Genomic DNA, 46182 nt, shown 5'->3' on the forward strand with positions numbered 1-46182 from the left:
CAGGCCGCGGGCGCGGCGGCGCTCGGCCAATGCGTCGAGCGCCGCGTTGCTCGCGGCGTAGGCGCCCTGCCGGACCCCTCCCCATACGCCCGCGCCCGAGGAGAACAGCACGAAGGCGTCGAGCGGGCTGCCCGCGGTGAGTTCGTCGAGCAGCTCGGCGCCGGTCACCTTGCCGTCGAACACGTCGGCGAGCAGCTCCGGGGTCGTCTCGTCGAGCGGGACGGAGGGAGCGATCCCGGCGGTGTGGACGACCGCGGACAACGGCGGCAGCACGTCGAGCAGTTCGACCAGCGAGCCGCGGTCGGACGCCTCGCAGGCCACGATGGTGACCTTGGCACCCAGCGCGCTCAGCTCGGCTTCGAGCTCGGCGGCACCCGGTGCCTGCGGTCCCCGCCTGCTGGTGAGCACCAGATGATCGGCGCCGCCGGCCGCGAGCCAGCGCGCGACGTGTCCGCCGAGCGCACCGGTCCCACCGGTGATCAGGACGGTCCCCCGCGGCTGCCAGTGCGACTCGGGCTCGTCCCCGGCGGGCGCGCGGACCAGCCGGCGGCCGAACACCCCGTTGGCCCGCACGACGAGCTGGTCCTCGTCCCCGGCACCGGCGAGCACGTCCGCGAGCAGGCCGGGCACCCGGTCGCCGAACACCGGGGGAAGGTCGACGATCCCACCCCACCGTCCCGGGTATTCGAGCGCCGCGCTCAGCGCGAGCCCCCACGCCGTGGCTTGGCCGGGGTCGGGGGCCGTGTCCGCGGCGCCGGTCGCGACAGCGGCCTTCGTGCAGAGCCAAAGCGGGGCCGCGTGCCCGGCGTCGCCGAGTGCCTGTACGACGACCAGCCCGGCGAGCGCCCGGTGCCCCGGCCGTCGTTCCGGTTCGAAGGCCAGCAGCGACAGCACACCGTCGAACCTCGGCAGCCCCGAAAGCCGCGCGGCCAGTGCCTCGCGTCGCAGGTCGCCGACGGGCACGGACAGCTCGTGCACCCTGGCTCCCCGGTCGCCGAGTGTCCGCACCACGGTCGTCACGTCCTCGTCGGGCGCCTCCGGTACGAGCACCAGCCAGTCGCCGGTGAGCGGGGTGCTCGTGCCGAGCCCGACCGGTCGCCACTCCACCCGGTATCGCCAAGAGTCCACAACGGACAGATCGGCCCGTTGCCGGTACCAGCCGGACAACGCGGGCAGCACCGCGCCCAGCGCCTCCCGGTCGGGGACGTCGATCAGCTCGGCCAGCTCGGTCAGGTCCTGGTCGCCGACCAGTTCCCAGAAGCGGCCGCCGACCGGGTCCGCCGTGGCGGGCGCCGGGCCCGCCTCGCGGATGTTCCAGTAGTGGCGGCGCTGGAAGGCGTAGGTGGGCAGCGGAATCCGCCGGGGTTCGGCCCCCGCGAAGGCCACCGTCCAGTCGATGTCGGTGCCGGCGGTGAAGGCCTCTCCGAGCGAGACGAGGAACTGCCGCATCCCGCCCTGTTCACGGCGCAGGGAGCCCACGACGGCGATCCCCTCCGCACCCGCGTGCTCCGCGATCGCGTGCACGGCGTTGCGCAGCAGCGGGTGTGGGGCGGCTTCGACCACCAGGTCGTACCCGGCGTCGATCAGCCCGCGCAGCGCCGGTTCGAACAGCACCGGCTCCCGCATGTTCCGGTACCAGTAGGCGGCGGTCAGCTCGGCCGGGTCGATCCGGGCGCCGGTGACCGTGGAGTGGAAGGCCACCTCGGCCTGCCGGGGCCGGACCGGGGCCAGTTCCCGCAGGATCCGCTCCCGCAGGACCTCGACCTGAGGCGAATGCCCCGCGCCCGGCGTCCCGGGGATGCGCCGGGACCGCACCCGGCGCTGCTCGCACAGGGCCAGCATTTCCTCCAGCTGGGCCACGTTCCCGGCGACCGTGCACAACGCCGGACCGTTCACCGCGGCGACGGTCAGCCCGTCCCAGCGTTCGATCAGGGCGGAGACCTCGGCGTGCGGGAGCGAAACCGAAGCCATCGCGCCCTGTCCGCTGATTTCCAGCAAGGCCCGCGAGCGCAAGGCGACGATGCGGGCGGCATCGTCGAGGGTGAGCGCGCCGGCGACGTACGCGGCCGCGATCTCGCCCTGCGAGTGCCCGGTCACGGCGTCCGGCCGAACGCCGTGGGAGCGCCACAGTTCGGCCAGCGACACCATCATCGTGAACAACACCGGCTGCACCACGTCCAGCCGGTCCGTCGAGGCGGCGCCCTCGTCGCCGCGGATCACCGCCGCCACGGAGAAGTCCACATAGGACGCGAAGGCGGCGTCACAGGTCCGCACGCTTTCGGCGAAGACCGCGGAGTCCGCGTACAGCTTCGCGCCCATACCCGGCCACTGCGAGCCCTGACCGGGGAAGACGAACACCGTCCGGCCCCCGGCGCGTACCGGGCTCCCCTGCGCGGCGCCGTCCGGCAGCCCGCCCTCGGCGAACACGCCGAGCCGGACCGAGAACTCCTCCAGCGTGTCCGCGGCGAGTACCGCGCGATGCGCGAAACGGCTGCGCGTGGTCAGCAAGGAATACCCGACGTCGGCCGGGTCGAGCTCGGGTTCCGCGTCGACGTACGCCCGCAGCCGGGCGGCCTGCGCACGCAGCCCGGCCGAGGACTTGGCCGACAGCACCCACGGAACCGTCGCCACCGGGCGGGATTCGGCCACGGGTGACGGCGTACCGGCGGGCGCCTGTTCGATGATGAGGTGCGCGTTGGTGCCGCTGAGCCCGAACGAGGACACCCCCGCGCGGCGCGGGCGGCCGGTTTCCGGCCACGGCATGGCCTCGGTGAGCACCTCCACGGCGCCGGTGGACCAGTCCACGTGCGGGGTCGGCTCGGTCACGTGCAGGGTCCGCGGCATCAGGCCGTGCCGCATCGCCTCCACCATCTTGATCACCCCGGCCACCCCGGCGGCGGCCTGGCTGTGACCGATGTTGGACTTGATGGAGCCCAGGCGCAGCGGCCGGTCCGCGGGACGGCCCTGCCCCAGCGTGGCCAGCAGGGCGGTGGCCTCGATCGGGTCGCCCAGCGAGGTGCCGGTGCCGTGCGCCTCCACCGCGTCCACGTCCGAAGCCGTCAGCCTGGCGGAGGTGAGCGCGTCGCGGATGACCCGCTGCTGGGCGGCGACGCTCGGCGCGGTCAGCCCGTTGCTGGCGCCGTCCTGGTTGATCGCGCTGCCGCGGAGCACCGCCAGCACCTCGTGGCCGTTGCGCTCGGCGTCGGACAGCAGTTCCAGCGCCAGCAGTCCCGCCCCCTCCGCGAAAGCGGTGCCGTCGGCTCCCGCGCCGAACGCCTTGCAGCGTGACTCCGCGGCGGCCGCGTCGAGCCCCTTGGCGTCGAGGAACACGGCGAGCGAGGCGAGCACGGTGACCGCGCCGGCGAGCGCGAGCTCGCATTCACCGCGCCTCAGCGACTGCATCGCCAGGTGCAGCGCGACCAGTGACGACGAACAGGCCGTGTCGATGGTCAGCGCCGGACCCTCGAGTCCCAGCGTGTACGCCACCCGGCCGGACAGGACGCTCGGTGCCGCCCCGGTGAGCACGTAGCCCTCGGCCTCCGGCGCCACCCCTTCGCCGTCGAGACCGTAGCCGGAGGTGGTGCCGCCGACGAACACGCCGGTGCGGCTGCCCCGCAGCGCCGCCGGGTCGAACCCGCCGCGTTCGAGTGCCTCCCAGGCCAGTTCCAGCAGGACCCGCTGCTGCGGATCCATGGTCAGCGCCTCACGCGGGCTGATCCCGAAGAACGCGGCGTCGAAGTGCCCCGCGTCGTCGATGAACCCGCCTTCGCCGTCGACGGCGTCCCAGCCGCGGTCGACGGGCAGCGGGGTGATCGCGTCGACCTCGTCCGCGACCAGCCGCCACAGTTCCTCCGGCGAATTCGCCCCACCCGGATAGCGGCACGCCATGGACACCACGGCGACCGGCTCCCCGGCCGCCGCCTCGGCCGTCCGCAGCCGCTCACGGGTGTCGTGCAGGTCCGCGGTGACCCGCTTCAGATAGTCGAGAAGTTTCTGCTCAGTGCTCATGGCTGCGCTCGTTTCTCCGCCGGTGCGATCAAGAGATCTGCAAGTCGTTGTCGATGAGGTCGAAGATCTGGTCCGCCGTGGCGTCCTGGATCCGCTGGGAAACGCCGTTCTCCGCCTCGTCCCCGGTCAGGCGGGCCAGCAGGGACCGCAGCCGGGCGGCCACTTCCGTCTTGGTCTCGCCGTCGTCGGCGAGTCCGGTCACCGCCAGTTCCAGCCTTCCGAGCTCGCCGAGGACGTCCGAAGCCGCCTCCTCGGCGCCGCTCGGCGCCAGCTCGCCCCGCAGGAACGCGGCGAGCGCCGCCGGCGTGGCGTGGTCGAACACCAGCGTCGGCGCGAGCCTGCCGCCGGTGACCTTGCCGAGCCGGTTGCGCAGCTCGACCCCGGTCAGCGAGTCGAAACCGAGCTCGCGGAACGCCTGCGCGGGTTCCACGGCCGCCACCGAAGGGAAGCCCAGGACGGCCGCCGCCTCGGTCCGCACCAGGTCGAGCAGGATGGCCTCCTGCTCCGGCTCCGGAAGGCCGGCCAGCCGTTTGAGCAGCTTGGACCCGCTGTCTTCCTTCGCTTCGCCCGCGACCCTGCGGGACGTCGTGGCGGTGGTGAAGCCGCGCAGCAGGTGCGCCACGTCGTCCGGCCGCTGACGCCGGAGGCCGGCCACGTCCAGCCGCATCGGCAGCAGCAGCGGCTCGTCCATGGCCAGCGCGGCGTCGAACAGGGCCAGTCCTTCTTCGGTGTCCAGCCCGCCGACACCGTCCCGGCTCAGCCGCGCGAGCTCGGCCTCGCCGAGGTGCGCGGTCATCCCGCCGAGCCGGGCCCAGAGCCCCCAGGCCAGCGACGTCGCCGGCAGTCCCGCCGCACGACGCCGGTGCGCCAGCGCGTCCAGCCAGACGTTCGCCGCCGCGTAGTTGCCCTGCCCAGGCCCGCCGAAGACCCCGGCGGCCCCGGAGTAGAGCACGAACAACGACAGGTCCAGTCCCCGCGTCAGCTCGTCCAGATGCGCCGCACCGTCCACTTTGGACCGGAGCACGGCACTGAGCCGCTCGGGGGTGAGATCGCCGATCAGCCCGTCGTCGAGGGTGCCCGCGGTGTGCACCACACCGGCCAGCGCGTCGCCGATCCCGGAGACCACCTCGGCGACCTGCGCCCGGTCCGCCACGTCGCAGCGGACGATCCTGGCCCGCGCGCCGAGTTCGGTCAGCTCGCGCACCAGCTCCGCCGCGCCCGGCGCGTCCGGTCCGCTCCTGCTGGTCAGCACCAGGTCGCGGACGCCGTGTTCGGACACCAGCCGCCGGGCGGCCAGCGCGCCCAGGTTGCCGGTGCCGCCGGTGACCAGGACGGTCGCCGTCCCGTCGAGACGGCGTGGCTGGGTGAGCACCACCTTGCCGACGTGCTTGGCCTGTGACAGGAACCGGAAAGCCTCGTGGGCGCGGCGGACGTCCCAGGTCCGGATGGGCAACAGCCGCAGCGCGCCGTCGGCGAACAGCGCCATGACCTCGCGGAGGATCTCTCCCATCCGCTCGGCGCCCGCCTCGATCACGTCGAAGGCGCGGTAGCGCACCCCCGGGTGCCCGGCGGTGACCAGCTCCGGATCACGGAGGTCGCTCTTGCCCATCTCGATGAACCGCCCGCCCCTGGGCAGCAGCCGCAGGGACGCGTCGACGAACTCGCGAGCGAGGCAGTCCAGCACCACGTCCACCCCCCGGCCGCCGGTGGCTTCGGCGAACTGCGCCTCGAACCCGAGATCCCGCGAGGACGCGAGATGCCTGTCGTCGAGACCGAGGTCCCGGACCGCCTGCCACTTCGCCGGACTCGCGGTGCCGTACACCTCGGCGCCCCAGTGCCGGGCGAGTTGCACGGCGGCCATGCCGACCCCGCCCGCGGCGGCGTGCACCAGCACGGACTCGCCACGCCGGAGGTCCGCCAGGTCGCGCAGCGCGTAGTAGGCGGTGAGGAACACCACCGGCACCGACGCACCCTCCACAAAGGACCATGCGGCCGGGAGCTTCGCCAGCAGCCTGCTGTCGGCGACGGCGACCGGGCCGACACCCCCGGCGAACACCCCCAGCACCCGGTCGCCGGGAACGAGCCCGGTGACCCCGGGACCGACTTCGAGGACGACGCCCGCGCCCTCGTTGCCCAGCGGCACCTCGTCGGGGTACATGCCGAGCGCGATCAGCACGTCGCGGAAGTTGACCCCGGCCGCCCGGACCTCCAGCCGCACCTCGCCTTCGCCGAGCTCGTCCACCGCGGCCGAGGAGGGCAGCAGGGCCAGGTTCTCCAGCGTGCCCCGGCCGGTGAGGTCGAGGTGCCAGTGCGGCTCCCCGGCGGGCGGGGTCAACGCGGCGGAGCGGTCGGCGGGAACCAGCCTCGGCACCCGCAGCCGCCCGTCGCGCAGCGCGAACTGCGGTTCGTCGCTGCGGAGCGCCGACGGCAACCTGTCGAGGTCTTCGGGTCCGCCGAGATCGGCGAGCACGAACCGGCCGGGGTTCTCCGACTGCGCGGAGCGCACCAGTCCCCACACCACGGCCGCGTCGGCGTCCGGCACGTCTTCGTCCGGTGCGGTGGCGATCGCCCCGCGGGTGACGAAGACCAGCCGGGAGTCCGTGAACCGGTCGTCGGTCAGCCAGTCCTGCACCACGGCCAGCACGCGATGTGCGGCCGGGTGCGGGCCGTCGGTGCCGGGAAGCCAGTGCAGCAACACCGTTTCCGGACGCTGGTCCGCCTTGACGTCCCGCAGTTCCGGCAGGTCCAGCAGCTCGGCCGACGGCAGCGCGACGTCGTCCCAGCCGACCAGGAAGAGGTTCTTCGGCAGCACGGTGGCCGCCGCGGTGGCGGGCCGCAGGGCCAAGGACTCGACCACGGCCACCGGGTCGCCCGCGCCGTCCGCGGCGAAGATCGACACGCTGTCGCCGTCGTGGCGCGTCAGCCGGACGCGCAGCGACCGCGCGCCGGTCGCGTGGAGGGTCACGCCGGTCCAGGAGAACGGCAGGTACGCCCCGCCACCGCCGAACGACACCGCACCCAGTGCGTGGAGGCCGGCGTCGAGCAGTGCCGGGTGCAGCCCGAACCGGGCGGCCTCGGCGGACTCGTCACGGGGCAGTTCCACCTCGGCGAACACCTCGGCGTCGCGTTCCCAGACCGCCGTGAGCCCGCGGAACACCGGGCCATAGGCCAGCCCTGCCGCGGCGAGACCGTCATAAAGGCCGTCGATGTCCACGGCGGTCGCCCTGGCGGGCGGCCACTCGCGGAGGTCACCGGACTCACCGGGCTCGCCGGATTCGGGCGATACGGCGCCCGAGGCGTGCCGTGTCCACGGCTCGCCGTCCGCTTCACGGGAGTAGAAGACCAGCTCCCGGGTGCCCGCTTCGTCCGGAGTGCCGACGACGAGCTGCAGCTGGATTCCGCCGGTCGAGGGCAGCACCAGCGGCGCCTCGATCGTCACCTCTTCCACCCTGGCGCAGCCCACCCGGTCGCCTGCTTGGACCGCCAGTTCGGCAAAAGCGGTGCCTGGCAGGAACACCTGCCCCGAGACCACGTGCTCGGCCAGCCAAGGTGACGTCGAGACCGACAGCCTGGCGGTGAGCACGACCTCGTCGCCACCCGCGAAGTCCAACGTGGCGCCGAGCATCGGATGGTCGGTGGCACCGAGTCCGGCCGTGGTGACGTCTCCGCCGGAGGACGCGTCCACCCGGGGCCAGAAGCGCTCGTGCTGGAACGGGTACGTGGGCAGGTCTTCGGGAACCGTCCCGGCCTTGCCGAGGAGGGCGTGCCAGTCGACGTGGGCGCCGTGGCAGAACACCTCGCCCGCGGAGAGCAGGAACCTTCGCAGCCCTCCTTCGTCGCGGCGTAGCGTGCCCACCACGGGGAGATCGACGGTGTCCTCGATCGCCATCGCCAGCACCGGATGGGCGCTGACCTCCACGAACATCTGCTGACCATCGGCGGCCAACCGCTCCACCGCATCCGAGAACCGCACCGTCTGACGCAGATTCCGGTACCAATAACCACCCGTCAGCTCAGCGGTATCCAACCACCGAGAGTCCACAGTGGAATAAAACGGTATGTCGCCCGTCCGGGGCGTCACCGGAGCCAGCAGCTCAGCAAGCTCCGCCTCGATCCGCTCCACATGAGCCGAATGCGATGCGTAATCCACCGCCACCAACCGAGCCCGGACACCTTCAGCCTCGTAGTGGGCCTTCGCGTTCGCGAGTGCGTCGGGGTCACCCGAGAGCACCACCGCGTTCGGGCCATTCACCGCAGCGATCGACACACCCTCGCCGACCTCGGTGACAGGTGCGGCCACCGACAGCATTCCGCCCAAACCGGCAAGCTCGGCGGCGATCGCCTGACTCCGCAGCGCCACCACCCGAGCGCCGTCTTCCAAGCTCAGACCACCAGCCACCACCGCAGCGGCGATCTCACCCTGCGAATGACCCACCACCGCTGAAGGAACAACACCGAGCGAACGCCACACCTCAGCCAGCGACACCATCACCGACCACAACACCGGCTGAACAACATCAACCCTGGTCAAAGCAGCCTCGTCGCCCAACACCTCGAACAACGACCAGTCCACAAAGGACCTCAAAGCGCTGTCGCACTCCGCCATCCGCGACGCGAACACCGGACTCTCACCCAACAGCGCCGACGCCATCCCCAACCACTGCGAACCCTGACCAGGGAACACAAAAACCACACGCTCGACACCAGAACCAGAACCACGCACCACACCAGCAGGCAACTCACCTGATGCCAACGCGGCAGCCAAACCAGCCTGATCCTCGCCGACGAGCACCGCGCGATGCCCGAACACCGAACGACCCGCGAGGCCTGCCGCCACACCCGCGACATCGCCGGCATAGTCGGCCAGCCGACCGGCGAACGCTTCCACGGCCTCCGGCGACTTGCCCGACAACACCCACGGCGTGACCGCCACCGGAACGACCTCGGCGGGTACGGATGCGGGCGCCTGCTCCAGGATGAGGTGGGCGTTGGTGCCGCTCATGCCGAACGCGGAGATACCCGCTCGCCGCGCCGACTCGCGCTCCGGCCACGCACGGGCTTCGGTCAGCAGTTCGACGGCCCCGGCCGTCCAGTCCACGTGGGGCGATGGCGTGTCGATGTGGAGACTTCGCGGCAGCAGGCCGTGCCGCAGCGCCAACACCATCTTCATCACTCCGGCGACCCCGGCCGCGGCCTGGGTGTGCCCGAGGTTCGACTTCACCGAACCGAGCCACAGCGGGCGATCGCGGTCCTTCCCATAGGTCGCGTTGAGCGCCTGGGCTTCGATCGGGTCGCCGAGCGTGGTGCCGGTGCCGTGTGCCTCCACCGCGTCCACATCGGACGTCCCGAGCCCGGCGTTGGCCAGCGCGGCACGGATCACGCGTTGCTGTGAGAGCCCGTTCGGCGCGGTGAGCCCGTTGGACGCGCCGTCCTGGTTGACCGCGCTGCCCCGCACCACGGCCAGCACCTGGTGTCCCTGGCGGGTGGCCTCGGACAGCCGTTCCACCAGCAGGATGCCGGCGCCTTCGCCCCAGCCGGTGCCGTCGGCGGCGTCGGCGAACGCCTTGCACCGGCCGTCCGCCGACAGTCCGCGCTGGGCACTGAAGTCCAGGAACGCCCCGGGCGTGGACATCACGGTCACGCCGCCGGCCAGTGCCATGTCGCATTCGCCGTTGCGCAGTGCCTGCACGGCGAGGTGGATCGCGACCAGCGAAGAGGAGCAGGCGGTGTCCACGGTGACGGCCGGGCCTTCGAGCCCGAACGTGTAGGCCAGCCTGCCCGAGACCACACTCGCCGAGACCCCGGTGCCCAGCTGTCCTTCGCCGAGGTCCGACGAGGCGAGCAGCACCGAAAGGTAGTCCTGGCCGTTCGAGCCGACGAACACCCCGGTCCGGCTGCCCCGGAGCTCTGCCGGGTCGAAACCGGCTCGTTCGAAGGCCTCCCAGGAGGTCTCCAGCAGGAGCCGCTGCTGCGGGTCCATCGCCAGCGCCTCACGCGGGGAGATCCCGAAGAACTGGGGGTCGAATTCCCCAACGTCGTAGAGGAAGGCGCCGTCGCGGGTGTAGCTCGTGCCGGGGTTGCCCGGCTCGGGGTGGTACAGCTCGGCCAGGTCCCAGCCGCGGTTGTCGGGGAAGGGTCCCACCGCGTCGCGGCTTTCCGACAGCAATCGCCACAGCTGTTCCGGCGAGTGCGCACCGCCGGGGAACCGGCAGGCCATACCGACGATCGCGATCGGTTCGTCGGCGGCGGCCACCGCGGTGGCCGTGGTGATCGCGGTATGGACCCCGGTCAGTTCGCCCAGGAGGTGCTCGGCCAGCGCGAGGGGGTTGGGATAGTCGAACACCAGCGTGGTCGGCAGGTCGAGACCCACCAGCGGAACCATCCGGTTACGCAGTTCCACCGCGGTCAGCGAATCGAAACCCAGCTCACGGAACGCCCGATCCTGCTCCACCGCCTCCGGCCCGGAATACCCCAGCACCACCGCCGCTTCACTGCGAACCAGGTCCAGGACCGTTTGCCGCCGGGCGGCCGGGGCGAGCCCGGCAAGTTTCTCGCGCAGCTCGGCCGAACCCGCGCCGGCTGGTTCCCCGGCGGTGTCCTCGATCTCGATCAGCTCGGTGAGCAGGGGGCTGGGGCGCCGGGAGGTGAACACCGGCGCGAACCGGGCCCAGTCGACGTCAGCCACGGTGATCGTGGTGTCGTGCTGTGCGCCTTCCAACGCCGACAGCGCCCGCTCAGGGGCCAACGCCGTCAAACCACGTTTGGCGAGCTGCTCACCTGCTTCTCCGACAGCCATCCCCGCTTCGGCCCAGGGACCCCACGCCACCGACAGACCAGGCAGACCATCGGCACGACGCTGCTCCACCAACGCGTCCAAGAACGCATTACCCGCCGCGTAAGCAGACTGACCACCACTGCCCCACGTCGCCGCGATCGACGAAAACACAATAAACGCGTCAAGGCCCTCGGTCAGCTCATGCAGATTGACCGCACCCGCGACCTTCCCCGCGACCACCGCACGGAACTCCTCCACCGAGCACTCCGCCAACGGCGTCGACTGCGCCACACCAGCCGCGTGCACCACCACCGACAAACCCGGCAGCCCACCGACCAACTCAGCCACCGCCGCACGATCAGCCACATCACACGCCGCCACCGTCACCGCGACACCCAGATCACGCAACTCCGCCGCGAGATCCTCGGCCCCCGGTGAAGCGATCCCACGACGGCTGACGAGCACCAGATGTTCAGCACCCCGCTGAGCCAGCCACCGCGCCACCTGGCCACCCAAGGCCCCGGTACCACCGGTGACCAATGCCGTGCCACCGAAAGTCCACGACTTCGCGCCGGCAGCATCAACCCGCGTCAGACGACGCGCGAACACACCCGACGCCCGAACCGCCACCTGATCCTCGACACCGGCCAGCAGACCCAGCACCCGGTCATCGCCAGAAGCGGGCAGGTCGATCAGCCCGCCCCACACCTCCGGATGCTCCAACGCCGCGACCCGGCCCAAACCCCACACCTGCGCCTGTTCCGGCGCCGACAACCGATCCGACCGGCCGACCGACACCGCACCACGGGTCACCGCCCACACCTTGACACCGGTACCCACCGCGGCCTGCACCACCGCCAGCGTCGACGCAGCGTCCAAACAGGACACAACACCGGCGAAACGTCCAGGTACCAACAACTCCGCCAACGCCGCCTGCTCCAGACGGTCGACGACGACAACCTCACCGAGACCCGCGAGAGCGTCACCTTCGGCCAGGGGCTCCGGCGAGAGCACCAGCCACTCACCGTCAGGCCGGGCTTCGGACACCCGCACCGGAACCCACTCCGCCCGATACCGCCAACCCTCGACCACAGAAGACTCACGACGCCGCTGACGCCACGCGGACAACGAAGACACCACGCTGCCCAGGGCCGGCTCGTCCCCGATCGCCAGTTCGGCGGCGACCGACTCCAGGTCTTCACGCTCCACCGCGTCCCAGAACGCCGCGTCGATCTCGTCCGAGCGGGTGGCACCGGCACCCGGCGCAGGCTCGACCCAGTACCGCTCCCGCTGGAAGGCGTATGTGGGCAGGTCGACGCGGTTCCCGCTCAGCAAGGCCGACCAGTCCACCGCGACACCCCGCGTATGCAACGCGCCCAGCGCGGTGATGACGGTACGGATCTCGGGCCGGTCGGCACGGAGCATCGACACGAACAAGGCGTCCGTCTCGGGCAGGCAGCCCTGCGCCATCGCCGTCAGTACCCCGTCGGGGCCCAGTTCGACGAACGACGTCACTCCCTGCGCGGCCAGCATCCGCACGCCGTCGGCGAAACGCACGGCCTTACGCACGTGGTCCAGCCAGTAGCGCGGTGACGACAGGTCCGCGGCGAGCCCACCGGACACAGTGGACACCACGGGGATAGCGGGCTCCCGGAAAGTCAGCTCCGCCAGCACTTCCGCGAACTCCGCGAGCATCGGCTCCATCAACGGCGAGTGGAACGCGTGACTCGCTTCGACCCGCTTGGTCCGGCGCCCCTTGGCCGCGAACTCCGCGGCCACCCGGACTACGACCGTCTCGGCCCCGGAAATCACTACCGACGCCGGACCGTTGACGGCCGCGATCCCGAACTCGTCGGTCGGCTCGAACTCTTCTTCCGAGGCCTCGATCGCGACCATCGCCCCGCCCGAAGGCAGCGCCTGCATCAACCGGCCACGGGCCGAGACGAGCTTGCCCGCGTCCGCCAGGGAGAGCACTCCGGCGATGTGGGCCGCGGCGATCTCACCGATCGAGTGCCCCAGCAGGAAGTCGGGGCACACCCCCCAAGACTCGACCAGGCGGTACAAGGCCACCTCGACCGCGAACAACGCGGCCTGCGCGAACTCGGTCCGGTTCAGCGACTCCGGCTCGCTCAGTACCACCTCGCGAAGACGCGGCGGCAGAAATTCGCAGGCGTCGTCGAAGGCCTCGGCGAAAACGGGGAACTCGGCGTGGAGCTCACGCCCCATCCCGACCCGCTGCGCACCCTGACCGGTGAACAGGAACGCGGTCTTGCCTCGGCCGGTGGCGCCTTCGATCACCTCGGCGGACGACCGCCCCTCGGCGAGTGCGCCCAGCGCCCGCACCAGCTCGGCCGAGTCGGCGCCGGCCACCACCGCACGCCGCTCGAGCGCGGACCGGTTCGTCGCCAGCGAGAACGCCAGATCCGGCAGCGCCACCGCTGGGTTCTCCGCGACGGGAAGCAGCCGGGCGGCCTGCGCACGCAACGCGGCCGTCGTCTTACCCGACAACAGGAACGGCAGCACGGCGGGACCGTGCGCCGTCACCGGGGGCGTCTCGGCGGGCGCCTGCTCGATGATGGTGTGCGCGTTGGTGCCGCTGATCCCGAACGAGGAGACCGCCGCCCGCCGCGGGCGGCCGGTCTCCGGCCACGCACGGGACTCGCCGAGCAGCTCGACGGCACCGGTGCTCCAGTCCACATGGGACGATGGCGTACCGGCGTGCAGGGTCTTCGGCAGCACCTGGTGGCGCATCGCCATGACCATCTTGATGATGCCCGCGACCCCGGCGGCCGCCTGGGTGTGCCCGAGGTTCGACTTCACCGAGCCCAGCCACAACGGGACCTCACGGCCCTTGCCGTAGGTCGCCAGCAATGCCTGCGCTTCGATCGGGTCCCCCAGGGGAGTCCCGGTCCCGTGCGCCTCCACGGCGTCCACATCGGACGGTCGCAATCCGGCACTGGCCAACGCGGCCCGGATCACCCGTTGCTGCGAAGGACCGTTCGGCGCGGTCAAGCCGTTCGACGCGCCGTCCTGATTCACCGCGGAACCACGCACGACGGCCAGGATCCGGTGGCCCCTGCGCTGGGCGTCGGAAAGCCGTTCCACCAGCAGCATCCCGGCGCCTTCACCCCAGCCGGTGCCGTCCGCCGAATCGGAGAACGCCTTGCACCGGCCGTCCGCGGACAATCCGCCCTGGGCGCTGAACTCGATGAAGGCACCCGGCGCGGACATCACCGTGGCCCCACCGGCCAGCGCGAGGTCGCACTCGCCGTTCCGCAGCGCCTGCGCCGCCCAGTGCAGAGCCACCAGCGACGAGGAGCAGGCGGTGTCGACCGTGACCGCCGGGCCCTCGAGCCCGAAGGTGTAAGCAACCCGGCCGGACGCCACACTCGGGGTGGTGCCGGTCATCAGATGTCCCTGGACCCCGTCCGGCAGCGGTGAGACACCGACGGCGTAGCCCTGGGTGGCGGTGCCGACGAAGACGCCGGTCTGGCTGCCACGGTAGTTCGCCGCGTCGAAACCGGCGTGCTCGAAGGCCTCCCACGCGGTCTCCAGCAGCAACCGCTGCTGCGGATCCATCGCCAGCGCCTCACGCGGCGAGATCCCGAAGAACCCCGGATCGAAATCGGCCGCGTCGTAGAGGAACCCACCTTCCCTGACGGAGTCGAGGTCGAGGTCCCAGCCTCGATCGAGCGGGAGACCGCCGATGGCGTCCCGACCGGACGCCACCAGGTCCCAGAGCTCCTCGGGCGAACTGACTCCGCCTGGATACCGGCAGCCGATACCGATGATCGCGATCGGCTCGTCGGCGGCGGGCCGGCTCTGGACCACCGGGGCCGGGGCCGCGGTGTCCTCGTCGACCAGCTCGGCGCGGAGGAAGGCCGCGAGCACCAGCGGTGTCGGGTAGTCGAAGACCAGGGTGGCCGGCAGTTTCAGCCCGGTGGCCTGGTTGAGGCGGTTACGCAGCTCGATGGAGGTCAGCGAGTCGAACCCCAGCTCGCGGAAGGACGACTCCGCTACGACGTGCTCCGCGTCGTGGTAACCGAGCACGAGGGCCGCCTGGTCACGGACGATACCGGTGAGCTCCTCGGTCCGGGCCGCCACGGACAGGGCCGCGAGCCGCTGCCCGAGTGAGTCGGCCGATTCCACACTGGCGGATGCGGCCGTGCGGCGGTTCAGCACCCGGACGAGACCGCGCAGCAGCGGCGGTACCTCGTCCGCGGACGCCTGTCCCGAACCCAGATCCAGGTTCAACGGCACCAGGAGCGCGTCGGCGCGAGCACGGGCCGCGTCGAACAGCGCGAGGCCTTGTTCGGGGCTGAGCGCGCCACTGCCCGACCGGGAGACCCTGGCCCGGTCGGCGGTGCTGAGCGTCCCGCCCATGCCGCCGTTTTCCTGGTCCCACAGGCCCCATGCCAACGAAAGTCCAGGCAAACCCTCGGCGCGACGATGAGCCGTGAGGGCGTCCAGGAAGACATTCGCCGCCGAATAATTCGCCTGACCCGGATTACCGAACACACCCGACGCCGACGAAAACACCACGAACTCGGCCAAATCGTGGTTCTTCGTCAGCTCGTGCAAGTTCCACGCCGCATCCGCCTTGGGGCGCAACACCGAAGCGACACGGTCGGCGGTCAACGACTCCACCACACCGTCGTCCAAAACCCCGGCGGTATGCACCACCGCCGTCAGGTCCACAGTGGACAGTACTTCGGCCAGCGCGTCACGATCAGCCACATCACAGGCCACCACGGATACTTCGGCACCCAGACCGGTCAGCTCGGCAGCCAAGGCCTCCGCACCCGGAGCCGCCACACCACGACGACTCACCAGCAACAGCTTCCGCGCGCCCTGATCGACCAGATGCCTTGCCACCAAAGCACCCAGATTCCCGGTACCACCAGTGATCAACACCGTTCCCTCGACATCAAGGGAACGCGGCACACTGAGCACAACCTTGCCGACATGCTTCGCCTGCGACATGAACCGGAACGCCTCCGGCGCCTGCCGCACATCCCACACCCGAGACGGCAACGGCGAAAGCACACCAGCATCGAACAACCCCACCAACTCGGCCAACATCTCACCGATCCGCACCGGACCGGCGTCGATCAAGTCGAAGGCCCGATAAGCGACACCCTCGAACTGTTCGGCGACCGCACCGGGATCGCGGACATCGGTTTTGCCCATCTCCGCGAACCGGCCACCCCGCGGCAACAGCCTCAACGAGGCGTCGACGAACTCGCCCGCCAACGCATCGAGGACCACATCCACACCACGACCCTCGGTCACCTCAAGGAATTTCGCCTCGAAACCGGTATCCCGCGAGGACGCCAGGTGGTCGTCGGCCACGCCCAGCGCGCGAACCGCGTCCCACTTGGCAGCACTCGCCGTGGCGAAGACCTCCACTCCCCAGTGCCGGGCCAGCTGCACCGCGGCCATCCCCACCCCGCCGGCGGCCGCGTGGATCAACGCCGCCTCACCGGAACGGACATCCATCAGATCACGCAGAGCGTAGAACGCGGTGAGAAAGACGACGGGCACCGAAGCAGCGTCCACAAAGGACCATTCGGCGGGGATCCTCGCCACCGTGCGGGAGTCGGTGACCGCGATCGGGCCGAAGGCGCCCGCCAGCAGGCCCATCACGCGGTCGCCCGGCACCAGGCCGGTGACCTTCGCGCCGACCTCCAGCACCACACCGGCACCTTCGATACCCATCAGACCCGCGTCGCCGGGATACATGCCCAGCGCGTTCAGCACATCACGGAAGTTCACCCCGGCCGCTCGCACCTCGACCCGGACGTCCAGATCACCCAACGGATCCCCGGCCTGCGGCCAGGACACCAACGACAAGTTCGACAACGTGCCCTTGCCGACACTGTCGAGACGCCAGGTCCGCTCGTCCGGCAGCGCCAGTTCCGCCGACCGCGAAGCCCGGTTCAACCGCGCGGCGAACGCTTCGCCGCCACGAATCACGACCTGGGGTTCGTCACCGTTCGGGACGACGGCCAGCGCCTCCCCCGAACGCGGGTCTTCGTCGACGTCGACGAGGAGGAGCCGGCCCGGGTGTTCCGCCTGCACCGTGCGAAGCAGACCCCAGACGGCCGCCGCGGGCAGGTCACGGATCACTTCCCCGGCCTCGGCCGCCACCGCGCCGCGGGTGACGACCATCAGCCGCGTCCCCTCGGCGGTACGGTCCGCCAGCCACTCCTGGACGTCCGTGAGCATCGACGAAACCAGCTCGGTCGTCGTCCGGCCACGGGAAACGCAGTCCACCGTCACGACCGGTGCCGTCTCGCCCATGGGCAGGGAGATCGGTTCCCAGGTCAGGCGGTACAACGCGTCCGGGGTGGTGTGCCGGTTCCCCGGCAGGGCCCGCATGATCAGCGAGTCGACCGCCGCCACGGGACGGCCTTCGGTGTCGGTGATCTCGATCGACACCGTGTCCGCGCCGGACGGCGTCAGCCGGATCCGGACCGCGGTGGCACCGACGGCGAACAGGGAGAACCCGGTCCAGGAGAAGGGCACGCGGCCACCGCCGTCACCGTCGCCCGCGCGAAGGGCGAGAGCGTGCAGGCCCGCGTCGAGCAAGGCAGGGTGCAGCCCGAAGCGGGCGGCCTCGTCGCGGACGGAGAGCGGCAGCTCGACCTCGGCGAAGATCTCGTCCCCGAGGACCCAGGCAGCTCGCAGGCCCTGGAAGCTGTCGCCGTAGCCGAAGCCTGCTTCCGCCATCCCGGTGTACAGACCGGAGACGTCCACCTGGCGCGCGCCGGACGGCGGCCACTCCGCGGAACCGGCGCCGGGTCGCACCGCACGACGGGCGAGGACGCCGGTCGCGTGGGTCGTCCAGTCGCCCTCGGTGCGCGAGTGGACCGACACCTCACGCCGCCCGGCCTCGTCGGCCGCGCCGACGGCGACCTGCACCTGGACGCTGCCGGACTCGGGCAGTACGAGTGGTGCGGACAACGTCAGTTCCTCGACGAGGTCGCAGCCCGTCCGGTCGCCGGCGGCGACCGCGAGTTCCAGCAGCGCGGTGCCGGGTACGAGCACCTGGCCCTGGATCCGGTGGTCCGCCAGCCAGGGGTGTGTCCGGGCCGAGAGCCTGCCGGTCAGGACCAGGCCGTCGCCGCCCGCCAGTTCCACGGCGGCGCCGAGCAGCGGGTGGTCTGCCGCGCCGAGCCCGGCGCCGGTCACGTCGCCAGCCACCAGGCCGGAGATCTTCGGCCAGTAATGCTCGCGCTGGAAGGCGTAGGTGGGCAGGTCGACCGCTTCGCCAGGGCCGAAGTACGCGGTCCAGTCGACCGGGACGCCCCGGGTGTGCAGCGCGCCCAGTGCGGTGATCGCGGTGTGGACCTCAGGCCGGTCACCGCGGAGCAGCGGCACGAACAGGGCTTCGGCGTCGGGCAGGCAGCCTTGTGCCAGCCCGCTCAGCACCCCATCGGGGCCCAGTTCGAGGAAAGAGGTCACACCCTGCGCGGCGAGAATTCCCACACCATCGGCGAAACGCACCGACCGACGCACATGATCCAGCCAATACCCCGGCGACGCCCAATCCGCACCGAGACCACCGGACACAGTGGACACCACCGGAATCTGCGCCTCGTTGAACGTGATGTCCTCAAGAACCTTCGCGAACTCCGCGAGCATCGGCTCCATCAACGGCGAATGAAACGCATGACTCACCTCAAGACGTTTCGTCTTACGCCCCCTAGCAGCGAACTCCCCCGCAATCCGGGAAACCACAGACTCGACCCCGGAGATCACCACCGACCTCGGACCATTCACCGCAGCGATCCCGAACTCGGGCGACAACACGAACTCGTCCTCGGTCGCCTCGATCGCGACCATCACGCCACCCTCGGGCAGCGCCTGCATCAAACGACCACGAGCCGCCACCAACCTGCCCGCGTCCTCCAACGAGAACACACCAGCAACATGCGCGGCCGCGATCTCACCGATGGAGTGACCCATCACAAAATCGGGACGAACACCCCACGACTCGACAAGCCGATACAGCGCGACTTCCAAAGCAAACAACGCAGGCTGCGCGAACTCCGTCCGACCAAGATCACCCAACGGCGGCAGGAACTCACACGCCGCATCAAAAGCCTCGGCGAAAACTGGGAACTCCGCATACAGCTCCGCCCCCATACCCACACGCTGAGAACCCTGACCAGCGAACAAGAACGCGGTCTTACCGGAGTCGGCCGTGCCTTCGACCAAGCCTGAAGCCTGTCCCCCGGCCGCGAGTGCGGCGAGGCCCGCGAGCAGGCTGTCACGGTCCGCTCCGACGACCGCCGCTCGGCGATCCCAGGTGGACCTGGTGGTGGCCAGCGAGCGGGCGACCGCGGCGGTATCCCCGCCTTCCGTCACCAGCAGCCGCAGGCGTTCGGCCTGGGCCCGAAGCGCTTCGGCGGATTTCGCCGAAAGCACCATCGGCACGATCGACGGCGACGCGGCGGGCTCGACGACGGGCGTCTCCGGCGCCTCTTCGAGGATGGTGTGCGCGTTGGTACCGCTGATGCCGAACGACGAGACACCCGCGCGGCGCGGCACCGCCCCTGGTTCCCACGACCGCGACTCGGTGAGCAGCTCCACCGCCCCGGCAGACCAGTCCACCTGGGACGACGGCGAGTCGACGTGCAGGGTCTTCGGCAGTACCCCGTGCCGCATCGCCATGACCATCTTGATGATGCCCGCGACGCCGGCGGCGGCCTGGGTGTGCCCGAGGTTCGACTTCACCGCGCCCAGCCACAACGGCCGTTCACGGTCCTGCCCGTAGGTCGCCAGCAACGCCTGCGCCTCGATCGGATCACCCAGCGAGGTCCCGGTGCCGTGTGCCTCCACAGCGTCCACATCGGACGGTCCGAGGCCCGCGTTGGCCAGCGCCGCACGGATCACCCGCTGCTGCGAAGGACCATTCGGCGCCGTCAAACCGTTCGACGCACCATCCTGATTCACCGCGCTGCCACGCACGACGGCCAGGATCCGGTGCCCCTTGCGCTGCGCGTCGGAGAGCCTTTCCACCAGCAGCATCCCGGCGCCTTCACCCCAGCCGGTGCCGTCCGCACCTTCGGCGAAGGGTTTGCACCGGCCGTCCGCCGCGAGACCTCGCTGGGCGCTGAAGTCCACAAAGGCCCCGGGCGTGGACATCACGGTCACGCCGCCGGCCAGTGCCAGCTCGCATTCGCCGTTGCGCAGAGCCTGTGCGGCCAGATGCAGGGCGACGAGCGAAGACGAGCATGCCGTGTCGACGGTCAGTGCCGGGCCTTCGAGCCCGAACGTGTAGGCCAGCCTGCCCGAAACCACACTCGCGGACACTCCGGTGCCGAGGTGTCCGTCCCCGAGGTCCGAGGAGGCCAGCAACACCGAGAGGTAGTCCTGGCCGTTCGAGCCGACGAAGACGCCCGTCTGGCTCCCCCGGACGGACGCCGGGTCGATCCCGGCGCGTTCGAAGGCTTCCCACGAAGTCTCGAGCAGCAGTCGCTGCTGCGGGTCCATCGTCACGGCTTCACGCGGTGAGATCCCGAAGAAGCGTGCGTCGAACTCCCCGACGTCGTACAGGAACGCGCCGTCGCGGGTGTAACTCGTGCCGGGGTTGCCCGGCTCGGGGTGGTACAACTCCTCCAGATCCCAGCCGCGGTTCTCCGGGAAGCCGCCGACCGCGTCCTCACCGGAGGCGAGCAGGCTCCACAGCTGTTCCGGCGAGTGGACGCCGCCGGGGAACCGGCAGGCCATACCGACGATCGCGATCGGTTCATCGCTGGCGGCCACGCTGGTGGCGACGACGTTTTCCCTCGCACCGAGCAGTTCGCCCAGGAGGTGCTCGGCCAGCGCGAGGGGGTTGGGATAGTCGAACACCAGCGTGGTCGGCAGGTCGAGACCCACCAGCGGAACCATCCGGTTACGCAGTTCCACCGCGGTCAGCGAATCGAAACCCAGCTCACGGAACGCCCGATCCTGCTCCACCGCCTCCGGCCCGGAATACCCCAGCACCACCGCCGCTTCACTGCGAACCAGGTCCAGCAGCAGCCGTCGCTGGTCGGCGAGGGGACGGCCGATCAGCCTGGTCCGCAGCTCATTGGTGTCCCGCGGTTCGTCGACGGCGACAGTCACGTCGATCAGTTCGGTGAGCAAGGGGCTGGGACGCCGGGAGGTGAACACCGGCGCGAACCGGGCCCAGTCCACATCAGCCACGGTGATCGTGGTGTCGCGCTGCGCGCCTTCCAACGCCGCCAACGCCCGCTCAGGAGCCAACGCCGTCAACCCTCGCTTGGCGAGATGCTCACCAGCCTCACCCGCGGCCATACCTCCCTCGGCCCACGGACCCCACGCCACCGACAGACCAGGCAGACCATCGGCACGACGCTGCTCCACCAACGCATCCAAGAACGCATTACCCGCCGCGTAAGCAGACTGACCACCACTGCCCCACGTCGCCGCGATCGACGAAAACACAATAAACGCGTCAAGGCCCTCGGTCAGCTCATGCAGATTGACCGCACCCGCGACCTTCCCCGCGACCACCGCACGGAACTCCTCCACCGAGCACTCCGCCAACGGCGTCGACTGCGCCACACCAGCCGCGTGCACCACCACCGACAAACCCGGCAGCCCACCGACCAGCTCCGCCACGGCCGCACGATCGGCCACATCACACGCCGCCACGGTGACCGTGGCACCCAGATCCCGCAACTCCGCCGCCAAGTCCTCGGCGCCGGGCGATTCCGCCCCACGACGACTGACCAGCACCAGATGCTCAGCACCCCGCTCGACCAGCCACCGCGCCACCTGACCACCCAGCGCACCGGTACCACCGGTGACCAGAGCCGTGCCACTCAAGGCCCACGGTTCCTGACCAGCCGCGTCCGCCCGCGTCAGACGACGCGCGAACACACCCGACGCCCGAACCGCCACCTGGTCCTCAGACCCCGCGAGCACCCCGAGCAGGCGAGGGTCCCCGGCGGCGGGCAGGTCGATCAGCCCGCCCCACACCTCGGGATGCTCCAACGCCGCGACCCGGCCCAAACCCCACACCCGCGCCGACTCCGGCGCGGCCAGCCGATCACCACGACCGACCGACACCGCACCACGGGTCACCGCCCACACCTTCGAGCCCGTGCCCACCGCGGCCTGCACCACCGCCAGCGTGGACTCGGCGTCCAAACAGGACACAACACCGGCGAAACGCCCAGGCGTCAACAACTCAGAGAGATCCGGCTGCTGGGCGACGACAACCTCGCCGAGACTCGCGAGAGCGTCACCTTCGGCCAGGGGCTCCGGCGAGAGCACCAGCCACTCACCGTCAGGCCGGGCTTCGGACACCCGCACCGGGACCCACTCCGCCCGATACCGCCAACCCTCGACCTCGGAAGACTCACGACGCCGCTGACGCCACGCGGACAAAGAGGGCAGCAACGCGCCGAGGAACTGCTCGTCCTCGCCCGCCACCCTCAGTTCGGCGGCGAGCGTGCGGATGTCGGCGCGCTCGACGGCGTCCCAGAACTCGCTGTCGGCCACGTCGTCCTGCACTTCGGCCGCGGAACCGCCACCGAACTCCAGCCAGAAACGCTCGTGCTGGAAGGCATAGGTGGGCAGCTCGACCCGTTCGCCTGCCAGGAGGGCCGTCCAGTCGACGCGGGTTCCCCGGGTGTGCAGCGCACCGAGCGCCGTCATGGCGGTGCGGACCTCAGGCCGGTCACCGCGGAGCAGCGGCACGAACAGGGCCTCGGCGTCAGGAAGACAACCTTGCGCCAGCCCGCTCAGCACCCCATCGGGGCCCAGTTCGAGGAAGGAGGTGACACCCTGCGCGGCGAGAATTCCCACACCATCGGCGAAACGCACCGACCGACGCACATGATCCAGCCAATACCCCGGCGACGTCAGATCCGCGGTCAACCCACCGGACACAGTGGACACCACCGGAATCTCCGGCGCGTTGAACGTGATGTCCTCAAGAACCTTCGAGAACTCCGCGAGCATCGGCTCCATCAACGGCGAATGAAACGCATGACTCACCTCAAGACGCTTCGTCTTACGACCCCTAGCCGCGAACTCCCCCGCAATCCGGGAAACCACAGACTCGACCCCGGAGATCACCACCGAATTCGGGCCATTCACCGCAGCGATCCCGAACTCGGGTGTCAGCACGATCTCGTCTTCGGTCGCCTCGATCGCGACCATCACGCCACCCTCGGGCAGCGCCTGCATCAACCGACCACGAGCCGACACCAACTTGCCCGCGTCCTCCAGCGAAAACACACCGGCGACATGCGCGGCCGCGATCTCACCAATCGAATGCCCCAACAGAAAGTCGGGACGAACACCCCACGACTCCACCAGCCGATACAGCGCCACCTCAAGAGCAAACAGAGCCGGTTGCGCGAACTCCGTCCGACCAAGATCCCCTAACGACGGCAAAAACTCACACGCCGCATCAAAAGCCTCAGCGAAAACAGGGAACTCCGCATACAGCTCCGCCCCCATACCCACCCGCTGAGAACCCTGACCAGCGAACAAAAACGCCGAACGGCCACGGCCGATGGAGCCCTCGACGAGGTCTGCGGACGAACGGCCTTCGGCCAGCGCCCTCAGCGCCCTCACCAGTTCGTCACGGTCGGCACCGGCCACCGCGGCGCGCCGTTCCAGCGCCGACCGCGTCGTCGCCAGCGAGTACGCGACATCCGTCAGCGCCGCGTCGTCTTCCTCCATGAAGGAAGCCAGCTTGGCCGCTTGGGCCCGCAACGCCGCCGTCGTCTTACCGGACAGCACGAACGGCACCACGGCGGGCGCCCGTCGTTCGGGAGCCTGCTCCTGGACGGGCGCCTGCTCGAGAATCGTGTGCGCGTTGGTACCGCTGATCCCGAAGGAGGACACCGCCGCCCGGCGAGGACGGCCGGCGTCGGGCCACGCCCGCGCCTCGGTGAGCAGCTCCACGCTTCCGGAGGACCAGTCGATATGCGACGACGGCGCGTCCACGTGCAGCGTCTTGGGCAGTACCCCGTGCCGCATCGCCATGACCATCTTGATCACACCCGCCACCCCGGCGGCGGCCTGGGTGTGCCCGAGGTTCGACTTCACCGACCCCAGCAGCAGCGGCACTTCGCGATCCTGCCCATACGCCGCCAGAAGGGCTTGCGCCTCGATCGGGTCACCCAGTGCCGTGCCGGTGCCATGCGCCTCGACCGCGTCCACTTCGGACGGTGCCAGCCCGGCGCTCGCCAGCGCGGCCCTGATCACCCGGCGCTGCGACGGCCCGTTCGGCGCGGTCAGCCCGTTCGACGCACCGTCGGAGTTCACCGCGGAACCGCGGATCACCGCCAGCACGGTGTGGCCGTTACGCACGGCGTCCGACAGTCGCTCGACCAGCAGGACGCCGACGCCCTCACCCCAGCCGGTGCCGTCGGCCCCCTCGGCGAAAGCCTTGCACCGGCCGTCGTCCGCGAGCCCGCCTTGTGCGGAGAACTCGACGAAGGTGCCCGGCCCGGCCATCACGGTGACCCCGCCGGCCACGGCCAGATCGCACTCGCCCCGGCGGAGCGAATGCGCCGCCAGGTGCAACGCCACCAGTGAGGAGGAGCAGGCGGTGTCCACGGTGATCGCGGGGCCTTCCAGTCCCAGCGAGTACGCGATCCGGCCGGACGCCACGCTCGGCGTGGTGCCGGTCATCAGATGTCCCTGCGTGCCCTCGGGTGCGGCCTCCACCCCGACCCCGTAACCGTGCGCCGCCGCGCCGACGAACACACCGGTCTGGCTGCCGCGCATGGTCGAGGCGTCGATCCCCGCGCGCTCGAACGCCTCCCACGAGGTCTCCAGCAACAACCGCTGCTGCGGATCCATCGCCAGCGCCTCACGCGGCGAGATCCCGAAGAACCCCGGATCGAACTCCGCCGCGTCGTAGAGGAACCCGCCGCCGCGGGCGTGGAACGTGCCCGTGGCGCCCGGATCGGGGTCGTACAGGTTGTCCAGGTCCCAACCGCGGTCGGCGGGGAAGCCGTCGATCGCGTCCTGTCCGGATTCCAGCAGGCGCCACAGATCCTCCGGCGAGCGCACCCCGCCGGGGAAGCGGCATCCGATGCCGATGATCGCGATCGGTTCCTGCTGCTGTTCTTCGACCTCCCGCAGCCGCCGATGCGCGTCACGCAGGTCAGCGGTCGCACGCTTGAGGTAGTTGAGAAGCTTCTGCTCGTTTTCCATCGAAATTCTTCCGCCCTCGAAGCGATCGGGATCTGGGGTCGAGCAGGTCAGGAGTTGCCGAAACCCTTGTCCAGCAAGTCGAACAATTCGTCAGCGGTGGCTTCCTCGAGGTCGCCGTCGCCGTCGTCCTCGGGTCCGCGCCTTCCGTCGTTCCAGTCGGCGAGGATCGCGGCCAGCCGGGCGCCGATCCGCTCACGTTCGCGCCGGTCCGCGGTGAAGACGGCGAGCGCGCCGGAGAGCCGGTCGAGCTCGGCGTCCACGCCGGGAGCGACCTCTTCGTCGACGAGTTCGCCACGCAGGTACTCGGCCAGTGCCGACGGCGTCGGATAGTCGAAGACGAGGGTGGCGCTCAGTTTCAGTCCGGTGGCCACGTTGAGCCGGTTTCGCAGCTCGACCGAGGTCAGCGAGTCGAAACCGAGTTCCCGGAAGGATCGGTCGGGCTCCACGTAGTCCGAGTCGTGGTACCCGAGGACCAACGCGGCCTGCTCCCGGACCACCTCGACGAGTGTCTCGTCCTGTTCGGCCGTGGTCAGCCCCGCGAGGCGTGCCCCGAGGGTCGCCGTGGTGTCGCCGACCGACGAGACCGTCGCCCGGCGGGTCACCACCTTGACGAGACCGCGCAGCAGCGGCGGTACCTCATCCGCCGACGCCTGTCCCGAACCCAAGTCCAGGTTCAACGGCACCAAGACCGCGTCCGCGCGAGCACGAGCCGCGTCGAACAGCGCGATCCCCTGCTCCGGACTCAACGCACCGCTACCCGACCGGGAAACCCTGGCACGGTCCGCGGCGCTGAGCGTCCCACCCATGCCGCCGTTTTCCTGGTCCCACAGGCCCCACGCCAACGACAACCCCGGCAAACCGTTCGCCCGACGATGAGCCGCAAGCCCGTCCAGGAAGACATTCGCCGCCGAGTAATTCGCCTGCCCCGGATTACCGAACACACCCGACGCCGACGAAAACACCACGAACTCAGCCAAATCAAGGCTCTTCGTCAACTCATGCAAATTCCACGCCGCATCCGCCTTAGGACGCAGTACCCCGGCAACACGATCAGGAGTCAACGACTCCACGATGCCGTCATCCAGCACACCAGCGGTATGCACCACGGCCGTCAAATCCACAGTAGACAGAACCTCGGCCAGCGCATCACGATCAGCCACATCACACGCCACCACGGACACTTCGGCACCCAGACCGGTCAGCTCATCGATCAAAGCATCCGCACCCGGAGCCGCCACACCACGACGACTCACCAACAACAGCTTCCGAGCACCCTGATCGACCACATGCCGCGCCACCAAAGCACCCAAATTCCCGGTACCACCAGTGATCAACACCGTCCCCGCAGGATCGAGGGAGCGCGGCACACTCAAGACAACCTTGCCCACATGCCTCGCCTGCGACATGAACCGGAACGCCTCCGGCGCCTGCCGCACATCCCACACCCGAGACGGCAACGGCGAAAGCACACCAGCCTCGAACAACCCCACCAACTCGGCCAACATCTCACCGATCCGCACCGGACCGGCCTCCACCAGATCGAACGCCTGGTACCGGACGCCGGGGTAATCGGCCGCGACCTGCCCCGGCTCACGGACATCCGTCTTGCCCATCTCCGCGAACCGGCCACCCCGCGGCAACAGCCTCAACGAGGCGTCGACGAACTCACCCGCCAACGCGTCGAGGACCACATCCACACCACGACCCTCGGTCACCTCAAGGAATTTCGCCTCGAAACCGGTATCCCGCGACGACGCCAGGTGGTCGTCGGAAACACCCAGCGCACGAACCGCGTCCCACTTCGCCGCACTCGCCGTGGCAAAGACCTCGACACCCCAATGCCGGGCCAACTGCACCGCGGCCATACCCACACCACCCGCGGCCGCGTGGATCAACGCCGCCTCACCGGAACGGACATCCATCAGATCACGCAAAGCATAGAACGCCGTGAGGAAGACGATCGGAACCGACGCGGCGTCCACAAAGGACCATTCGGCCGGGATCCGTGCCAGCATCCGGGAGTCCGTCACCGCCACCGGCCCGAACGCCCCCGACAGCAGCCCCAGTACCCGGTCTCCAGGGACCAGCCCCGTGACGCCGGAGCCGACCTCCAGCACCACACCGGCACCTTCGATACCCATCAGACCCGCGTCGCCGGGATACATGCCCAGCGCGTTCAGCACGTCACGGAAATTCACCCCCGCCGCCCGCACCTCGACCCGGACGTCCAGATCACCCAACGGATCCCCGGCCTGCGGCCAGGACACCAACGACAGGTTCGACAACGTGCCCTTGCCGACACTGTCCAAGCGCCACAGTGCCTCGCCGATCGGCGGCGCCAGGTCGGCCGACCCCGAAGCCCGGTCCAGCCTCGCGGCGAAGACGTCGCCACCGCGCGCGACCAGCCGAGGTTCGCCGGAGACCGCCAACGCGCGCTCCAGGGACTTCGGGTCCTCGTCCACGTCGACCACGGTCACCCGGTCCGGATGTTCGCTCTGCACGCTCAGCAGCAGACCCCACACCCCTGAGGCCGCGAGGTCCAGCACGTCCTCGCCGGTGCTCGCCGCGACCGCCCGGTGGGTCGCCACAACCAGGTGCGCATCGGCAAAGGCCTTGTCCGAAAGCCATTCCTGGACGAGTGCCAGTACAGCAGAGGTCAGTTCGGTCGTATCCCGGCCGACGGCCGCGCAGTCCACGACCACGATCGGTGGCACGCTCGCGCCCACCGACTTCAGGTCGAAGCCCCGCAACGTGCTCCACTCGGGCGCCGCGTCCGCCGGGGTGACCGGCTCCCACATCAAGCGGAACAGGTTGTTGTCGGCGTAGTCGCCGGCGTTGGGCAACGACTCCTCGGACACTTCACGCAGCACCAGCGAGTCCACCGAAGCGATCGGCCGTCCCGTGCTGTCCGCCACCTCGATCGACAGCGAGTCCGCGCCGGTCTTGGTCAGTTTCACCCTGGCCGCGGCCGCGCCGACCGCGAACAGGGACACGCCCGACCAGGCGAACGGGATACGCCCACCCTCGGGCGCGTCCTCACGCAGGGCCCACGCGTGGAGACCGGCGTCGAACAACGCCGGGTGCAGCCCGAAGCGCCCGGCCTCACCGGCCGCTTCGGGGGGCAACGCCACGTTCGCGAACACCTCGTCGTCCCGCACCCAGACGTCGTGCAGGCCCTGGAAGCTCGGTCCGTAGACGAAACCCGCCTCCGCCAGTCCTTCGTAGAGGCCGGTGACGTCCACCCGGCGCGCGCCGGCGGGCGGCCACTCCGTCAGTCCGGCGCCGGGTTCCTCGGCCCGCACCGACAGTGCTCCCGTGGCGTGCCTGGTCCACACCCCGTCGGCGGCCGCGCCGTCGAACCGCGAATGGATCGAGAGCACGCGCCTGCCTTCGTCGTCCGGTTCCCCGACCACGACCTGCAGCTGCACCCCGTCCGTTTCCGGCAGCACCAACGGTGCCTGCAAGGTCAGCTCTTCGAGGTGGCCGCAGCCCGCCCGGTCGCCAGCCGAGACGGCGAGGTCCACCAGTGCGGTACCCGGGACCAGCGCCCGGCCCAGGATGACGTGGTCGGCGATCCAGCCGTGTGTCCGCACGGACACGCGGCCGGTCAGCACCACCCCGTCACCGTCGGCCAGCTCGACGGCGGCCCCCAGTAACGGGTGGTCCTCGGCGGTGAGCCCGAGCAGCGCGGGTTCCGCCTTGCCACTGAAGGAGGTGGTCTCCAGCCAGTAGGGCACGCGCTGGAAGGCGTAGGTCGGCAGGTCGACGGTCCGGGCACCGGTACCGTCGAACACCGACTCCCAGTCCACTGTGGAGCCGTCCACGGACAACCCGGCCAACGCCGTGATCGCGCTCCGCGCTTCCGGCCGGTCGGCCCGCAGCACGGACCGGAACACCGCGTCCGAAGCGGGCAGGCAACCCTGTGCCATGGCGGTCAGGACGCCGTCCGGTCCCAGCTCGACGAACTTCGTCACGCCGTGCGCGGCGAGGGTCTCCACGCCGTTGAGGAAACGGACGGCCTCCCGGACATGACCGACCCAGTACGCGGGCGTGGCCTGTTCGCCGGTGACGGCACCGGACACATTGGACACGATCGGGATACGCGGCTCATGGAAGGTCAGTCCGCCGAGGACCTTCTCCCATTCGGCGAGCATCGGTTCCATCAGCGGCGAGTGGAAAGCGTGGCTGACCGGCAGCCGCTTGGTCTTGCGGCCCTGCGCGGAGAACTCGTCCGCGATCCGCAGCACCGCGGCAACCTCGCCCGAGACCACCACGGACCGCGGCCCGTTGACGGCGGCGATGTCCACCGCGCCGGCGGCGTTCTTCACCTGCACCAGCACCTCGTCCTCGGTGGCCTCCAGCGCGACCATGGCGCCGATGCCCACCGGCAGCGCCTGCATCAGGCTGCCGCGGGCCGCGACCAGCGCGCAGGCGTCGGCGAGGGAGAACACCCCGGACACGTGCGCGGCGACGAGTTCACCGAGCGAGTGACCCAGCAGGAAGTCCGGCCGGATTCCCCAGGACTCCAGCAGCCGGAACAGCGCGGTCTCGACGGCGAACAAGGCCGCCTGCGTGTAAACGGTCTGATCCAGCAGCTGGGGCTCGCCGAACACCACCTCCCGCAACGGCTTGTCCAGGTACCGGTCGAAATGGGCACAAGCCTCGTCGAACGCCTCGGTGAACACGGGGAACTCGGTGTACAGCTCGCGTCCCATGCCGAGTCGTTGGGCGCCTTGACCGGTGAACAGATAGGCCAGCTTTCCGCCGACCGAGGTGCCTTCCACCACCGAAGGGTCGGTGCCGCGCTCGGCCAGGCCGTGCAGCGCACGCGAAGCGGCGGACCGGTCCTCGGCGACGACGACGGCCCGGTGTTCCCAGGACGTCCGCGAAGAGACGAGCGAGTAGGCCAGGTCGAGCAGCGAATCCGTGCCCTGTTCCATGGCCGCGGCCAGCCTGCCCGCCTGTGCCCGCACGGCCGCGGCCGTCCTGCCCGTCACCACCAGCGGGAGGGCGGAAGGAATCCTCGTGCCCGACGGCGGGACGACCGCCTCGGCGGGTGCCTGTTCCAGGATGGTGTGGGCGTTCGTCCCGCTGAAACCGAACGAGGACACCGCGGCCCGGCGGGGATGCCCGTTTTCCGCCCAGTCCCGGGTTTCGGTGAGCAGCTCGACCGCGCCCGCGGACCAGTCCACCTGTGCCGACGGCGCGTCCACGTGCAGGGTCTTGGGCAGCACGCCGTGCCGCATGGCCATGACCATCTTGATGATGCCCGCCACCCCGGCGGCGGCCTGGGTGTGCCCGACGTTGGACTTGACCGACCCGAGCCACAACGGCTCCTCGCGATCCTGTCCGTAGGTCGCCAGCAACGCCTGCGCCTCGATGGGGTCCCCCAGCGAGGTCCCCGTGCCGTGCGCCTCCACAGCGTCCACTTCGGACGCTCGAAGCCCGGCGTCGGCCAGCGCCGCGCGGATCACCCTCTGCTGCGAAGGACCATTCGGCGCGGTCAAGCCGTTCGAGGCGCCATCCTGGTTCACCGCGCTGCCCCGCACCACGGCCAGGACGTGATGCCCCTTGCGCCGGGCGTCCGACAGCCGCTCGACCAGGAGCATCCCGACACCTTCGCCCCAGCCCGTTCCGTCGGCGCCGTCGGCGAACGCCTTGCACCGGCCGTCGGCCGCCAGGCCGCGCTGGGCGCTGAACTCGACGAACGCGCCCGGGGTGGACATGATCGTGACCCCGCCGGCGAGGGCCATCTCGCATTCGCCGCTGCGCAGGGACTGCACGGCCCAGTGCAGGGCCACCAGCGAAGACGAACAGGCGGTGTCGACCGTGACCGCCGGGCCTTCCAGCCCGAAGGTGTACGCGACCCGGCCGGACATCACGCTGGCCGAGTTGCCCGTGCCGAGGTGACCGTCGTGGCTGTCTTCGGCACCGGCCAGCACCACCAGGTAGTCCTGCCCGTTGGAACCGACGAACACACCGGTCCGGCTCCCCCGGACGGACGCCGGGTCGATCCCCGCGCGTTCGAAGGCCTCCCACGACGTCTCCAGCAGGAGCCGTTGCTGCGGGTCCATCGCCAGTGCTTCACGCGGCGAGATGTCGAAGAACGCCGGATCGAAATGCGCGGCGGTGTCGAGGAAGGCACCGTCGCGGGTGTAGGTGGTGCCAGGGTTCTCCGGATCGGGGTTGTAGAGCGTCTCCAGATCCCAGCCCCGGTCCGCCGGGAAGTCGCCGACGGCGTCCACCCCGTCCGCGACCAGCTGCCACAGCTGCTCGGGGTTCTCCACCGCGCCGGGGAACCGGCACGCCATACCGACGATCGCGATCGGCTCGCCGTCCACCATGACAGACCGCTCGGTGGTCACCTCGGCCAAGCCGCCGACCAGCTCGTCGAGCAGGTGCCCGGCCAGGACGAGGGGGTTCGGATAGTCGAAGACCAGGGTGGTCGGCAGGTCCAGACCGACCGCCGGGACCATCCGGTTGCGCAGTTCCACCGCGGTCAGGGAGTCGAAACCCAGCTCACGGAAGGCACGGTTCGGCTCGACGACGTCCGGGCCGGTGTACCCGAGCACTGCGGCGGCCTCGGTCCGCACCAGGTCCAGCAGGGTCGCCAGCTGCCCGGCGCGGTCCAGCCGGGCGAGCTCCTCCCGCAGTCCAGAGGTGGGGGTTTCGACCTGGATGCCCGCCGCCTCCGGCAGTTCGGTGAGCAGGGGGCTGGGGCGCCGGGAGGTGAACACCGGCGCGAACCGGGCCCAGTCCACATCAGCCACGGTCACCGCCGTGTCGTGCTTCGCACCTTCCAACGCCGCCAACGCCCGCTCAGGAGCCAACGCCGTCAAACCACGTTTGGCCAGCTGCGCACCTGCTTCTCCGACAGCCATCCCCGCTTCGGCCCACGGACCCCACGCCACCGACAGGCCCGCAAGACCATCGGCACGACGCTGTTCGACGAGCGCGTCCAGGAACGCGTTACCCGCCGCATAAGCAGACTGACCACCACTGCCCCACGTCGCCGCGATCGACGAAAACACAATAAACGCGTCAAGGCCCTCGGTCAGCTCATGCAGATTGACCGCACCCGCGACCTTCCCCGCCACCACCGCACGGAACTCTTCCTCGCCGCAGTCCACCAGTGGTGTCGACTGGGCGACACCAGCCGCGTGCACCACCACCGACAAATCCGGCAGCCCGCCGACCAGCTCGGCCACCGCCGCACGATCAGCCACATCACAGGCCGCCACGGTGACCGTGGCACCCGACTCGCGCAACTCCGCCGCGAGATCCTCAGCCCCCGGTGAAGCGACCCCACGACGACTGACCAGCACCAGATGCTCGACACCCCGCTCGACCAGCCACCGCGCCACCTGACCACCCAGCGCACCGGTCCCACCGGTCACCAACGCCGTACCACTCAAGGCCCACGGCTCCTGACCGGCAGCACCGGCCCGCACCAAACGACGCGCGAACACACCCGACGCCCGAACCGCCACCTGATCCTCGACACCGGCCAGCAGACCCAGCACCCGGTCGTCACCCGAAGCCGGCAGATCGATCAACCCACCCCACACCTCGGGATGCTCCAACGCAGCGACCCGGCCCAAACCCCACACCTGCGCCGACTCCGGCGCCCACAACCGATCCGACCGGCCGACCGACACCGCACCCCGGGTCACCGCCCACACCTTCGAGCCCGTACCCACCGCGGCCTGCACCACCAGCAACGTCGACGCAGCATCCAAACAAGACACAACACCGGCGAAACGACCAGGCACCAACAACTCTGAGAGATCCGGCTTGTCGGCGACGACCACCTCGCCGAGACTCGCGAGAGCGTCACCTTCCGGCAAAGGCTCCGGTGACAGCACCAACCACTCGCCCTCCGGCCGGGCTTCAGGCACCCGCACCGGCACCCACTCCGCCCGATACCGCCAACCCTCGACCACAGAAGACTCACGACGCTTCCGGCGCCACGCGGACAACGAAGACACGAGGCTGTCCAAGGGCTGACCGGCTTCGATCGCCAGGGACTTCGACAGCGACTCCAGGTCTTCACGCTCCACCGCGTCCCAGAACGCCGCGTCGACGTCGTCCATCGGGGACGCGGTGGCGCTGCCCAGCTCCAGCCAGAAACGCTCGTGCTGGAAGGCGTAGGTGGGCAGGTCCACCGTGTTTCCGTTGACCAGCGCGGTCCAGTCCACCTCGGTGCCCCGGGTGTGCAGCGCGCCCAGCGCGGTCATGGCGGTGCGGACCTCAGGCCGGTCACCACGGAGCAGCGGCACGAACAGGGCCTCGGCGTCAGGAAGACAACCCTGCGCCAGCCCGCTCAGCACACCGTCCGGGCCCAACTCGACGAACGATGTCACACCCTGCGCAGCGAGAATTCCCACACCATCGGCGAAACGCACCGACCGACGCACATGATCCAGCCAATACCCCGGCGACGCCCAATCAGCACCGAGACCACCGGACACAGTGGACACCAGCGGAATCTCCGGCGCGTTGAACGTGATCCCGTCGAGCACTTCGGCGAACTCGGCGAGTATCGGCTCCATCAACGGCGAATGGAACGCATGACTCACCTCAAGACGCTTCGTCTTACGACCCTTAGCCGCGAACTCCTCAGCAATCCGGGAAACCACAGACTCGACCCCGGAGATCACCACCGAATTCGGGCCATTCACCGCCGCGATCCCGAACTCGGGCGACAACACGAACTCGTCCTCGGTCGCCTCGATCGCGACCATCACCCCACCAGCAGGCAACGCCTGCATCAGGCGACCACGAGCCGACACCAGTTTGCCCGCGTCCTCCAACGAAAACACACCAGCAACATGCGCGGCCGCGATCTCACCGATGGAGTGACCCATCACAAAATCGGGACGCACACCCCACGACTCGACAAGCCGATACAGCGCGACTTCCAAAGCAAACAGAGCCGGTTGCGCGAACTCCGTCCGACCAAGATCACCCAACGACGGCAAAAACTCACACGCAGCATCAAAAGCCTCAGCGAAAACAGGGAACTCCGCATACAGCTCCGCCCCCATACCCACCCGCTGAGAACCCTGACCAGCGAACAAAAACGCCGAACGGCCACGGGAAACCGCCCCGGTGACGACGTCGGCCGAGGAGGTGCCTGCCGCCAGCGCGGTGAGCGAGGTCAGCAGTTCGTCCCGGTTCGCGCCGAGGGCCACGGCGCGGTGTTCCAACGCCGACCGCGTCGTGACCAGCGAGAAGGCCACGTCCGCAAGCTCCCCATCCTCAGTGGACAGAAGACGACCGGCCTGTGCCCGCAGGGCCGCCGGGGTCTTGCCGGACAGCACGAACGGCACCACCGAGGGCAGCCGCGGGTCGGCGGCCGGCTCGACGGCCGGGGCCTGTTCGAGGATCGTGTGCGCGTTCGTCCCGCTGATCCCGAAGGACGAGACGCCTGCCCGCCGGGGACGGCCGGTGTCCGGCCACGCACGGGCACCGGTGAGCAGTTCCACCGCACCGGCGGACCAGTCCACCTGAGTGGAGGGTTCGTCCACGTGCAGCGTCTTGGGCAAGACGCCGTGCTGCAGGGCCATGACCATCTTGATCACCCCGGCCATCCCCGCCGCGGCCTGGGTGTGCCCGAGGTTGGACTTGACCGACCCGAGCCACAACGACTCTTCCCGGTCCTGTCCGTAAGTCGCCAGCAACGCCTGCGCCTCGATCGGGTCGCCCAGTGCGGTCCCGGTGCCGTGCGCCTCGACAGCGTCCACTTCGGACGGTTCCAGTCCGGCGCTCGCGAGGGCCGCGCGGATCACCCTCTGCTGCGATGGACCGTTCGGCGCGGTCAACCCGTTCGAGGCGCCGTCGGAGTTGATCGCACTGCCGCGGATCACGGCCAGCACCCGGTGGCCGTGGCGCTGAGCGTCCGACAGCCGCTCGACGAGCAGCATGCCCGCGCCTTCGCCCCAGCCGGTGCCGTCGGCGGCATCGGCGAACGGCTTGCAGCGGCCGTCCGCCGCCAGCCCGCCCTGTGCGCCGAACTCCTCGAACGCGTTCGGGGTGGACATGATGGTGACCCCGCCCGCCAGGGCGAGTTCGCATTCGCCCTTACGGAGCGCCTGTGCGGCCAGATGCAGTGCCACCAGCGAAGAGGAACAAGCGGTGTCGACGGTGATCGCCGGGCCTCCCAGCCCGAAGCTGTAGGCGATCCTTCCGGACGCGACGCTGGGCGTGGTGCCGGTCAGCACGTGGCCCTGCACCCCGTCGGGCGCCTCGGCGCCCACCGCGTAACCCTGTGCCGCGGCGCCCACGAACACACCGGCCTGGCTTCCCCGGACCTGCGCCGGGGTGATCCCGGCGCGTTCGAACGCCTCCCAAGCGGTCTCCAGCAGCACTCGCTGCTGCGGATCCATCGCGAGCGCTTCCCGCGGCGAGATGCCGAACAAGCCGGGGTCGAACTGGGCGGCGTGGTAGAGGAAACCACCTTGGGGCGTGTAGGACTCGTCCGCGGTGGTGGTCCAGCCACGGTCCGTGGGAAACCCGCCGACCGCGTCGGTCTCGGCGGTCAGCAGCTCCCAGAGGTCTTCCGGCGAAGCCACCCCGCCGGGGAACCGGCAGCCGATGCCGATGATGGCGATCGGCTCGTCGTCCGCCCGCGCCCTGGTGGCCACCGACCGTTCGGCCGGGGTCGAACCGGCCAGCTCACCGAGCAGGAACCGCGCCAGCACGGCGGGCGCGGGGTGATCGAAGACCGTCGTCGCCGGCAACCGCACTCCGGTGACGGCGTTGAGCCGATTGCGGAGGTCGACGCCGGTGAGCGAATCGAAGCCCAGCTCGCGGAACGCGCGATCGGGTTCGATCGCCTCGGCCGAACGGTAACCGAGAACCGCGGCGGCTTCGGCGCGGACGAGGTCGAGCAGTACGCGTTCAGCCTCGGCCTCGGACAGCGCGGCGAGCCGTTGCCGCAGGGTCGCGTCGCCGAGTCCGGTGCCGGCCACCGCCTTGCCGCGTCCCGGCCGGATGCCGGCCAGGCCGTGCAGCAACCGCGGGACTTCGCCCTTCGCGCCGCGCAGGCCGTCGGTCTGGAGCCGGATCGGGACCAGCAGCGGTTCGTCCGCGGCCAGTGCCGCGTCGAACAACTCAAGCCCTTCGGCTTCGCCCAGTCCCTCGACCCCGTCACGGCTGAGCCGCGCGACGTCGGCTTCGCCGAGATGCCCGGTGATGCCACCGAGCCGTGACCAGAGGCCCCATGCCAGTGAGGTGGCCGGGAGCCCGGCGGCGCGCCGCCGATGGGCCAGTGCGTCCAGGAAGACGTTGGCGGCGGCGTAACCCGCTTGCCCAGCGGCGCCGAAGACCCCTGCGGCTCCCGAAAACATCACGAACAGGGCCAGGTCGAGGTCGCGGGTGAGTTCGTCGAGGTGCACCGCCGAGTCCACTTTGGACCGGAAGGTGGCGCTGACGCGTTCCGGGGTCAGCGTGTCGACGAGACCGTCGTCCAGCGCGCCCGCGGTGTGCACGACACCGGTCAGCGGCCGGTCCAGCCCGCGCAGGACCGCGGCGAGCTGCTCGCGGTCGGCGACGTCGCAAGCGGTCACCCTGACCTCGGCGCCCAGTCCGGTCAGTTCGCCGGCCAGCTCGCTCGCTCCGTCGGCGTCGGGCCCGCGACGGCTGAGCAGGAGCAGGTGACGCACCCCGTGTTCGGTGACGAGGTGCCGCGCCACCAGTCCACCCAGGTTGCCGGTACCGCCGGTGATCAGCACGGTCCCGTCCCCGCCGAGTCCCTCCGGCGTCTCACCCTGGACGACACGTGCCAGACGCGGCACGAGCACGACGCCGTCCCGCACGGCCAGCTCGGATTCACCGGTGGCCAGCGCCGCGGCGAGCAGGCCGAGATCGGCGGAACCGGTGACGTCGGCCAGCGCGAAGCGGCCGGGGTTCTCCGAACGCGCGGAGCGCACCAAGCCCCAGACCGCCGCCGAAGCGGAGTCCGGTACGTCCTCACCGGGGTCCGCGGCGATCGCGCCGTTGGTCACGAAGACCAGCCGTGAGCCTGCGAACCGCTCCTGCGTCAGCCAGTCCTGCACCACTTCCAATGCCTTGTGGACTGTCCGATGTGGATCACCTTCGACGTCCTCCCAGTGCAGCAGGACGGTGTCCGGCACGGGCTCGCCGTCGGCCAGTTCCGGGTACACCGGCAGCACGGCCGACTCGGCATCGGGCAGCGGGAGGGTTTCCCAGCCGACCCGGAACAGGTTCTTCGACCGCCCGGCTCCCGCCGCCGAGGCGGGCCGCAGCGCCAGGGACTCCACCGCGGCGACGGGATTTCCCGCGCCGTCGGCGGCCAGGAGTGACACGCTGTCACCCGCGTGCCGGGTCAGCCGGATCCGCAACGCCTGTGCGCCGGTCGCGTGGAGGGACACGCCGGTCCAGGAGAACGGCAGGTACGCCCCGCCACCGCCGAACGACACCGCGCCCAATGCGTGGAGGCCGGCGTCGAGCAGCGCGGGGTGCAACCCGAAGTCGCCCGCGCCGGCGTGCTCCTCACGCGGCAGCTCGACCTCGGCGAACACCTCGTCCCCGCGTTCCCACACCGCGCGCAGGCCACGGAAGACCGGACCGTACTCGAGGCCGACACCGGCGAGTCCGGCGTACAGGCCGTCGATGTCGACCGGCTCGGCCTTCGCGGGTGGCCAGGTGTGCAGGCCCTCGGCCGTGCCCGGGTCCGGTGAGAGGGCGCCCGAGGCGTGTCGCGTCCACGGCATCCCCTCCTCTTCCCGGGAGTAGAAGACCAGGCCACGCGCACCCGTGTCGTCGGCCGCGCCGACCACGAGTTGCACCTGGACGCCGCCGGTCGCGGGCAGCACCAACGGCACCTCGACCGTCAGCTCCTCGACCCTGGCGCAGCCCACCCGGTCACCCGCCTGCACCGCCAGTTCCACGAAAGCGGTGCCCGGCAGGAACACCCGCCCCAGCACCACGTGCTCGCCCAGCCACGGGTGGGTGCTCAGCGAAAGCCGTCCGGTGAGCAGGACTTCGTCGCCTCCGGCCACTTCGACCACGGCGCGGAGCAACGGGTGCTGTCCCATGGCGCCGAGCCCGGCGCCGGCGACGTCGCCGTGCAGCGCGGGCGAACTCGTCGGCCAGTAGCGCTCGTTCTGGAACGGGTACGTGGGCAGGTCTTCGGGAACAGTCCCGGCCTCGCCGAGGAGAGTTCGCCAGTCGACGTCCGCACCATGGCAGAACGCCTCACCCGCGGAGAGCAGGAACCGGTCCAACCCACCCTCGTCACGACGCAACGTGCCCACCACCGGGACATCCACGGTGTCCTCTATCGCCATCGTCAACACCGGATGAGCGCTGACTTCGACGAACATCTGCTGACCCTCGGCAGCCAGGTGCTCCACCGCGTCGGCGAACCGCACCGTCTGACGCAGATTCCGATACCAATAACCACCCGTCAACTCGACCGTGTCCAGCCATCGGGAGTCCACAGTGGAATAGAACGGTATGTCGCCCGTGTGCGGGGTCACCGGGGCCAGCAACTCCGCGAGTTCCGTCTCGATCCGCTCCACATGAGCCGAATGCGACGCGTAGTCCACCGCGACCAACCGGGCTCGAATGCCTTCAGCCTCGTAGCGAGCCTTCGCCTCGGCCAACGCTTCAGGGTCACCGGACAACACGACCGCGTTCGGACCATTCACCGCCGCGATCGACACACCCTCACCGACCTCCGTCACCGGAGCGGCCACCGACAACATGCCACCCAGACCAGCCAGCTCGGCGGCGATCGCCTGACTCCGCAACGCCACCACGCGCGCGCCGTCTTCCAGGCTCAAACCACCCGCGACCACCGCAGCGGCGATCTCACCCTGCGAATGACCCACCACCGCCGACGGGACCACACCGAGCGAGCGCCACACTGCGGCCAGCGACACCATCACCGACCACAACACCGGCTGAACAACATCAACCCTGGTCAAAGCAGCCTCGTCGCCCAACACCTCAAACAGAGACCAATCCACAAAGGACTTCAACGCCTCGGAACACTCCGCCATCCGCGAAGCAAAGACCGGGCTCTCACCAAGAAGAGCCGAGGCCATCCCCAGCCACTGCGAACCCTGACCAGGGAACACAAAAACCACACGCTCAACACCCGAGCCAGAACCACGCACCACACCAGCAGGCAACCCGCCCGACGCCAACGCGGCGGCCAAACCAGCCTGATCCTCACCGACCAGCACCGCGCGATGCTCGAACACCGAACGACCGGTCAGCCCCGCCGCGACACCAGCGGAGTCACGGTCGGCGGCGAAGTCGGCGAGCCGGGCGGCGGTCTCGGTCAGCGCGCCCGCCGACTTCGCCGACAACACCCACGGCGTCACCGGCGCAGGCACCGTGACGACGGGTTCGACCGCCGGAGCCTCTTCGACCACCACGTGCGCGTTGGTCCCGCTCATGCCGAAAGCGGACACCCCGGCCCGGCGGGGGGTGGTGCCCGCCTGCCAGTCCTGGACCTCGGTCAGCAGCTCCACCGCACCCGCCGTCCAGTCCACATGGGACGAAGGCTGGTCGGCGTGCAGCGTCTTCGGCAGTTTTCCGTGCCGCAGGGCCATGACCATCTTGATCACGCCCGCCACACCCGCCGCGGCCTGCGTGTGACCCAGGTTCGACTTCACCGAACCCAACCACAACGGCCGGTCCCGGTCCTGGCCATAAGTCGCCAGCAACGCCTGCGCCTCGATCGGATCACCCAGCGCGGTACCCGTACCGTGTGCCTCGACAGCGTCCACATCGGACGGTGAGAGTCCCGCACTGGCCAGCGCCGAACGGATCACCCGCTGCTGCGACGGACCATTCGGCGCCGTCAAACCATTCGACGCACCATCCTGGTTCACCGCACTGCCACGCACCACAGCCAAGACCCGATGACCGAGCCGCTGCGCGTCCGACAACCGCTCCACCAACAGCACGCCGACGCCTTCGCCCCAGCCCGTGCCGTCGGCACCCTCGGCGAAGGCCTTGCACCGGCCGTCGGCGGCCAGCCCGCCCTGCGCGGAGAACTCCAGGAACGCGCCGGGCGTGGACATGATCATCACGCCGCCCGCCAGCGCCATCGTGCACTCGCGGCGGCGCAGGGCCTGCACGGCGAGGTGGATCGCGACCAGCGAGGACGAGCAGGCGGTGTCGACCGTGACCGCGGGGCCCTCCAGGCCGAAGGTGTAGGAGAGCCGCCCGGACACCACGGCGGCGGCGTTGCCGGTGAGCAGGTGGCCCTCGGTGTCCTCGGCGGAGGTGCGCAGGACCGCGGCGTAGTCCTGGCTGCTCGTGCCCATGAACACGCCGACCCGCGCACCCGACACCGCGTCGGGGACGATGCCCGCGCGCTCGAAGGCTTCCCAGGAGGTCTCCAGCAGCAGCCGCTGCTGCGGGTCCATCGCGAGTGCTTCCCTCGGGGAAATGCCGAAGAACGCGGGATCGAATCCGGAGGCGTCGTCGACGAACCCGCCGAGCTTGGCGAACCCCGGCTGGTCGAGCTCCCAGGCACGGTCGCCGGGGAAGCCGCCGACCGCGTCGGTACCCGCCAGCACCAGGTCCCACAGCTCCTCCGGCGTGCGGACCCCGCCGGGGTACCGGCAGCCCATGCCGACGATGGCGATCGGCTCCTGCTCGGCCACTTCCCGTTCGCGCAGCCGCCTGCGCGTTTGATGCAGGTCAGTGGTGGTCAACTTGAGATACTCGCGAAGTTTTTCTTCACTGGCCAATCTGAGCCACCTCGATCACCGCAGACCACGAATACACCCTTGACCGGCACGATCGATCTCGGTACCGGGAACCAAAGAAAAAAGTATTCGACGAGCGACGGGGGCGACAACCCCTAGGTAACCCCTAGGTACCGCACATCAGCGACACAGGCCGACGACCTGCGTATTGTCCACCATTATTCTCGACTGCCATTTCCGGAAAAGCATAGCGCAAACAATTTGTTTTCACGATTTCCCCGCGGGCGAATTCCCGAAGGAATTCGCCCGCGGGGACGCCGATTACCTGCCGAGCTCGTTGTTGATGAACGCGAAGATCTCGTCGTCCGAGGCCTCGTCCAGGAGGTCGGCGACCGCCGACTCCTCCTCGGTCTCCCCGTTCCCCGTCAACCTCGCCAGCGCGGCGTTCAGCCTCGCGGTGACCGAGCCGAGCACCTCCGGGTCGGCCGCCAGCCGCGCCAGGGTGGCATCGAGCTGGTCCAGCTGCCCGAACAGGCCGTCCACACCCGTACTGTCCCCGGACCGCAGCTGCTCCAGCAGATAGTCGGCCAGCACGGCGGGCTTCGGGTAGTCGAAGACCAGCGTGGCGGGCAACGTGAGCCCGGTGGCGGCCCGCAGCTGGTTGCGCAGATCCACCGCGGTCAACGAGTCGAAGCCCAGCTCGCGGAACGCCCGGCCCGGTTCGATGGCCTCGGTGCCGCCGTACCCGAGCACCGTCGCCGCTTCGGCACGCACCAGTTCGAGCACGGTCCTGGTCTGCTCCGCCGGTTCCATCGCGGCCAGCTTGTCGCGGAGGCCGGCCGAGCTGTCTTCGTCCGCCACGGGATCGTCCTCGACGAGCTCGCGGACCTCAGGCAACCCGGTGAGCAGCCGGCTCGGCCGCCGCGTGGTGAACACCGGGGCGAACCGGCTCCAGTCCACGTCGGCGACGGTCACCGTGACGTCCTCCCGTGCCTGCTCCAACGCGGTCAGCGCGCGCTCCGGGGCCAGTGCCCGCAATCCCCGCTTCGCCAGCCCCTCGCCTGCCTCGCCCTCGGCCATGCCCCCGCCTGCCCAAGGACCCCAGGCGATCGCCAGCCCCGGGAGCCCGTCGGCACGACGCTGCTCGATAAGGGCGTCGAGGAACGCGTTCGCGGCGGCGTAACCGCTCTGCCCGCCGCTGCCCCAGGTGGCCGCGATCGACGAGAACACGACGAAGTCGGACAGCGACCTTTCCTTCGTGAGCTCGTGCAGGTTCACCGCGCCGTCGACCTTCGCGGAGATCACCGCCGCGAACTCCGCCTCGGTGCAGTCCGGCAACGCCGTCGACTGCGCCAGCCCCGCGGCGTGCACGACGACCGAGAGGTCCGGCAGACCGTCGAGCAGGACGGCCGTCGCCGCCCGGTCCGCGACGTCGCAAGCGGCCAAGGTGACCTCGGCACCGAGGTCCCGCAGCTCGGCTGCCAGTTCTTCGGCACCGGGGGACTCCGCGCCACGGCGGCTCACCAGTACCAGGTGGCCGGCGCCGCGCCGGGCCAGCAACCGGGCGACGTGCCCGCCGAGAGCGCCCGTGCCCCCGGTCACCAGCGCCGTACCGGAGATCGACCAAGGCCCGGGAACCGCCGGAGCGGCAGGCGTCAGCCGCCGGGCGAACACGCCGCCGGACCGCACCGCCACCTGGTCCTCGGTCCCGTCGGCCAGCAGCCCGAGCAACGCGGTCAGCGTGTCGTCGCCCAGGTCGGCGGGCAGGTCGACGACGCCACCCCACACTTCGGGCAGCTCCAGCGCCACGACCCGGCCCAGCCCCCACACCAGCGCCTGCTCCGGCGCGTCCGGCCGGTCCGCAGGCCCGGTGGACACCGCACCGCGGGTGACGGACCACACCTTCCCGGCGCTCTCGATGTCCACCATCGCCTGTACCAGTGCCAGGGTGGCGGCGGCGTCCAAAAAGGACAGCACGCCGTCCGCGCCCGCCTCGGTGAGCCGCGCGGCCCAGCCGTCCCGGCCGGTCACATCGGACACCAGCTCGGCGTCCAGTTCGGCGGCGAGCGCGGTCGCCGTGGGGTCGTCCGCCTCGCAGGCCACCAGCCACCGGCCGGTCGGCCTGCCACCGGTGACACCGACCGGCGTCCAGCCGACGCGGTAGCGCCAGCCTTCCGCCACGGAGGAATCCCGCTGCCCGCGCCGCCAGGCGGAGAGCGCCGGCAGCACACTGCTCAGCGACTGGTCGCCGCCCGCGGCCGTCAGGCCGGTCAGCGATTCGAGGTCCCCGGTGTCCACCGCCGCCCAGAACCGCTCGTCCACCGCGTCCGCCACGGACTGGCCGGGTGCGGCGGGGGAAACCCAGTACCGGTCCCGACGGAACGGGTACGTGGGCAGGTCGACCCGGTTGCCGTCGAGCAACGCGGGCCAGCTCACCGCCGCGCCATGGGCGTAGAGCGCCGCGACGGCCGTCACCGCGGTCCGCGCTTCCGGGCGGTCGCCACGCAACACCGGTACGAACAGCGCTTCCCCGTCGGGCAGGCATCCCTGCGCCATCGCGGTCAGCACGCCGTCCGGGCCGAGCTCCACGAACTTCGTCACCCCCGCGGCGGCCAGCGTCGCCACCCCGTCGGCGAAGCGCACAGCCTCGCGGACATGCGAAACCCAGTAAGCGGGCGTGGCCAGCTCACCGCCGAGCGAACCGGTCACGTTGGACACCACCGGGATCTCGGGTTCGTGGAAGACGATCGTGTCGAGCACGCGACCGAACTCTTCGAGCATCGGGTCCATCAGCGAGGAGTGGAACGCGTGGCTCACCACCAGCCGCTTGGTCTTGCGGCCCTGCCCGGCGAACTCATCGGCCACCGCGGACACCGCGGCGTCGGCGCCGGAGAGCACCACGGACCGCGGACCGTTGATCGCGGCGATGTCGATCTCACTGTCGGCCTTCTCCAGCAGGCTTCGCACCTCGTCCTCGGTCGCTTCGACGGCGACCATCGCTCCTTCGGTGCCCGAGGGGAGCTCCTGCATCAGCCTGCCGCGCGCGGCCACCAGTTTGCAGGCGTCCGCCAGCGAGAACACGCCGGCCACATGGGCCGCGACGAGCTCCCCGACGGAATGCCCGAGCAGGTAGCCGGGCCGCACCCCCCAGGACTCCAGCAGGCGGAAGAGCGCGGTTTCGACGGCGAACAGGGCAGGCTGGGTGTACTCCGTCCGGTTCAGCGACGCGGGATCGCTCAGGATCACCTCCAGCAGCGGCAGGTCGAGGTACCGGTCGAACTCGGCGCAGACCGCGGCGAGCGCCTCGGCGAACACCGGGAACGCCGCGCTCAGCTCGCGGCCCATCCCCGGCCGCTGCGCGCCCTGGCCGGTGCACAGGAAGGCGGTCCGGCCGGTGGAGACCACACCACGGGCGATCCCCGGCGCCGAGCCGCCTTCGGCGACGACGTCGAGCGCCCGCAGCAGCTCGGCACGGTCCCCGCCGGTCACCACGGCGCGATGGTCCATCGCGGACCGGTCGACGGCCAGCGAGAAGGCGACGTCCGCGACAGCGGGCGCACCGGACTCCACAAAGGACTTGAGTTCGGCGGCCCTTGCCCGCAGCGCGGGCTCGTCACGGGCGGAGAGCACCCACGGCACTGTGTCCGACGGTACGGACGGCACCGCGGGCGCCGGGGCCGGAACCGGCGGCGGAGCCTGTTCGATGATGGTGTGCGCGTTGGTCCCGCTGATGCCGAACGACGAAACCGCCGCGCGCCGGGGACGTCCGTTCTCCGCCCACGGCCGGGCCTCGGTCAGCAGCGACACCGCACCGGCCGACCAGTCCACCTGCGAGGTGGGCTCGTCCACGTGCAACGTCTTCGGCAGCAGGTCGTGCCGCAGGGCCATGACGACCTTGATGATCCCGGCGACGCCCGCCGCGGCCTGGGTGTGGCCGATGTTGGACTTCACCGAACCCAGCCACAGCGGCTGGTCCCGATCCTGCCCGTAGGTCGCCAACAACGCCTGCGCCTCGATCGGATCACCCAACGCCGTACCCGTGCCGTGTGCCTCCACCATGTCCACATCGGACGGTCCGAGGCCCGCACTCGCCAGCGCCGCGCGGATCACCCGCTGCTGCGAAGGACCGTTCGGCGCGGTCAACCCGTTCGACGCGCCATCGGAGTTGATCGCGCTCCCGCGCACCAGCGCCAGCACGGGGTGACCGTGGCGTTCGGCGTCCGACAGCCGCTCCACGAGCAGCATCCCGACGCCCTCGCCCCAGCCGGTACCGTCCGCGCCCTCGGCGAACGCCTTGCACCGGCCGTTCGCGGCCAGCCCGCCCTGGGCGGAGAACTCCACGAACGCGCCCGGCGTCGACATCACGGTGACCCCGCCTGCCAGCGCCAGCTCGCATTCCCCGGCGCGCAGGGCCTGCACAGCCCAGTGCAGCGCCGTCAGCGACGAGGAGCACGCCGTGTCGACGGTGACCGCCGGTCCCTCCAGCCCCAGCGCGTAGGCGACGCGGCCGGACATCACACTGGCCGAGTTGCCGGTGCCGCGGTAGCCCTCGAGGTTCTCCTCGGCTTCGAGCACCAGCGTCAGGTAGTCCTGGCCGTTGGAGCCGACGAACACGCCGGTCCGGCTGCCTCGCATGGACTCCGGGTCGACCCCGGCCCGCTCGAAGGCCTCCCACGAGGTCTCCAGCACCAGCCGCTGCTGCGGGTCCATCGCCAGCGCCTCCCGCGGGGAGATCCCGAAGAACGCCGGATCGAACTCACTGGCGCCGTGCAGGAACGCGCCCTCCTTGGCGTCAGAGCCTCCGGAGGCCCCGTCGCCCGGGTGGTGAAGCCGGTCCAGGTCCCAGCCGCGGTCGGCGGGGAAACCGCCGACGGCGTCGCGGCCGTCGGCGATCAGGCTCCAGAACTCCTCCGGCGAGCGGACCCCGCCGGGGAACCGGCAGCCGATGCCGACGATCGCGATCGGCTCGTCGGCACGGCCGGCGAGCACGGCGGGTTCGGCCGCGGCCGGGGTATGGCCGACGAGTTCGGCGCACAGCCAGGCCGACAGCACCGACGGGGTCGGGTAGTCGAAGACGAGGCTGCTCGGCAGCGGCAGCCCGGTGGCGGCCTCCAAGGAGTTCCGCAGCTCCACCGCGGTCAGGGAGTCGAATCCGAGGTCGCGGAAGGCCCGGTCGGCGGCCACCGAGTCACGCCCGGGATATCCGAGCACCGCGGCGGCTTCGGCCCGCACGAGGTCCATCAGCACGGTTTCCTGCTGTGGCCGGGACAGCCCGGCGAGCTTGCCGTCGAGCAGTCCCGGTGCCGCTTCGGCCGGTTCGCCGGTTTCGGCGATCGCCGCCTCCGGCAACTCGGCCAGCAGCCGGGCGCCACGGGTGCCGCTGAACAACGGAGCGAACCGGCCCCAGTCCACGTCGGCCACGATCACGGACGGCCGCCCGGCGGCCACACTGACCCCGAGTGCCTGCACCGCCAGCTCGGGGTCCATCCCCGGCAGGCCGAGCGCGCC

General features: G+C 70.4%; 2 protein-coding genes and 2 pseudogenes. All 4 read right to left on the bottom strand.

Translation table 11 applies throughout. The features are described from left to right. Positions 1-4008 (bottom strand): annotated as a pseudogene (locus H5J31_RS40265) (type I polyketide synthase); the annotation flags it as partial. Positions 4009-4036: 28 nt separating this feature from the next. Beyond that, a complete protein-coding gene (locus H5J31_RS28405; RefSeq protein ID WP_181775722.1) occupies positions 4037-24979 on the bottom strand; it encodes a type I polyketide synthase in 20943 nt (6980 codons plus the stop codon). A gap of 47 nt (positions 24980-25026) precedes the next feature. Beyond that, on the bottom strand, positions 25027-40716 hold the full coding sequence (locus H5J31_RS28410) for a type I polyketide synthase (RefSeq protein WP_181775723.1): 15690 nt from the start codon (positions 40714-40716) through the stop codon (positions 25027-25029). Between the two features lie 279 nt (positions 40717-40995). After that, a pseudogene (locus tag H5J31_RS28415) lies at positions 40996-46170 on the bottom strand (type I polyketide synthase); the annotation flags it as partial. Positions 46171-46182 lie beyond the last annotated feature (12 nt).

Source organism: Amycolatopsis pittospori (assembly GCF_013870525.1).
In the GTDB taxonomy this organism is placed as follows: domain Bacteria; phylum Actinomycetota; class Actinomycetes; order Mycobacteriales; family Pseudonocardiaceae; genus Amycolatopsis; species Amycolatopsis pittospori.

What these genes read in the sequence shown, in the direction of transcription:
- H5J31_RS28405 (WP_181775722.1), bottom strand. Translation starts at nt 24,979, where the DNA reads ATGGAAAACGAGCAGAAGCTTCTCAACTACCTCAAGCGTGCGACCGCT.